At 63.9% G+C, this 56680-nt stretch carries 55 protein-coding genes and 1 pseudogene (2 of these 56 cut by a window edge); 44 read left to right on the top strand and 12 right to left on the bottom strand.

Annotation, left to right across the window (positions count from 1 at the left end; all coding sequences use genetic code 11):
• Both fliG and fliF read right to left on the bottom strand, forming a co-directional pair.
• Positions 1-85, bottom strand: the beginning of a protein-coding gene (gene fliG / locus PQV96_RS03105; protein WP_273624526.1) for a flagellar motor switch protein FliG. The gene continues 911 nt to the left of window position 1, outside the view; the window shows 85 of its 996 coding nt (coding positions 1-85); the start codon lies at positions 83-85; its stop codon lies off the left edge, out of view.
• Between the two features lie 29 nt (positions 86-114).
• Entirely contained in the window at positions 115-1800 is a 1686-nt protein-coding gene (gene fliF / locus PQV96_RS03100) for a flagellar basal-body MS-ring/collar protein FliF (protein WP_273624525.1), read from the bottom strand.
• Positions 1801-1974: 174 nt separating this feature from the next.
• Here fliF and fliE point away from each other — a divergent pair, with 174 nt between their 5' ends.
• Positions 1975-2286 carry a flagellar hook-basal body complex protein FliE gene (gene fliE, locus PQV96_RS03095; RefSeq protein ID WP_066692865.1) on the top strand — a complete coding sequence of 104 codons (312 nt, stop codon included), beginning with the start codon at positions 1975-1977 and terminating at the stop codon, positions 2284-2286.
• 105 nt (positions 2287-2391) lie between these two features.
• Here fliE and PQV96_RS03090 read toward each other — a convergent pair whose 3' ends face one another.
• Both PQV96_RS03090 and fliS read right to left on the bottom strand, forming a co-directional pair.
• Positions 2392-2715 (bottom strand): flagellar protein FliT, encoded by a 324-nt coding sequence (locus PQV96_RS03090; RefSeq protein ID WP_273624524.1) that lies wholly within the window; start codon positions 2713-2715, stop codon positions 2392-2394.
• 8 nt (positions 2716-2723) lie between these two features.
• On the bottom strand, positions 2724-3128 hold the full coding sequence (gene fliS / locus PQV96_RS03085; protein ID WP_198846539.1) for a flagellar export chaperone FliS: 405 nt from the start codon (positions 3126-3128) through the stop codon (positions 2724-2726).
• A gap of 472 nt (positions 3129-3600) precedes the next feature.
• Here fliS and PQV96_RS03080 point away from each other — a divergent pair, with 472 nt between their 5' ends.
• From PQV96_RS03080 to PQV96_RS03010, 15 genes are all read left to right on the top strand, one after another.
• On the top strand, positions 3601-4452 hold the full coding sequence (locus PQV96_RS03080; RefSeq protein WP_273624523.1) for a flagellin N-terminal helical domain-containing protein: 852 nt from the start codon (positions 3601-3603) through the stop codon (positions 4450-4452).
• Positions 4453-4597: 145 nt separating this feature from the next.
• A complete protein-coding gene (fliD, locus tag PQV96_RS03075; RefSeq protein ID WP_273624522.1) occupies positions 4598-6034 on the top strand; it encodes a flagellar filament capping protein FliD in 1437 nt (478 codons plus the stop codon).
• Positions 6035-6199: 165 nt separating this feature from the next.
• Positions 6200-7075 carry a flagellin N-terminal helical domain-containing protein gene (locus tag PQV96_RS03070; RefSeq protein WP_273624521.1) on the top strand — a complete coding sequence of 292 codons (876 nt, stop codon included), beginning with the start codon at positions 6200-6202 and terminating at the stop codon, positions 7073-7075.
• A 35-nt stretch (positions 7076-7110) separates the two neighbouring features.
• Positions 7111-10776 carry a glycosyltransferase gene (locus PQV96_RS03065; RefSeq protein WP_273624520.1) on the top strand — a complete coding sequence of 1222 codons (3666 nt, stop codon included), beginning with the start codon at positions 7111-7113 and terminating at the stop codon, positions 10774-10776.
• Between the two features lie 8 nt (positions 10777-10784).
• On the top strand, positions 10785-11390 hold the full coding sequence (locus PQV96_RS03060) for a class I SAM-dependent methyltransferase (RefSeq protein ID WP_273624519.1): 606 nt from the start codon (positions 10785-10787) through the stop codon (positions 11388-11390).
• A gap of 160 nt (positions 11391-11550) precedes the next feature.
• Positions 11551-12411 (top strand): flagellar motor stator protein MotA, encoded by an 861-nt coding sequence (gene motA, locus PQV96_RS03055; RefSeq protein ID WP_044396637.1) that lies wholly within the window; start codon positions 11551-11553, stop codon positions 12409-12411.
• 12 nt (positions 12412-12423) lie between these two features.
• The gene (gene motB / locus PQV96_RS03050) at positions 12424-13356 is read left to right on the top strand and encodes a flagellar motor protein MotB (protein WP_273624518.1); all 933 of its coding nucleotides are present in this window, start codon (positions 12424-12426) and stop codon (positions 13354-13356) included.
• Between the two features lie 68 nt (positions 13357-13424).
• Positions 13425-13811, top strand: coding sequence for a chemotaxis response regulator CheY (cheY, locus tag PQV96_RS03045; RefSeq protein ID WP_207373431.1), 387 nt, complete (start codon positions 13425-13427; stop codon positions 13809-13811).
• A 4-nt stretch (positions 13812-13815) separates the two neighbouring features.
• A complete protein-coding gene (locus PQV96_RS03040) occupies positions 13816-14439 on the top strand; it encodes a protein phosphatase CheZ (protein ID WP_207373430.1) in 624 nt (207 codons plus the stop codon).
• Between the two features lie 145 nt (positions 14440-14584).
• On the top strand, positions 14585-15916 hold the full coding sequence (locus tag PQV96_RS03035; RefSeq protein WP_125958944.1) for an IS4 family transposase: 1332 nt from the start codon (positions 14585-14587) through the stop codon (positions 15914-15916).
• An 84-nt stretch (positions 15917-16000) separates the two neighbouring features.
• On the top strand, positions 16001-17161 hold the full coding sequence (locus tag PQV96_RS03030) for an EscU/YscU/HrcU family type III secretion system export apparatus switch protein (protein WP_207373429.1): 1161 nt from the start codon (positions 16001-16003) through the stop codon (positions 17159-17161).
• Complete coding sequence (gene flhA, locus PQV96_RS03025; RefSeq protein WP_066692941.1) at positions 17158-19242, top strand: flagellar biosynthesis protein FlhA; 2085 nt, start codon at positions 17158-17160, stop codon at positions 19240-19242. The genes PQV96_RS03030 and flhA overlap by 4 nt, the downstream gene beginning before the upstream one ends.
• The gene (gene flhF, locus PQV96_RS03020) at positions 19239-20780 is read left to right on the top strand and encodes a flagellar biosynthesis GTPase FlhF (RefSeq protein WP_066692939.1); all 1542 of its coding nucleotides are present in this window, start codon (positions 19239-19241) and stop codon (positions 20778-20780) included. Before flhA ends, flhF begins: the two co-directional genes overlap by 4 nt.
• Positions 20773-21570, top strand: coding sequence for a hypothetical protein (locus tag PQV96_RS03015; protein ID WP_273624517.1), 798 nt, complete (start codon positions 20773-20775; stop codon positions 21568-21570). The genes flhF and PQV96_RS03015 overlap by 8 nt, the downstream gene beginning before the upstream one ends.
• Positions 21571-21576: 6 nt before the next feature.
• On the top strand, positions 21577-22293 hold the full coding sequence (locus tag PQV96_RS03010; protein ID WP_273625218.1) for an RNA polymerase sigma factor FliA: 717 nt from the start codon (positions 21577-21579) through the stop codon (positions 22291-22293).
• Between the two features lie 181 nt (positions 22294-22474).
• Here PQV96_RS03010 and PQV96_RS03005 read toward each other — a convergent pair whose 3' ends face one another.
• The 3 genes from PQV96_RS03005 to flgA form a co-directional block, all read right to left on the bottom strand.
• Positions 22475-22858, bottom strand: a complete 384-nt coding sequence (locus PQV96_RS03005) for a hypothetical protein (RefSeq protein ID WP_273624516.1) — start codon at positions 22856-22858, stop codon at positions 22475-22477.
• Positions 22859-22897: 39 nt separating this feature from the next.
• A complete protein-coding gene (gene flgM / locus PQV96_RS03000; protein WP_198846551.1) occupies positions 22898-23218 on the bottom strand; it encodes a flagellar biosynthesis anti-sigma factor FlgM in 321 nt (106 codons plus the stop codon).
• A 91-nt stretch (positions 23219-23309) separates the two neighbouring features.
• The gene (gene flgA / locus PQV96_RS02995) at positions 23310-24035 is read right to left on the bottom strand and encodes a flagellar basal body P-ring formation chaperone FlgA (RefSeq protein WP_198846552.1); all 726 of its coding nucleotides are present in this window, start codon (positions 24033-24035) and stop codon (positions 23310-23312) included.
• Positions 24036-24334: 299 nt separating this feature from the next.
• On the opposite strand from flgA, the gene flgB reads away from it, so the two are divergent.
• The 12 genes from flgB to PQV96_RS02935 all read left to right on the top strand — a co-directional run bounded on the left by flgB (position 24335) and on the right by PQV96_RS02935 (position 37238).
• The gene (gene flgB / locus PQV96_RS02990) at positions 24335-24799 is read left to right on the top strand and encodes a flagellar basal body rod protein FlgB (protein WP_066692927.1); all 465 of its coding nucleotides are present in this window, start codon (positions 24335-24337) and stop codon (positions 24797-24799) included.
• Between the two features lie 28 nt (positions 24800-24827).
• Positions 24828-25232: a flagellar basal body rod protein FlgC gene (gene flgC, locus PQV96_RS02985; RefSeq protein ID WP_273624515.1), complete on the top strand. Its 405-nt coding sequence runs from the start codon at positions 24828-24830 to the stop codon at positions 25230-25232.
• 27 nt (positions 25233-25259) lie between these two features.
• Positions 25260-25916, top strand: a complete 657-nt coding sequence (locus tag PQV96_RS02980) for a flagellar hook assembly protein FlgD (protein ID WP_273624514.1) — start codon at positions 25260-25262, stop codon at positions 25914-25916.
• Positions 25917-25970: 54 nt separating this feature from the next.
• The gene (locus tag PQV96_RS02975; protein ID WP_273624513.1) at positions 25971-27593 is read left to right on the top strand and encodes a flagellar hook protein FlgE; all 1623 of its coding nucleotides are present in this window, start codon (positions 25971-25973) and stop codon (positions 27591-27593) included.
• 194 nt (positions 27594-27787) lie between these two features.
• Complete coding sequence (locus PQV96_RS02970; RefSeq protein ID WP_273624512.1) at positions 27788-28528, top strand: flagellar basal body rod protein FlgF; 741 nt, start codon at positions 27788-27790, stop codon at positions 28526-28528.
• Positions 28529-28573: 45 nt separating this feature from the next.
• The gene (gene flgG / locus PQV96_RS02965) at positions 28574-29356 is read left to right on the top strand and encodes a flagellar basal-body rod protein FlgG (RefSeq protein ID WP_066692915.1); all 783 of its coding nucleotides are present in this window, start codon (positions 28574-28576) and stop codon (positions 29354-29356) included.
• A 51-nt stretch (positions 29357-29407) separates the two neighbouring features.
• On the top strand, positions 29408-30118 hold the full coding sequence (locus tag PQV96_RS02960; RefSeq protein ID WP_207373452.1) for a flagellar basal body L-ring protein FlgH: 711 nt from the start codon (positions 29408-29410) through the stop codon (positions 30116-30118).
• A gap of 288 nt (positions 30119-30406) precedes the next feature.
• On the top strand, positions 30407-31558 hold the full coding sequence (locus PQV96_RS02955) for a flagellar basal body P-ring protein FlgI (RefSeq protein ID WP_066692912.1): 1152 nt from the start codon (positions 30407-30409) through the stop codon (positions 31556-31558).
• Position 31559: 1 nt separating this feature from the next.
• Positions 31560-32480, top strand: coding sequence for a flagellar assembly peptidoglycan hydrolase FlgJ (gene flgJ / locus PQV96_RS02950; protein ID WP_273624511.1), 921 nt, complete (start codon positions 31560-31562; stop codon positions 32478-32480).
• A gap of 17 nt (positions 32481-32497) precedes the next feature.
• The gene (gene flgK / locus PQV96_RS02945) at positions 32498-34537 is read left to right on the top strand and encodes a flagellar hook-associated protein FlgK (RefSeq protein ID WP_273624510.1); all 2040 of its coding nucleotides are present in this window, start codon (positions 32498-32500) and stop codon (positions 34535-34537) included.
• Between the two features lie 33 nt (positions 34538-34570).
• Complete coding sequence (gene flgL / locus PQV96_RS02940) at positions 34571-35941, top strand: flagellar hook-associated protein FlgL (RefSeq protein WP_066695819.1); 1371 nt, start codon at positions 34571-34573, stop codon at positions 35939-35941.
• A gap of 58 nt (positions 35942-35999) precedes the next feature.
• Positions 36000-37238, top strand: a complete 1239-nt coding sequence (locus PQV96_RS02935; protein WP_273624509.1) for an HDOD domain-containing protein — start codon at positions 36000-36002, stop codon at positions 37236-37238.
• Positions 37239-37288: 50 nt separating this feature from the next.
• On the opposite strand, the gene PQV96_RS02930 is transcribed toward PQV96_RS02935, so the two are convergent.
• Positions 37289-38191, bottom strand: coding sequence for a LysR family transcriptional regulator (locus PQV96_RS02930; RefSeq protein ID WP_273624508.1), 903 nt, complete (start codon positions 38189-38191; stop codon positions 37289-37291).
• A 17-nt stretch (positions 38192-38208) separates the two neighbouring features.
• On the opposite strand from PQV96_RS02930, the gene PQV96_RS02925 reads away from it, so the two are divergent.
• Together PQV96_RS02925 and PQV96_RS02920 are read left to right on the top strand one after the other, a co-directional pair.
• Positions 38209-38388 (top strand): hypothetical protein, encoded by a 180-nt coding sequence (locus tag PQV96_RS02925; protein WP_273624507.1) that lies wholly within the window; start codon positions 38209-38211, stop codon positions 38386-38388.
• Positions 38333-38974, top strand: a complete 642-nt coding sequence (locus PQV96_RS02920) for an NAD(P)-dependent oxidoreductase (protein WP_273624506.1) — start codon at positions 38333-38335, stop codon at positions 38972-38974. Before PQV96_RS02925 ends, PQV96_RS02920 begins: the two co-directional genes overlap by 56 nt.
• A 169-nt stretch (positions 38975-39143) precedes the next feature.
• Here PQV96_RS02920 and PQV96_RS02915 read toward each other — a convergent pair whose 3' ends face one another.
• Positions 39144-40625: an aminotransferase-like domain-containing protein gene (locus PQV96_RS02915; protein ID WP_066693186.1), complete on the bottom strand. Its 1482-nt coding sequence runs from the start codon at positions 40623-40625 to the stop codon at positions 39144-39146.
• A gap of 156 nt (positions 40626-40781) precedes the next feature.
• Between PQV96_RS02915 and PQV96_RS02910 the strand changes: the two genes are divergently transcribed.
• The 8 genes from PQV96_RS02910 to PQV96_RS02875 all read left to right on the top strand — a co-directional run bounded on the left by PQV96_RS02910 (position 40782) and on the right by PQV96_RS02875 (position 47833).
• Positions 40782-41396 carry a LysE family translocator gene (locus tag PQV96_RS02910; protein WP_273624504.1) on the top strand — a complete coding sequence of 205 codons (615 nt, stop codon included), beginning with the start codon at positions 40782-40784 and terminating at the stop codon, positions 41394-41396.
• Entirely contained in the window at positions 41393-42298 is a 906-nt protein-coding gene (locus tag PQV96_RS02905) for a DMT family transporter (RefSeq protein ID WP_066693192.1), read from the top strand. The genes PQV96_RS02910 and PQV96_RS02905 overlap by 4 nt, the downstream gene beginning before the upstream one ends.
• Positions 42299-42346: 48 nt before the next feature.
• On the top strand, positions 42347-43528 hold the full coding sequence (locus tag PQV96_RS02900; protein WP_273624503.1) for an aminotransferase-like domain-containing protein: 1182 nt from the start codon (positions 42347-42349) through the stop codon (positions 43526-43528).
• 6 nt (positions 43529-43534) lie between these two features.
• A complete protein-coding gene (locus PQV96_RS02895; RefSeq protein WP_273624502.1) occupies positions 43535-44161 on the top strand; it encodes a glutathione S-transferase family protein in 627 nt (208 codons plus the stop codon).
• Between the two features lie 40 nt (positions 44162-44201).
• Complete coding sequence (locus tag PQV96_RS02890; protein WP_273624501.1) at positions 44202-45068, top strand: PhzF family phenazine biosynthesis protein; 867 nt, start codon at positions 44202-44204, stop codon at positions 45066-45068.
• Positions 45069-45219: 151 nt separating this feature from the next.
• Positions 45220-46122: a PhzF family phenazine biosynthesis protein gene (locus PQV96_RS02885; protein WP_273624500.1), complete on the top strand. Its 903-nt coding sequence runs from the start codon at positions 45220-45222 to the stop codon at positions 46120-46122.
• Positions 46119-46847, top strand: coding sequence for a VOC family protein (locus tag PQV96_RS02880; RefSeq protein ID WP_273624498.1), 729 nt, complete (start codon positions 46119-46121; stop codon positions 46845-46847). The genes PQV96_RS02885 and PQV96_RS02880 overlap by 4 nt, the downstream gene beginning before the upstream one ends.
• Positions 46844-47833 carry a threonine dehydratase gene (locus PQV96_RS02875; protein ID WP_273624497.1) on the top strand — a complete coding sequence of 330 codons (990 nt, stop codon included), beginning with the start codon at positions 46844-46846 and terminating at the stop codon, positions 47831-47833. Before PQV96_RS02880 ends, PQV96_RS02875 begins: the two co-directional genes overlap by 4 nt.
• Before the next feature lie 159 nt (positions 47834-47992).
• Here PQV96_RS02875 and PQV96_RS02870 read toward each other — a convergent pair.
• Positions 47993-48289: pseudogene (locus PQV96_RS02870) on the bottom strand (DUF2846 domain-containing protein); the annotation flags it as partial.
• An 84-nt stretch (positions 48290-48373) separates the two neighbouring features.
• On the opposite strand from PQV96_RS02870, the gene PQV96_RS02865 reads away from it, so the two are divergent.
• Positions 48374-49045 (top strand): histidine phosphatase family protein, encoded by a 672-nt coding sequence (locus PQV96_RS02865; RefSeq protein ID WP_142083314.1) that lies wholly within the window; start codon positions 48374-48376, stop codon positions 49043-49045.
• Here PQV96_RS02865 and PQV96_RS02860 read toward each other — a convergent pair whose 3' ends face one another.
• Positions 49046-49567, bottom strand: a complete 522-nt coding sequence (locus tag PQV96_RS02860) for a MarR family winged helix-turn-helix transcriptional regulator (protein WP_066789113.1) — start codon at positions 49565-49567, stop codon at positions 49046-49048.
• 112 nt (positions 49568-49679) lie between these two features.
• Here PQV96_RS02860 and PQV96_RS02855 point away from each other — a divergent pair, with 112 nt between their 5' ends.
• From PQV96_RS02855 to PQV96_RS02845, 3 genes are read left to right on the top strand one after another with little or no spacing between them, the layout of a single operon-like run.
• A complete protein-coding gene (locus PQV96_RS02855; protein ID WP_420482181.1) occupies positions 49680-50693 on the top strand; it encodes a Bug family tripartite tricarboxylate transporter substrate binding protein in 1014 nt (337 codons plus the stop codon).
• 13 nt (positions 50694-50706) lie between these two features.
• Positions 50707-52041: a sulfatase family protein gene (locus tag PQV96_RS02850; RefSeq protein WP_273624495.1), complete on the top strand. Its 1335-nt coding sequence runs from the start codon at positions 50707-50709 to the stop codon at positions 52039-52041.
• A gap of 52 nt (positions 52042-52093) precedes the next feature.
• A complete protein-coding gene (locus PQV96_RS02845; protein WP_207373411.1) occupies positions 52094-52606 on the top strand; it encodes a hypothetical protein in 513 nt (170 codons plus the stop codon).
• 97 nt (positions 52607-52703) lie between these two features.
• On the opposite strand, the gene PQV96_RS02840 is transcribed toward PQV96_RS02845, so the two are convergent.
• Positions 52704-53561, bottom strand: coding sequence for a creatininase family protein (locus PQV96_RS02840; RefSeq protein WP_420482201.1), 858 nt, complete (start codon positions 53559-53561; stop codon positions 52704-52706).
• A 34-nt stretch (positions 53562-53595) separates the two neighbouring features.
• On the opposite strand from PQV96_RS02840, the gene PQV96_RS02835 reads away from it, so the two are divergent.
• Positions 53596-54348 carry an alanyl-tRNA editing protein gene (locus tag PQV96_RS02835; protein WP_207373410.1) on the top strand — a complete coding sequence of 251 codons (753 nt, stop codon included), beginning with the start codon at positions 53596-53598 and terminating at the stop codon, positions 54346-54348.
• A 146-nt stretch (positions 54349-54494) separates the two neighbouring features.
• Positions 54495-56680, top strand: partial view of a DUF748 domain-containing protein gene (locus tag PQV96_RS02830; RefSeq protein ID WP_273624494.1) — the 5' portion only. The gene runs 1624 nt beyond the window's last position; 2186 of the gene's 3810 nt are visible here — the first part of the coding sequence; the start codon lies at positions 54495-54497; its stop codon lies beyond the right edge, outside the window.

The raw sequence follows: 56680 nt of genomic DNA, 5'->3' as shown, positions 1-56680 counted from the left end.
AAAGATGCTTGAATACTTCCGCCGCCTCCTCTTCGCCAAGAGACATCAGCAGAATCGCCGCGTCGTTCAGACCTTCTTCATCCATGAGACATCATCCATTCAGTCACAGGCGCCTCAAGCGGCATCGCCGTGCACCCAAGTTTTCAGGATATTAGCCACAGCCACTGGATTGGCCTTGGCCAATACCCGAGCCTCTTCCAGCCGGAGCTGCTCTGGCGTGACCTCCACAACCGCATCCTTCTTGGTGGGAGCAGGGAGTGCAGGCCGATCTGGCTCATCCGCTTCCAGCGCGCTGAGCTGACCACCCGCCACAGGAACTGCTGCAGCAGGTTTGGCAGTGCCCTTCAGTGCAGGCCTTACCAATCCCAGCAGAACCAAAGCGGCAAACAACACGGCACCCAAAGGCCAAGCAAAGGTTTTAGCCAACTCAATCGTCTCAGGCTGCCTCCACAGTGGTACAGCAGCTGCTGGAGCCTCAGAAGTCAAGAAAGGCGTGTTCATCAGATTCACGGAATCTCCACGCTCCTTGTTGAAGCCAATGGTTTCACGCACCAAACCGGTCATCTGTTCGATCTGCTCAGGGGTAAGCGGCTTGGGCGATGCACCACCCTTCTCCTCGGCCAGGGCTTGATAGTTGACAACCACAGCAGCACTCAGGCGCTTGATGGCCCAGTTATTACCACGGGTCACCTTCACCGTCTTGTCCACTTCGTAGTTGGTGGTGGACTCGCGCTTGCTGGTGCTTTCCCCGGCCCCCTGTTGCCCACCCGCTGTGGGCGCCGGATTGGCTCCATTGACAGGCGCAGCAGACGGAGCGGGCGGCTGATTGGCCACAGCGCCAGGCACACCCGTTGCTGTTTTATTAGCGGTACCACTGCTCTCAAGCACCTGCTGGCTACGAATGGCGCCAGAGTCTGGGGTCTGGTTGGGGCGGAATTGCTCTGAAGTCGATTCTGTCCGGCTGAAGTCCAACTCTGCGCTGACCTGGGCCTTGACATTGTTGCGCCCGACTACAGGCTCCAAAATCTCCATGATGCGGCGAGCGTACTGCTGCTCGATCTGCTGCACGTACAACAGCTGTTGAGCATTAATGCCTTCTTCCCCCGAAGCATCGGGAGACTGAGACAACAGCTTTCCTGTGTCGTCCAGCACACTGACCGCCGAAGGGGCAAGCTCTGGGACGCTGGAAGCAACCAGGTGAACAATGCCTGCCAACTGGGCTCGATCCAGTATGCGCCCCGGATGCAAACTCACCAAAACCGATGCCGATGGTTTTTGCTGCTCCCGGAAAAAACCGTTCTGATTGGGCAGCGCCAGATGCACCCGCGCCCCCTGTACTGATGACAGCGCCTGGATGGAGCGCGTCAACTCACCCTCAAGCCCACGTTGAAAGTTGAGCCGTTCCTGAAACTGCGTCATCCCAAACCGGTTGGTCTCCATCAACTCAAATCCGGTCACCGAACCACGCGGCAAACCCTGCGTAGCAAGCCGCAGTCGCACATCGTGCACCCTCTCGGCGGGGATGAGGATTGCCCCGCCCCCATCCGCGTGCTTGTAAGGCACGTTCATTTGCGACAACTGGGCAACGATGGCTCCACCATCCTTGTCGCTCAGGTTGGAGAACAGTACTTTGTAGTCAGGCTGACGGCCCATCACCATGGCTGCAACCGCAGCAACCACCAACAACGCGATGCCAGCACCCAGGCGCATGCGCTGACTACGGTCCAGCGCAGACAACCGCTGCAGCCAATTGGGGCTCGCAGAAGGAGGTGTAACAGGGACTTCAGCAACAGCAGACATCTTGCTTTCCAATGTGAGAGGCTCGGCAGAGACCTAGCGTTGGGCCGATTATTGGGGGGAGCACCACATCATGTTGACCAGATAAGCCGCGCATTTGTCCATCAATTTCACAGGATGGCTCGCTGCGCCCTCGATAGGATCACAGCGTACCTCAATCCCTTTACGGACACTGCCATGGACCTTCGCATCTCCAGTTCCACCGCCCCCCTGTCGGGCGCCGGCCTGGCGCGCCGCGCTGCCACACCGCAGGCAGAGGGTAATGAAGTCGGCTTCTCCAGCGCGCTGAAGGGAGCCCTACAGTCGGTAAGTGCAGCCCAGAATCACTCCTCAGCGCTTCAACGAGAAGTCCAGATGGAGAACCCCTCCGTGAGCCTGGAGGAAACCATGGTCGCGATTCAGAAAGCCCAAGTTGGCTTCCAAGCGACTCTGAATGTGCGCAACCGCATGGTGCAAGCCTATACAGACATCATGAACATGCAGGTCTGACAAGACAAGTTGCCGCCCTCTCGTCGCAGCACAAATAAAAAAGCGCTTGCAATGCAAGCGCTTTTTTATTTGGAGATCACATCCCCCCGCCACAGGGGGGATGCGTCAATGCATCATTTGAGGCTGCCCCTCAAACAAGTGCTCAAACTGGGCAAGCCAAGGCTCAGCGAGGCAACGAATCTGGGCATCGTTGCGCAAGATACGTTGCATGATGCGGGTTTTCTCACGGCGATGCTCAGGCAGCAACTCGTGCTCCTGCGACTTGAAACGCAGCTGCTCGATCAGCACGGCACAGGCGCCCTCATAGCGCACCACACCATCCCAGTCCTTCAGTTTCGCAGCTTCCAACATTTTTGCGCTGCTGTCTTCGATGGCTTTGTAGTAGTCAATCAGCATTTCAGGCCCATTTTTATCAATGATTGTTGGCATGTTCCGACTCATGTGTGCACCTGGTTTCCAATCTCGCTCCATCCGTCCATCACGGGCTGCAGCGCATTGAGCACTTCATCTATCGCGGTCGCATCATTCTGTGCGTTGGCCTGGGTTAGACGCACAAGGCAGTACGAATACAGTTTGTGCAAATTCTCTGCCAGCGCACCCCCGGCCTGCATATCCAAGCCGGAAATCAGGCCCTCGTCCAGCAAGCGAGCAGCCTTGCTGATAAAGCGCACCTTGGCAGTCACATCTTTACGCACGATGGCATCCTTCGCAACAAGGAGACAGGTTCGCAGTTCCGTGAACAGAAGCCCGATCAACTGGTGGGGCGAGGCGCTCATGACCTGGGAATTCAAGTCCACCTGCCGGTAAGCAGCAGATGCTCTGGCGCTGGGATGGGAGTACATGTGAAAACTTTCCATTTCTTGATGTGCTGACCCAGTTATCGGCAAGTACGCACCCAAATTAAGACTCCCATCGCAAATAAGCACTCTGACAGCAAAAAGGCCTTTGCACGACTCAACGCTCCGTGTGCATCTGTGGATTCAGGCGGTCGACGGCGCAAATATTCGCGATCGCGCAGCTGTTGCTGCTTTTTACGCCTTGCAGCCCGTCCTTATCCACAGCGCCCACGTCCGCTTGAATCGTACAAAACATGCCCAAACCGACCCGATTCTCCACGCTTGAGCGGCCATGCCATCTCACGAACAAGCAGCCAAAGCGCTGCCATGTCCGGCCTTTTTGATCTGATCACCCTAAAGTTTCCCGCCCAGCACCCGAAAACTCCATCAACGAGCATCGAGTGACTCGTTGCCAGATGCGCATAGGGCACAACTGGCACTGGATAAGAGCTAAACTTTCCTCCAAGGAGCTTTCCCCATGGCCATGACCATCAACACCAACGTTGCTTCTCTCAACGCCCAGCGCAACACCGCCACCAACAGCGCCAGCCTGAGCACCACCATGCAGCGCCTGTCATCGGGCCTGCGCATCAACAGCGCCAAGGACGACGCCGCCGGCCTGGCCATTGCCGACCGCATGAACACCCAGGTGCGCGGCATGAACGTGGCCGTGCGCAACGCCGGCGACGCCATCTCCATGGCGCAAGTGGCCGAGGGCGGCCTGTCGGGCATGAACGATATGCTGCAACGCATGCGCGAACTTGCAGTGCAGGCCTCCAATGCCACCAATGGCTCGGGCGATATTGCCAAGCTGAATAACGAATACACGCAACTGGGCGCCGAACTCAGCCGCATGCTCAGCGCCACACAGTTCAATGGCGATAGTGTTCTGAACAGCACCGCCAGCTATGTGTTCCAAGTGGGCGCCAACGACGGGGCGGAAAATCGAATCACAATCGCTTCATCCGACATCAGTCTGAATGCGACTACTGCGTTCACGAACGTTGCATCCGGTGGTAGCACTGCGTCGGCGCTGGCAACCGCCGCCTCCGGCAATACGGCGCAAATCGCCGCTTTGGATCTTGCGATTTCCACAGTGAATGACCGCCGCGCATCCTTGGGCGCACTGCAAAGCCGGTTTGAAAACACCATCAGCTACCTGCGCACGGCCAGCGAGAACCAGTCCGCCGCCCGTGGCCGCATCATGGACGCGGACTTCGCCGCAGAAACCGCCAACCTGAGCCGCACACAGGTCCTGCAGCAGGCCGGCACCGCGATGATTGCCCAGGCCAACCAAGCGCCACAGCAAGTGCTGGCCCTGCTGCGCTGATGGCAAGCCCTGCAAGGCAGGCCTGAGAACCAAGCCGGGGGCCCACAAGCACCCGGCTTTTTCACTTTTCAACGCAAATAGCGCGGCGTAAGATGGGCCCACAAAGCCCGTCGGCAAACCACTTCACCTGGCACAGGAGCGAAACATGGCCTCTATTTCATCTCCCGGCATCGGTAGCGGCCTGGATGTCAATACCATCGTCAGCCAGATGATGGCCGTGGAAAAGCGCCCGCTGCAGCTGCTGCAAACCAGTGCCAGCAGCCTCGATACCAAGATTTCCTCCTACGGCCAAGTCAAATCCGCCCTGTCGGCGCTGTACGACGCAGCCAACGGCCTGATGAGTTCGTCCGTTTGGCAGAGCAAGCAGTTCGCCACCACCGACAAGGATGCCGTCACCGGCTCGGTGTCCACGGCAGCCGTGGCTGGCAACTTTTCCCTTCAGGTCACGGCGCTGGCCAGCAGCCAGTCTTTGGCGTCTGGCAGCTTCGCAAGCGGCGCCGTGATGGGATCCGCAGGAACACTCAGCCTGCAAACAGGGCGTTGGGACGCAGTCGGCACCGGCTTCACGGCCGCAGGAGCAAAGGTGGATATCTCGATCGCAGCCACCGATACGCTGGCCGACGTTGCCGGCAAGATCAACGGTGCGAACGCCGGGGTTTCGGCCGTGGTGGTAAAAGGCACCAACGGCGACCAATTGCTGGTGCGCGGCACCAAAACGGGACAGGAAAACGGGTTTTCTATGTCCGTACTCGACGATGGCCTCCCCCCTGCGCCCCCCGCGCCGGGCAGCGCCCTGAACAAGCTGGTCTATGACCAGGCATCCGTTTCCGCAGCGCAGGCGGGAATCATGTCGCGCACGGTGACGGCCAGTGACGCCACCTTCACCATCAATGGCATTGAGGCCACATCAGCCACCAACACCGTGGCCGATGTGGTGCCAGGCGTCACGCTCAATCTACTCAAAACCACCACCACTCCGGTGGAAGTCACCGTCAGTGCCGACAAAAAGGCTGTGCGCGACAAAGTTGAGGCCTTTCAGCAGGCCTACAACAAAATCAACACCCTGCTCGCCGATCTGACACGCTACGACCAGAGCAGCAAGACAGCACAGCCCCTGCAAGGTGACAGCACGGCCACCGGGCTACAAAATGCATTGCGCGGCTTGCTTGGACGGCCCGACGCCACAGGCACCTACTTCACCAATGTGGGGCTGGAGTTGCAACGCGATGGTTCGCTGAGCATCAACGCAAACAAGCTGGATGCCGCACTGAACGATCTGCCAAAGCTGGAGCAGACCCTGACCGCCAGCACCGGCAATGCAGCCACTGACGGCCTTGTGACGCGCATGCGCGACTTCGTATTTGGCGCCAACGGTGTCGAAGGCAACATCACCGGCCGCAGCAAGGCCCTGGAAGCTGCCAAGAAACGCAACCAAAGTGAGCAAGAAACAATGAGCCTTCGCCTGGAGCAACGCCAGAAAAATATGCTCAAGCAATACCAGGCCCTGGACGCCAAGCAGGGCAGCATGAGTTCGCTCAACTCCTTCATGACCTCACAAATCAGCCAATGGAATAAAAGCTGACCACCCAAAAAAGCCAGGAAAAGCCCCGTTCATCGGGGCTTTTTTTTGCGGCGCGCCCACCAGAATTGCCCTTAACACCCGGCAAGTCATGAGGCACGGTCGCAGCCGACTAATCGCATGTATCCGAGTGGAAAGCTATTTCTTCGAAATTGAAGGAGCCCCTCCATGTCCATGACCATCAACACCAACGTTGCTTCTCTCAACGCCCAGCGCAACACCGCCACCAACAGCGCCAGCCTGAGCACCACCATGCAGCGCCTGTCATCGGGCCTGCGCATCAACAGCGCCAAGGACGACGCCGCCGGCCTGGCCATTGCCGACCGCATGAACACCCAGGTGCGCGGCATGAACGTGGCCGTGCGCAACGCCGGCGACGCCATCTCCATGGCGCAAGTGGCCGAGGGCGGCCTGTCGGGCATGAACGATCTGCTGCAGCGCATGCGCGAACTGGCGGTGCAGGCCTCCAACGCGCCCAACTCTGTGGGTTCCGCGGGCGATATCGCCAAGCTGAAGAACGAATATGACCAATTGGGCAAGGAACTCGGCCGCATGCTTGATGCCACCCAGTTCAACGGTGAGAAGATCCTGAACACGACTGCTAGTTATGTATTCCAGGTCGGGGCCAATGCTGGTGCAGAGAACCAGATCACCATTGCAAACGGCGATATCAGCTTGAACGGTAACACTGCTTTCACCCCCGTCATGGGCGCCGGCGGGACAGCAGCTCCAGCGTCTAGCCTGGAAACCTCAGCCGCAGCCGCCAACACCGCCATCATCGGCGCCCTGGACAATGCAATTTCCGCGGTGAATGACCGCCGTGCCTCCTTGGGCGCACTGCAAAGCCGGTTTGAAAACACCATCAGCTACCTGCGCACGGCCAGCGAGAACCAGTCCGCCGCCCGTGGCCGCATCATGGACGCGGACTTCGCCGCAGAAACCGCCAACCTGAGCCGCACACAGATCCTGCAGCAGGCCGGCACCGCGATGATTGCCCAGGCCAACCAGCTGCCCCAGAGTGTGCTTAAGCTGCTGCAGGGCTGATGCCCGGGCGGCCACAAACACTCCACAAACGCCACATGCCACAGTCTTCGTCCGCCCATCCCTCGCCTTATTACATCCACGCCCCACAGGGGCTGGATGAGGGCTCGACCTTCACGGCGCAGCTTCATATGCTGTGCCACCAGCTCAACCGGGCGGGCTACCCCGCTTACCTGGCTTCTGCTCCCACGGTGTACGGCATGTGGTGGACGCCCATCCTCACGCCCCAGACAATGGCTGCGCACCACATGGCGGGGCTGACGCCGATTTCCATCCAGCTGCAGGCAGGCGGCGACCCCATGCTGCCAGGCCTGCAAGTGCGCTTCGAACCCGCACTGCAAAACGACGGCTCTGCGGACGCGTGTGCGCGGCTGCACTTCAGCATGCCCGGGGCCCTTGCCACCACCACTGGGAGCCACACTCTCAAGGCCAGCCTGCCCTGGTTTGACACAGCGCTGCTTGATCGTGAGCCGGATACAGTGCAGCGCACAGGCTCACTGGTGTATTCGGGGCACCTGCCCGGCCCGCAATTCAAACTGCGGCCTGAACACGAGGCCCTGCCAGACGTGTCGCCCTTCGCCCAACAGCGGATGGGCGCTAAGGAGCGCTGGCGGTTGCTGGCCGAAGCAGAGGTGCTATTTGCCTATGCGGCGGGCAGCATAGTCACGGAGGCTCGCATCTTGGGATGCCAGGTGGTGTATGTCGCCAACGACCACCAACTCCAGAATCTGCCCCAGCACCCGCTGGAGACCTGGGGTACGAGCCTGAATACGCCGCAGACGCCCCTGGATTCGCGGGACTACAGCCCGCAGGCATTGCGGGAGACGCTGTGTGCACTCATGCAGGACGCGCCCACTTTGCTGCACCGCCTGATTGAAACCACGCAGGCGGCAGCCGCTGTACTGCCCCCGCAGCTGGTGTGGAGCGCGCACCAGCTACACAGGCTGGAAGATCTGCTGCCCTCGACGCCTGAGGGCCGCGCCGCCCGTGCTGATGCACAAGCCACTGACCAGCTCTGCAAGTCATATGAGGCTTGGAAAGTCAAGGCGGCTCCTACCGAAATTTACAGCGACATTTGCGCCGAACTCGTTAACTCCGGCAAAGTGCGGCCACCCACAGTGCACCTCTTCAGTCATGGCCGCGATCAGAGCACCTTGGCCGACACCATGGACGAACTGGGCAAGAGCTGGCTGCCCCCTCGACGTATCGTTATCCATGCCGATGTGGCAGCACCTTTTACTCCAGAGGAGTTAGGAAGTGACGTGCAGTGGATGGGGCCGGGCGAAGCCGGGCCTTCAACGATGCCGAACTACGATGGTGATGAATGGGTCATCCTGCTGGATGCCGGCACCCGGCTGGAGCCGTACACGCTGATAGAACTATTGGCCTGTGCCCACCACCATAACGGTGCTCGCATGGTTTACGCGGCGCACGACGTGGCCCTGTCAGCGGACAAGCACTTGCCGCACTTCACGGGCGGCACCAACCTAGAATGGCTGCGTGGAACCAACTACCTCGGCGGCGTCGTGGCGGTGCGCTGTGCTGACTGGATGAAGTTGCCAGATCCAGCCCGCTTCGCATCGGCCTACCGTCTAGCACTGCGCAGCAGTGCCATCAACGGAGCTGCTAGTCTGCATTACGTGGATCAGGTGCTGTCCCATTCCGCTCCCCAGCTGACAACCCAACAGGAGGCGCAGGAGTTCTGCGTCGCCCAGGAGGAGTTGCAACAGCTGTACCCCGGCACGGAGCTGATCGCCAGCAGCATGCTCGGATGCTGGACGGTTCAATATCCCGACCCTGGAACGGCGCTGTCGTTGATCATTCCGACAGGCAAGCAGCAGGGCTATCTGCGGGCACTGTTGCAGTCTTGTATCCGCTATTACCCGGCTGGCATTTTCGAAGAAGCGCTGCTGCTGGTGCAAGACGATGATCTGCCGTCGATGCAGCAATTCGTGCAGAGCTGGCCCCATGCCAACACGTTGCCTTTGCGCCTACTGCCTACAGGAGGCGGCGCATACAACCACGCCCGCAGCATCAACCTGGGGCTGCGCGCAGCCCACACCGAGCTGGTGGTTGTGTGCGACGACGACATCGAATGGCTGGACGCACAGGCTCTGCCTGCGCTGCGTCGGTTTTTCACGCAGGAGTCGGTGGCCCTCGCGGCCCCCCGGCTCGTACTGCAAAAGGATCGCTTCCCCCTGGTGATGGCTGGCCCGCATGTGGCAGGCGAGGGTGCACTGCTGCAAAACTACGTGGGGGAACGCCAGGGCCTGACGGAGCGCGGACTCCACAACCGACTGCAAATGGCACAGGACGTCGTCGGCGTGCACGCCTCGTGCTGGATGGCGCGCCGCAGTGCCGTGTTAGCGGCAGGTGCCCTGGACGAAGTTGGCACGCCGATCTTTCAGTCAGTTACCGACTTGGGCTACCGTCTGCAGCAGTCGGGGTGGCGGCTGGTCTGGGCGCCCCAGGCCAATGCTTTGCACGCTGGCGGCATGACTGTGAATGCAGTGCGCCGAGACCCCGCGCAGGCACTGGCTCTCTCGCAGGCAGCCATGGCAGAGGCGCGCCAACTACGTAATCGTTGGCTGCCCTTCGTAGGCCAGCATCCGATCTACAGCAAGCATCTTTCAGGTAGCAAACCTTATACCTTGGACAGGCACCTGGCGAACCGCTGGAGCCAGGACTACCGAACCAGGCCCAGGGTGCTGGCTCAGCCAATTTCCAGCGGGTCGGGGCAGTACCGCGTGATCGAACCGCTAGACGCACTGCAAATGCGCAGCATGGCCGAGACCTGCGTGGTGGCGCCCCCAAAGTCGGGAAAACCCGACCGCCGGGTCTTGACCCCTCTGGACGTAGCGCGGTTCAAACCAGACCGCATCCTGGTACAGCACTCCATTTCAGACCAGGACATTGCCAATCTGCGCGCCATCCGAGAAACGCACCCTCAAGCTTTCATCGTTCAACTGATGGACGATCTCACTTCGGATTTGCCCGCATCGCACCCCAACCATGTCTTCGGCCAGCGAGAGGGGCATACCCGCACATTGCAGGCGCTGGAGTTGAGCGACCGACTGATCGTTTCTACCCAGCCCTTGGCCGACTACTATGCCCCGTATTGCCGGGATATCCGTCTCGTGCCCAATGCGCTCGATCCGCAATACTGGGGCCACCTCCAGCGCACACCACAGCCCCGCGAACGGCTGCGCGTTGGGTGGGCTGGCGCCGCTCAGCACCTGGGCGATCTTCGTCTGGTGGAGCGCGTGGTGCAAACACTGGCGGATGAGGTGGACTGGGTTTTCATGGGCATGTGCCCAGACGAGCTACGCCCTTACATCAAAGAGTTTCACGGCTTCGTCTCTTACAAGGACTATCCAGCCAAACTGGCCAGCCTGGACCTCGACATCGCTATCGCGCCGCTAGAAAACAACCTGTTCAACGCGTGCAAAAGCAACCTTCGGTTGCTGGAGTACGGAGCAATGGGCTGGCCGGTGGTGTGCTCGGACGTATATCCCTATCAAACCATGGACCCACCCGTACTGCGGGTTCCTGACGACGAGGGCGCATGGCTCGCTGCCTTGCGCCGCCTGATTAAAGACCCTGGCTTTCGTCGCGCACAAGGCCAAGCGCTACATGATTGGCAGCAGCAACACTATCTTGTCGAGCACCATGTGGACGCGTGGTTTCACGCCATTTTTGACTGAGAAAATTCATGAAAACTTTTCTACATGTAGGCTGCGGCGCACAGCGAAAAAACAATACCACTCGTGGGTTCAATACGGATGAGTGGACTGAACTGCGTCTGGATATCGACGAAAGCGTGCAACCGGATATCGTGGGCACCATGACAGACATGTCCCGGGTTCCTGACTCATCCGTAGATGCGATTTTTTCCAGCCACAACATTGAGCATCTATATGCTCATGAGGTGCCGCTGGCATTGAGCGAATTTTTGCGTGTGTTGAAACCTGATGGTTTTGCTGTCATTACGTGCCCGGACCTGCAATCCGTTTGCAGCCTTGTGGCGCAGGGGAAGTTAGTGGAACCTGCTTACCACACGGGACAGGGCATTCCCATTTCGCCCATAGACATCTTGTATGGCTGGCGCCTGCCCATGGCCCAAGGCAACTTGTATATGGCACACCGCTGCGGATTTACCGAAGATGTTCTCCGTGGCACGTTGCTGAACTCCGGATTCGTCAGTGTCGGAACCTTGGGCCGCCCAGACCATTTTGATTTATGGGCCGTTGCCAGTAAAAGTACGCTTACCGAAGACGGCATCAAGCATCTGGGAGCGAAATATTTTTTCTCCCCATAGACCCATCCAAAATAGCGCCCTAAAAAATCTCACGGCAAATCCAAATGCTTGGAAAGCCACATCCATAGGAATTAAACGTTGACCCCCCCGCATCACGACTAAGCAGTTATTCATTAAGTTACATTCAGAGCGCCGCTTCACACTCTCGCACTTCCGTCCTATGTTCGTCATCATCGGCTACGTCGTCAGCATGGTCTGTATCTTCGGCGTGTACATCGTTCACGGCGGGAATATCCAGGTCATCCTGAAAGCCCTTCCCTTTGAGATGATCACCATCGGGGGCAGTGCCCTGGGCGCGTTTGTGGTCAACAACCAGCCCAAGGTGCTCAAGGCCACGCTCAAAGCGATTCCGCAGGCGCTCAAAGGCAGCAAGTACACCAAGGCACGCTACATGGAACTGCTGGCGATGTTGTACGAAATTCTTCAGAAAGCCCGCAAAGAAGGCCTGATGGCGATTGAAAAAGACGTGGAAGCGCCCCACGAATCCGAAATCTTCAAGAAATACCCCGTGGTGGGCAATGACCACCATGTGATCGAGTTCACCACCGACTACCTGCGCATGATGGTGTCTGGCAACCTGAACTCGCACGAGATCGAAGCGCTCATGGACGCCGAAATCGACACCCACCATGCAGAAGCCCATGCCCCGGTGGCGGCCATTGCCCGCCTGGCCGGCGCTCTGCCTGCGTTTGGTATCGTGGCTGCGGTGCTGGGGGTGGTGAACACCATGGGCTCGGTGGGGCAGCCCCCATCAGTGCTGGGCGGCATGATCGCCTCGGCGCTGGTGGGCACGTTTCTGGGGATCTTGCTGGCCTACGGTTTTGTTGAGCCGCTGGGCGGCCTGCTGGAGCAAAAGACCGAAGATGCCGCCAAGGAATTCCAGTGCATCAAATCCACGTTGCTTGCCAGCATGCAGGGCTACAACCCGGCCACAGCGATTGAGTTTGGCCGCAAGGTGCTGTTCTCGACAGACCGCCCCACGTTCTCAGAGCTGGAAGGCCACGTGAAGGGCAAGAAGTAACCGGATTGCGCTGTGGCAGAGAAGAAACTTCAACCCATCATCATCAAGCGCGTCAAGAAGGGCGGCCATGCCGCCCACGGCGGCGCGTGGAAGATCGCCTACGCCGACTTTGTGACGGCCATGATGGCCTTCTTTCTGCTGATGTGGCTGCTGGGCTCTACCGCCAAGGGTGAGCTGCAGGGCATTTCAGACTATTTCAGTTCTCCACTCAAAGTGGCCATGGCCGGTGGAGATGGTTCGGGCAACAGCTCCAGCGTCATCCCGGGTGGGGGCAACGACCTTTCGAAAGCGCACGGGCAGGTGCGGCGCTCTGATACAGATTCGGAAAAAGCGCGCCGCCAGAGCATTGACACCGCCAGAGCCGAGCGCGCCAAGCAAGATGCCCAGCGCATCAAGACACTACAAGCCAAAATCGACGCGCTGATCACGGAAAACCCGCGCCTGAACGAATACAAGTCGCAAATTCGCATCGATGTGACGCCGGATGGCCTGCAAATTCAGATCGTGGACGATCAAAACCGCCCGATGTTCGACAGCGGCAGCGCCATGGTCAAGCCTTACATGCGCGACATTCTTCGGGAAATTGGTGCGGCCCTCAACGGTGTGGAAAACCGCGTGAGCCTTGCCGGTCACACCGATGCCGTGCCCTACAGCAACAGCGACCGTGGCTACAGCAACTGGGAATTGTCTTCCGACCGGGCCAATGCCACCCGCCGGGAACTGGTGGCGGCCGGCATGCCAGATGCCAAACTGGGACGGGTCGTGGGGCTCGCAGCCAGCGATCCGCTAGAACCAGGCAACCCGCGGTCTGCCGCCAACCGCCGCATTACCATCACGGTATTAACCCGTGAAGCTGAAGAAAGACTCATGGGGAAAGGGACTCCCACCGTAACATCGACTGAACTGTCGATGGAAAAGCAGGAAAATCCCGAGGAGGGCAGGTAGACGTTACACCTTGTCACAAAACCTGCCGCACTTGACAATATCAGACATTTCGACCGAAAGGGTCCCACGTGACCACAGCCCTTCGCTTTCTTATCGTTGACGACTTCTCCACCATGCGCCGCATCGTTCGCAACCTGCTCAAGGAAAGCGGGTTCGCAGACGCTGATGAGGCAGAAGATGGCGTCGTTGCGCTCAACAAGCTGCGCAATGGCAAATTTGATTTTGTCGTCACCGACATCAACATGCCGAACATGAATGGCTTTCAGCTGCTATCTGAAATCAAAAAAGACGACAAGCTCAAGCACCTGCCGGTTCTCATGGTTACCGCCGAGGCGCGCAAGGAAGACATTGTTGCCGCCGCCCAAGGGGGCGCTGCGGGCTACATCGTCAAGCCGTTCACCAAAGCCACTCTGGAAGAAAAAGTTCTGCTGATCCTCAAGAAAATGGGACTGTGAAGCCATGGACACGCCAGAAATCACCCCACCGGAGCCGGCAACAGATATCCATCACAAGATCGGACAGCTGACCCGGCAGCTCCACGATGCGCTGAACGAACTGGGCTTTGCGGAAAAACTGCGGGGCTCGATGGGTGAGTTGCCCGATGCCCAGAGCCGCCTTTCCTACATTGCGCGGTTGACTGGCGAAGCCGCCGAAAAGGTGCTCAGCCGGGTGGAACTAGCCAAGGCCCAGCACGACTTCATCGCCTCGGAAACCCGGCGTGTGGTGGATTCATTGGTCAAAGACCCGGTCGCCGCGGTTGCCAAGGGTGAAATCTTCAACTTCCTGACCGACGTGGAACGCGTCACGAAAGAAGCCGACGTTCACCTGACCGAAATCATGATGGCGCAGGACTTCCATGACCTGACAGGCCAGGTGATTGCCAGGGTGGTGAATCTGGCGGCAACTATCGAAGATCAACTGGTACAGCTACTCATCCAGACGGCCCCAGCAAATGCCCAGGTCGCCGTACCCACGCCAGAGCCAGCCAAGCTGCAAGGCCCGGTGGTGGATCCCGAAAACACCCCGGACATCGTGACCGATCAATCCCAGGTGGACGATCTTCTCGCCAGTTTGGGATTCTGATCCTGGCAGCATTCTGCGATGCCTGAATAAGGGGCCCCAGCGGCCAATGCCAGTAAGTTAAGCAAAGGCCCTTCGGGGTCTTTGTTGTTTGTACAGTGCAGGCTTGATCAATTGAGCTTTGGCCATAGAGGTCAAGCGATAGCCAATGCTGCTGCAAGAGTACCTGAACGATACCCATGAGTTTGCGAGCCCCGAACAATGGGGTGTCGTTCAAAGCAACATACCCCAGCAGTGGATTGAACAGGCCTTGCAGATGACGGGTGTAGCCACGCTGCGCAAGCGGCGACTGCCCATGGAGCAGGCACTTTGGCTGGTATTGGGTGTGGCCTTGCTTAGAGACCGCTCCATCGTGAACGTGGCCGAGGTACTGGAGCTGGCACTGCCTGGGCAGCACAATGAACCCATCAGCTCCAGCGCGCTGAGCCAGGCGCGCCAACGGCTGGGCAGTGAGCCCCTGCAATGGCTGTTTCGCCACACTGCTGCCCATTGGGCGCACCAGCAGGCCGCTCGCCACCGCTGGCAAGGCTTGGCGCTGTACGCATTGGATGGCGTGGTCTGGCGTACCCCCGACACACAAGACAACCGCCAGCACTTTGGTTGCCAGCGCAACCACGCAGACCACCAAAGTCCCTTCCCCCTGGTGCGCATGGCCTGCTTGCTCGATGCCAGAGCTCGTTTATTGGTAGATGCCAGCCTGGATGCCTACGACACCAGTGAGTACGCATTGGCTGAACGCTTGTGGCCGAAGTTGCCGCCTGACTCGCTGGTGATTGTGGACAAAGGGTTTTACTCGGCAAGTCTGCTGTGGCCGCTGCAACACCGCCAGGGACGTCACTGGCTGATCCCTGCGCGTGCCGGACTCAGGGGCGAGGTGGTGCAAACGCATGGCCCTGGCGATGTGAGCTTGCGCATGAAGGTCTCGCCCCAAGCTCGCAAGAAAGACCCCGGCTTGCCGCTCACGTGGGAGGTGCGCGCCATCACCCGTGAACTCGATGGCAAACCCAGAACCTTGTTCACGTCCCTGATGGATCCGGCACGCTACAAGGCCGAGGAGGTGTTCGCGCTGTACCACGAACGCTGGGAGATTGAGCTGGCCTATGGAGAGATGAAGACGGACATGCTGGGCCAGGCGATGACGTTGCGCAGCCAGCAACCCGATGGGGTCAAGCAAGAGCTGTGGGCAACCTTGCTGATGTACAACCTGATCCGCTTGGAGATCACGCGCATCGCAGACGAGGCCAAAGTGCAGCCCTGTCGCATCAGCTTCATCACGGCGCTGCGCTACATCGTGGATGAGTGGCTGTGGAGTTCAGGATCACACACCCCTGGGGCCATCCCGGCCAAGCTTGCGGCCATGAGAAAGAACATCCGCCGCTTCGTGCTGCCGCCTCGCAGATCCCACAGGCGGTATCCGCGTGAGGTTCGTATGACCAAGACCCAGTATCCCGTCAAAAAAATGCCGCTCAGACTTAACTGAGCGGCATTGCCCCAGCGGCCCCTTTTCCGCCTTTAGATTTCCGAGCTGCTTACGACAATGGCATGACCCAGCCGTCATGCCATCATGGACTCCAGCCAAGACAAAGAATTACCCGCCACGGAGCGCAAGCTACAACAAGCGCGCGAAGATGGCCAAGGTGCGCGCTCGCGCGACTTGTCCCACCTGGCCATCCTGGGTGCGGGGGCTGCCAGCATTCTGGTCCTGGCCCCCACGCTCATGGATCACCTGCAGAAGGCCCTGAGCCAACAGCTCGTTTTCGACTCGCGTACGGTCATGACACCGGGCAGCATGCTCGAACGCATGCAAGCCGTGGTCATGGTGGGGCTGGTCGCCAGCGTGGTATTTGCCGTGCTGACCAGCATGGCAGCCGTCATCAGCGCCATCGGCGCGGGTGGCTGGATCTTCAGCACCAAGCCCATCACGCCGCAGTTCAACCGCCTGAACCCCATCACGGGCTTCACCAACCTGTTTGCGAAGCAGCAACTGGCCAACGTGGCCAAGATGGTGCTCATGACGTCCATCCTGGCTTTTGTGGCCTGGAAGTACATGGGCAACAGCATCGAGAGCATTGCGATGCTGGTATTGCAACCTTCCACCAGCGCCATTCGCGCCATGGCCGAATGGCTCACCACCGGGGTCAGCATGCTGCTGCTGGTGGTCTTTCTGGCCGCACTGATCGACATTCCGCTGCAGGCCTTCTTCTTCAAATCGGGCCTCAAGATGTCCCACGAAGAAGTCAAGAAAGAACACAAGGAAGCCGAAGGCGACCCCCACACCAAAGGCCGCATCCGCCAAAAGCAACGCGAGCTGGCCGACCGAGCCAGCGTGAGCGCTGTGCCCAAGGCTGATTTTGTGGTGATGAACCCTACCCACTATGCCGTGGCACTCAAGTACGACGAAGCCACCATGTCAGCCCCCCAGGTGATTTCGCGCGGCACCGACCTGGTGGCCATGCGCATTCGCGATTTGGCCAAGGGCCACGACATCCCGGTGCTGCAGTCGCCCATGCTGGCGCGCGCCTTGTATGCGCACGCCGAGCTGGACCAACCCATTCCGGCCACCCTGTACACCGCGGTAGCCCAGGTGCTGGCCTATGTTTACCGGCTCAAGGCAGCCATGCGCGGCCAGGGCCGCATGCCCGGCGAGCTGGTCGAACCGTACGTACCGCCAGAACTCGATCCACACAACAAGCTTTCGGCCCAGGCCAAAGGTGAATCTGCATGAACACCTCCGTCAACTACCTGAAATTGTGGGCGGGCAAGAACACCTCGGTTCTGCAAGGCATGTCTGCCCCCCTGCTGGTCGTGGCCATTCTGGCGTTGATGGTGCTGCCCATCCCCGCATGGCTGCTGGACACTTTCTTCACCCTCAACATCGCCGTTGCCCTGATGGTGATGATGGTCGCGGCCTACATGATCCGGCCGCTGGACTTCGCAGCCTTCCCATCGGTGCTGCTGCTGACCACGCTGATGCGCCTGTCGCTCAACGTGGCTTCCACCCGCGTGGTGCTGCTGGAAGGTCACACCGGCCCTGGCGCAGCAGGCGCAGTGATTGAGGCCTTTGGCCACTTTCTGATCGGTGGCAACTTTGCCGTGGGTCTGATCGTGTTTGCCATCCTGGTGGTCATCAACTTCATCGTGGTGACCAAGGGTGCCGAGCGTATTGCCGAAGTGTCAGCGCGCTTCACCCTGGATGCGATGCCAGGCAAACAGATGGCTGTGGACGCGGACTTGAATGCTGGCCTGATTGACGAGAAAGAAGCCAAACGCCGCCGTGCTGAGGTGGGAGAAGAAGCCAACTTCTTCGGCTCCATGGACGGTGCCTCGAAGTTCGTGCGCGGCGATGCCGTGGCCGGTATCCTGATTTTGCTGATCAACATCGTGGGCGGCTTCACCATTGGCGTGCTGCAACACGGCCTCACGGCCAAGGAAGCCGCCGACAGCTACATCCTGCTGGCCATCGGTGATGCGCTGGTTGCCCAGATTCCTGGCCTGCTGATTTCCGTAGCCGCCGCCATGGTGGTGTCGCGCGTCGGCAAAGAGCACGACATGGGCCGCCAGATCGTGCAGCAGCTCTTCATGTCGCCCCGCGTGCTGGGCGTGACGGCCGGCATTCTGATCATGCTGGGGCTGATTCCCGGCATGCCCCACATCGTGTTTCTGGTGATTGGCACCGCGTTTGGCTATGGCGCGTGGACGCTGTACCAGCGCCAGCAAGCCCCCGCCGAACCCGAGGCCCCACCCGCACCACCCACAACCGATGGCGAAGCCACCTGGGACGACCTGCAGCCCATCGACCTGCTGGGCCTGGAACTGGGCTACCGTTTGATCTCGCTGGTGGACAAGAACCGCCAGGGCGACCTGCTCACCCGCATCAAGGGCGTGCGCCGCAAGTTTGCGCAGGAAGTGGGTTTCCTGCCCCCTGCCGTGCATGTGCGCGACAACCTGGAACTCAAGCCCAGCGCCTACCGCATCACCCTGCGCGGCGTGGTGGTGGGCGAAGGCGAGGCCTTCCCCGGCATGTTCCTGGCCATCAACCCCGGCGGCATCACCACACCCCTGATCGGCACCCCCACCACCGACCCTGCATTCGGCCTGCCAGCACACTGGATTGACGATCGCCAAAAGGAAGCGGCACAAATGGCGGGTTTTACCGTCGTTGATTCAGAAACCGTGATGGCGACGCATTTGTCACACTTGATGCAAGTCCAGGCAGCCAAGCTCCTCAGTCGCACCGAAACCCAGCAACTGGTGGAACACGTAGGCAAGCTGGCCCCCAAGCTCATCGAAGAAGTGGTTCCGAAAATGGTGTCGATCGCAACGTTCCAGAAAGTTCTCCAGCTGCTGCTGGAAGAGTCTGTGCACATCCGCGACATCCGCACCATCATCGAAACCCTGGCCGAGCACGCTGGTACGGTGTCCGACCCTGTGGAGCTGGCACGGCGCGTGCGCATTGCACTGTCGCCCGCCATCGTCCAGCAGATCTACGGCCCCACCCGCGAACTCAACGTCATCGCCATCGAGCCTGGACTGGAACGCCTCTTGGTACAGGCCTTGGGCAATGCCGCTGGTCCCGCGCTGGACCCCGGTGTGGCCGACATCCTGACCCAGAAGGCCGCCGAAGTGGCCCTGAAGCAGGAAGAAATGGGTTTGCCCGCCTGCCTGCTGGTGCCAGACCAAATTCGCAATGCCATCTCCCGCCTGGTGCGCCGTGTCGCCCCCCGCCTGCAGGTGCTTGCGCACAGTGAAATTCCCGAGACCCACACCATCCGGATTGGGCCCATTCTCAGAGGTGCATCAGCATGAACATCAAACGCTTTACCGCCCCCACCTCGCGCGAGGCATTGGCCAAGGCGCGCATGGCCTTTGGCGAGGGCACCCTCATCCTGTCCAACCGGCCCACCGCCAACGGTGTGGAAGTGGTGGCAACCGCCGAAGACACCCTGTCTGCGCTGGACAGCGCGGCCCAAGGCTCGGGCAGCCCCACACCACAAGGTGGCCGCGATTTCCAGGATTCGCGCCCCCACGATGACGACCGGCTCGGCGGCAAGAACAACCACCGTGCAGCACCCCGCGCTACACAGATGGCGGCCCCCGCCAGCCGCCACAACCCGGTGGAAGAAGACACCGAACAGCTGGCAATGAGCACACTGTCGTTCCAGGACTACGTGCGCGAGCGCATGCTGCGCCGCCGCCATGAAGCCATGAACGGCCCCTCCACGCCGCCCACCTTTGCCGAGCGCAGCCGCGACCAGGACCGTGACTTCCCCCGCGAGCGCCCTGCTGCCCCTGCCGTGGTGCGCCACAACCCCCTGCGCTCCATCCCCATGGACCTGCCCGAGCCCGCGCCACGGCGCAAGGCCGAGCCCGCAGCGGCCGCCATCTCCATGGCCCAGCAGCAAAGCCTGATGAACGAGCTGCACGCCATGAAGGAGATGATTGAGGACCGCTTCAACACCATGGCATGGCTGGGGCAGGCCAAGCAAAACCCCATCCAGTCCAACCTGATGCTGAAGATGATTCGCGCAGGTTACTCGCCCGCCCTGGCGCGCGCCGTGCTGGAACGTCTGCCCGAAGACCTGTCCGCCGGTGACTCCGTGCGCTGGCTGATGGAAGTGCTGGAGCGCAACCTCAAGACTGACGAGCACGACGTACCGCTGTACGAGCAAGGCGGCATCTTTGCCCTGGTGGGCTCCACCGGTGTGGGCAAGACCACCACCACGGCCAAGCTGGCTGCACTGTGCGCCCGCGTGCACGGCCCTGGCAGCGTGGGCCTGATCACGCTGGACACCTACCGCGTGGGTGCCCATGAACAACTGCGCACCTATGGCCGCATGCTGGGCATCGTGGCCCACCTGGCCCATGACCGTGCCGCGCTGCAAGACCTGCTGGGTCTGCTCAGCGGCAAGAAGATGGTGTTGATCGACACCACCGGCGTGGCACCACGCGACCCCCGCAAGCGCAGCATGCTGGACGTGCTGGACTTGCCCCATGTGAACCGCCTGCTGGTGCTCAATGCAGGCTGCCACGGCGACACGCTGGACGATGTGCTGACCTCGTTCAAGACCGCGGGCTCGCAGCAGGCCATCCTGTCGAAGGTGGACGAAGCCGTGAAGCTCGGCCCCTCTATCGACGCCCTCATCCGCCACCAGATGGTGTTGCGCGGTGTGACCAACGGCCAGCGCGTACCCGAAGACTGGGAAGCCGCCGAGGCGCACAAGCTCATCAGCGCATCCATGCGTGCACCCGTCAAATCCGCTTTCGACCCCAAGTCGGTGGAGCTGAACTACTACTTCTCGAACGCGCCTGAGGCCCTGAGCGAGAAAGGACTGGTTGATGCTTGATACCGGTTTTCACCAAGCGGCGGGCCTGAACAGCTTCACACCCCAGGCGCAGTTGCGTGTGCTGGCGGTGGCCAGCCAGGAGCGTGCTTCCAGCGGCCTGGAAATGCTCTGGCAGATCTGCGCCAACCTGCAGCGCCTGGGATACCCGGTGGCGGTGCTGGACGGCACAGCGCTGGAAACCGATGAATCCCCCGGCCTCAGCCATCTGCTGCAAGCCCCCTGGAACGATGGGCTGAATGCCAGCGCATCGGTCACCTCGGTGGCGGTGCTGCCTGCAGCCCGGGGCATGCTCCAGCTGCAACGCCAGGCCTACAGCGAGGGCACACCGCCTTTGCAGAGCCTGCAGCCCTATTTCCGCGCCTACGGCATGCTGGTGCTGCACGCGCCTGCGGGCCTGCTGGCACCGTTGCTCACCCATACCAGCACCATTCCGCTGGCGGTGATGGAGGGTGGTTCGGCCGGGGTGCTCTCTTGCTACAAAAGCCTCAAGCACATCGCCACGCACACGGGGTTGCCCTGTACAGTGGCGTCTGTGCTGCAAACCGATACACCCGCCGAACGACGCAAAGTGCTGGGAGCCTTGCAAACGCTGCAGGACTGTGCCGAGCGTCATCTGGGCGGGCGCGTGCGCACCGCCACCGTGTCGGCCAATAACCCCCACGACGTTCAACGCTTGGCCTTGCAACTGCTGGAAAACGCGGGCACCATCCATGGGCCGCAGGGCACCTTGTCCTCGGGCAGTTTGAAGGGTTTTTCAGAAGTATCTGCACAACCCATCCGGAGACACTGATCTGTGATGTACACCGCCAAAGGCCAGCTCGATCGTGATGCGCTGATCCGCCAGCATGTTCCGCTGGTTCGACGGATTGCGCACCACATGATTGCGAAGCTGCCTCCCAATGTGGAGCTGGACGACCTGATCCAGGTGGGCATGATGGGCCTGGCGGAAGCCCTCTCGCGCTACGAAACCGCCCAGGGAGTGCAGTTCGAAACCTTCGCCAGCCAGCGCATCCGCGGGGCCATGCTCGACGAGTTGCGCGAGAGCGACTGGATGTCGCGCAGTTCGCGCAAAAGCCAGAAAGACATTGAGCACGCATTGCACCGTCTGGAGCAAAAGCTGGGGCGCAGCCCGCTCGAATCAGAAATCGCCGCCGAGATGGAACTGAGCCTGGCCGAGTACCAAAGCCTGCTGAGCAAAGTGCGCGGCACCCAACTGGTGTACCTGGAAGACATGACCCATGGCGGGGACGACGAAGACGGTTTACTGGACCGCCACGTTGCCGACGCCGGGGCGGACCCGGCAGAGCTGCTGCGCGACCAGCGCCTGCGGGCCTCACTCGTCAACGCCATCAAGAGCTTGCCCGAGCGGGAGCAATACATCATGGGCATGTACTACGAGCACGACATGAACCTCAAGGAAATTGCCGCCGTGCTCGGCGTGACCGAATCGCGCGTGTGCCAACTGCACAGCCAGTCCATCGCACGCCTGCGCGCCAAAATGCGCAGCCACTGACGCCACCCCGCAGGGTTTGCAATAAAAATAGCTTCTAGCGCTTGATAGGCAAGCGCTGGAAGCTATTGTTTTTATAGCAAACTATTCCAATTGAAATTGGCCCGCCGCGCGCCACAACTGCAGGTCGCCAGGGACGGGATACCCACGCCTGCGAAGTACAGGCAACGCACGTGCAAGAAACTCAGCCTGCCGAACGGTAGATTCGCGCCACCGCGCCCGCCTTGCTCGGGCCAGCTTGGGGGTTGCCGTAGGTGGCCGACTGGGCACTGCCCGCCTGGGGAACCACCACGGCGACTTGCCGGTCGGTGATCACGGATACACGGGCCAGGTTGTCACGTTGGACGGCCAGTTGCTGGCCAATGGCGGCCAGCCGTTTTTCAAACTGAGGGGGAAGTTGGGCGGCGGAAATGCCTTTGGATTGCTCCAGCACCCAGGTAAATCGAGCGGCTGCGTCGCGCAGCGCAGTGCTGGCGATCTCCAGCGCAGGGGCATCCAGGGACAGCAAGGCCCCTGAAACTTGTTCAATGTGTTGCTCTACAGCGGTGAGGGCTTCTTCTAACGACATGGTGGAGATGCGCTAGCCCAAGCCCGATGGATCTGGTGCTCAGCCGCGCGAACGGGAAAAGATTTCTTGGGCGCCGGACAGCATTTTGTCTGCAATCACCTCTGCGTTGACCTTGAACGTGCCATTGCCAATCGCTGCGCGCACTTCGCTGACCCGCTTGGCATCAAATTCACTGGACGTGCGGCCGGGCTGCTCCAGTGCCCGGGCCGAGCCAGACACGGTGACAGGCACACCGGCGGCCGACGCAGCTGCAGCGCCTTTCGCCACCCCTTCGGCTGCTGGGGCTGGACTTTTGGCTTGCTTGGCAAGCCCTGTCTGCGCCAATGCGCCCGGGAGTTCCGGTTTTTGACCTATCTTCATCGCTCTCTCCACCACCCCGGTGATGTGGGGCTCAGTAGCAATGTTTTCGACCCGTTTTCGCAGGACTTTAGGTGTTTATGCGGGCAAATCCTCAAAGAGTGATAGTCACCGTTCCATCTTCGGAAACAATGCCGCTCACTATCCGACCATTGTCCATTCGCACGCGCACAGTCTGCCCGACAGAGCCGGCAGACAGCGCTTGACCTGCAGAGGTCACAGCATAACCCGGGCCCTGGGCTGACACACGCACCTGGGCGCCGGCCTTGAACAGGCTGGGGGCTTTGACCATGGACTGGCGCAAGGCCTGCCCGGCCATCAATTGGCGCGTGGCCGTTTGGCCCAGCCACGCCTCTGGGTTTGCCAGCACCGGCGCAGCGTCTGCGGCCCAGTCGACTTCCGCCTGGGCTGCATCGTTGGCCGTCAGCACCGCGCCGGGGGCGACATTGCCCGTGAGCACCCAGGCCGGACCCCAGGCCTTGATGGTGACAGGCAGGAACACATTCCAGGCGGAACTGCCCTCCACGCAGCGCAAACCCAACCGGGTGCGCCCCCACAGGCGCGAGCCTGCAGGCAGATAGGGTTCCACACGACTGCAAGGGGCCAGGCGCAGGCGGCTGTCCAGGGTGCCCACGCTCACCTCCATGCGCAGCGTGGCGCCGGGGGCCTGGTTGCGGGTCAGGGCGTCGTCCAGCCAGCGCTGGGTGAGCGCGCCGAGCTCTGCGGCCGGATCGGCCACAGCTTGCGCCTGTGCGGCGCCCGCAAAGACAAAAGCCGACAGGGCCAGCCAAGCACAACGAAAAAATGAAAGGGACGGCATGGTGAGCACTCTCCAGTAATGGCGCCAACCCGCTGCGCCGCGGTGGAATGGTTTGATGACAGCAGCCAAGCCCGGGGCAATCACGCAGTCAAGATCGAGGGCGGCTTTGGCGGGCAAGGGGCCGCAGACCCATTCCAACGCCGTCACTATAGGACGGCATCGCAACCTGCAAAACCCGAAACTGCGCAGCCATTTCCGCGTTCTTCGGGCTTTAGAAAAAACCTGCCATTTCCATAATCGAACCACGCCAAAGCCCGCTCCGGGCCCAGGCGCCAAGCGATACAGGATGTGAGGCAACCATGCTTGACAAGATGACCAACCAGCTGGGTTTTCAGGGCAACGCGCTGATTTTGCGCGCCGAGCGCCAGCGCATCATTGCCAGCAACATTGCCAACGCAGACACCCCCGGCTACGTTGCGCGGGACTTTGACTTTGCCAGCACCTTGCGCGAAGCCACCAAAGCGCCTGCAGGCACGGATGTGAAGTCCGTTCTGAACGGAGACAAGGGGCCCGCAGTCAGCACCGCCACCTCGGACCCCCGGCATTTCCGCGCCACCACCACCGGCTCGGGCTCGGCTTCCACCCTGGGCGGCCCCGGCAAGCTCGGCTATGCCGTGCAGACCCAACCTGCGCTAGACAACAACTCGGTGGATCTGGACCGCGAGCGCGCGAACTTTGTGGACAACGCGGTGCGTTACGAAGCCACCCTGCGCTTCATCAACGGCAACGCCAAGACCATGCTCAGCGCCATCCAGGGCCAGTAAGCGCAAACACCACCCAACGAGGCACACCATGTCCATGTTCTCCATCTTCAATGTGTCTGGCAGCGCGATCAGCGCGCAGTCGCAGCGCCTGAATGTGGTGGCCAGCAATCTGGCCAACGTAGACGCCGTGGCAGGCCCGGACGGCAAGGCCTACAAGGCCCGGCAAGTGGTTTTCCAGACCACACCCATGGGTACCGACAGTGCCGCAGGCGTGCGTGTGTCGTCCATCAAGGAAAGCGATGCGCCCGGACGCAAGGTGCACGACCCCGCGCACCCCCTGGCCGACGAGCAGGGCTACGTGAACCACTCCAACGTGAACGCCGTGGAAGAAATGGTCAACATGATTTCTGCCTCGCGCTCGTACCAGAACAACGTCGAGGTCATGAACACAGCCAAGTCGCTGCTCCTCAAGACCCTGCAAATTGGCCAGTAACCGACCCGGCATCCAGGAGAGATCCGCATGATCATCAGCCCCACCCAAGCCACCGCTGGCACCACCACGGGCAGCACCAAGGCCTCTGACGCCAACACCGACCCCGCAGCCGCGCAGGACCGGTTTCTGAAACTGCTGGTGGCGCAGCTGAATAACCAGGACCCGATGAATCCTCTGGACAACGCCCAGATGACATCGCAAATGGCGCAGATCAACACGGTGACCGGCATCCAGCAGCTGAACCAGACCATGGCCAGCATGGCCGCGCAGTTCAATTCGCTGCAGGTCATGCAGGGCACCGCCCTGGTGGGGCGCAGTGTATTGACCGAAGGCTCTACCGTCACCATTGACGACAAGACGGGCAAGGGAGGCTTCGAGCTGGCCTCTGCCGCCACCAGTGTGAAGGTGGAGATCGTCAACGCCAACGGCCAGGTCGTAGACACCGTGGACATGGGCGGCCAGGGCGCGGGCCGGCGCCTGTTCAACTGGGACAGCAGCAAATACGCGGGCTCTACCGATGGGCTGCGCTTCCGGGTCACGGCACTCAACGGCAACACCCAGGTGGGAACCACCTCGCTGGCCCTGTCGAAGGTGGTCGCCGCAGGCGCCGAGGACGGCCAGCTGATGCTGAACCTCTCAAACGGCCAGGCCATCCGCTACACCGACATCAAGGCCATGGTCTGACGACCGGCATTTCCCACGACCGCATCGAACACACCGCCCTCCCAGGAGAACACCATGAGTTTTCAACAAGGCCTCTCCGGCCTGAACGCCGCCAGCAAGAATCTGGACGTGATCGGCAACAACATCGCCAACTCCAACACCGTGGGCTTCAAGGCCTCGCGCGCGGAGTTTGCGGAAATGGTGGCTTCTGCCATCGGCTCGGCCGGTGGCTCCAGCGCCGGTATCGGGGTGGAGACGGCCAACGTAGCCCAGCAGTTCACCCAGGGCAATCTGAACATCACGGGCAATAACCTGGACGTGGCCATCAACGGCAATGGCTTCTTTATGCTGAAGCTGCCGGACCAGACCCAGGCCTACACCCGCGCGGGCAATTTCAAGCTCGACAAGGTGGGCAACATGGTCACCAACGATGGCGCCCAAATCCTGGGCTACACCGTCAACCCCGTCACAGGCCAGCGCACCAGCACGGAACCCGTGCCCATGGTGTTCCCCACATCGCAGCCCATTCCCGCCAAGCAAACCGAAAAGATCAGCGCCGCATTCAACTTGGATGCGCGCGCCACCAATGCCGCTGGCGACCAGGCCGCCACACCACCCGTACCCGCCACGCCACGCACCACCTACGGCACATCGATCAATGTGTATGACAGCCAGGGTGTAGCGACGTCGCAGAACCTGTACTTCGAGAAAAGCGGTGCGAACACATGGGACATCTACACCCAGCTGGACGACCTTACCACCTCGCCAGCAACGGTTCCATCGATCGCGGGCCGCATGATTGCTGGCGAGAACGGAAATACCGTTGCCATGATCGAGCCGATCGCGAGTGCAACATCCATTCCCAACGCAGACAAGACAAAAACGCAGATAGACGATTTCCCTACAGAATTCACCTACAAGTACTACGGCGCCGACGACAAAGGCGTCTTTGCTATCCGCGAAACCAAGCTGACCTTTACAGACCCCAAGGCGGCTTGGGACTTCACCTACTCCGACAAGCCCGCTAACACGCTCGTCGCTTCGGCACGACTGAAAAGTAACTTGGTTGACTACGCGACCGGTGTTCCCGTTACCGGGGGAACCTTTACTCCACCCATCCCCAACCCACCGACGGCTGCCAATCCAGCTCCACCACCGGCTACCAACCAGTCCTACGAGCTAAGCCTGCTGGTGAACCCAAGCCCTAGCAACCCAAACAGCCCCAATGCAGCGGGCAGCAACCCGGCGCCGTCCGCCTTCCCAGTCACTTTGGACCTTAACAAGGTCACCCATTTCGGCACCAAGTTCGCCGTTTCAGACTTGACGCAGGACGGCTACACGTCTGGCCAGCTGACGGGCATCAACATCGAAAACAACGGCATGATCATGACGCGTTACTCCAACGGCGTCACCCGTGCCGAAGGGCAGCTGGCGCTGGCCAGTTTCCGCAACACCCAGGGGCTGGCCTCGATTGGCGGGAACAACTGGGTGGAAACTTTCGAGTCGGGCCAACCCGTCAAGGGCACCGCCACCGACGGCAACTTCGGCTCGCTGCGCTCGGGTGCGCTCGAAGAATCCAACGTGGACCTGACGGCAGAGCTGGTCAACATGATGACCGCCCAGCGCGCCTACCAAGCCAATGCACAGACCATCAAGACGCAAGACCAGGTGCTGTCCACCCTGGTGAACTTGAGATGAGACACCCCCTGAGTCGCTTCGCGCCTTCCCCCTCTCTCTACGCGCTGCGCGCTACGGGAGCGGGACGCACCCAGCGCGGCGGGGCGGTGCGGCCGGCTCAGGCCCTTGCGCGGCTGCGCTGGCTTGGGCTGCGCCAGCTGCATGCGCAGTGGAAGGCGTGCGGGATCGCAGGGAACTGAAAGGAACATCGCGTTATGGACCGCATCATCTACACCACCATGACAGGTGCCAACGCCGCTGCCCACCGGCAGTCGGTGCTGGTCAACAACCTGGCCAATGCGTCCACCAACGGCTTTCGGGCAGAGATGTCCACCTTCCGCTCGGTGCCGATGCAGGGCGACGGCTCCACCACCCGCGTGTTCGCGCTGGAAGCCACGTCGGGTTACCTCAACACCGCTGGCCCGGCCAAGACCAGCGGGCGCAGCCTGGACGCCATGGCCATGGGCAATGCCTGGTTTGCCGTGCAGGGGCTCGATGGCCTGGAGGCCTACACCCGTGCGGGCTCCTTCAACGTCTCGGCCGCCGGTCAGCTGGTCACGCCTTCGGGCCTGCCTGTGCTGTCTGACGGTGGCGCACCCATCGACATTCCCCAGGGCGCCGAAGTGACCCTGGGTGCCGATGGCACCATCACCGCCAAGGCCGCAGGCCAGCCGCCCGCTGCGGTGGGGCGGCTCAAGCTGGCTTCTCCCACGGCGGAAGACCCGCTCAAGCGCGGCGACGATGGGCTTTTTCGTACCGCATCGGGCGACCCCATGCCCAACGATGCAGCAGCCCGCATGCTCAGCGGCGCGCTGGAAGGCTCCAACGTGAACCCGGTGGAGAGCATGGTCGGCATGATCGCAGCCTCCCGCCAGTTCGAACAACAGATGCGGCTTCTGCAAACGGCCGAAACCAACGACAAATCAGCCGCCCAGCTGCTCAGCCTCAACGGCTGACCGCCGGCCCCACGCCCACGCTGAACCGCCTTCAAGGAAAACGCCATGTTCACCGCTCTCTACACCGCCAAGTCCGGCATGACCGTGCAGCAGACCAAAATCGATCTGCATTCGCACAACCTGTCCAACGTCTCCACCACCGGCTTCAAGCGCAACTTTGCCAACGTGGAAGACCTGGCCTACCAGAACTACCGCCAGGTGGGCGCTGCCGCCACCGAGCAAAACCAGCTGCCCACCGGGCTGCACATGGGCCTGGGCGCGCGCACGGTGTCGATTGGCCGCAACTTCGAGCAGGGCAGCCTGCAAGAGTCAAAGAACAGTCTGGACGTGGCCATCAACGGCAACGGCTTCTTTGAAGTGACCATGCCCGACGGCACCATCGGCTACACCCGCGATGGCTCCTTCAAGGTGGACGCCCAGGGCCGCCTGGTCACCTCGGGTGGCTTGCCCGTGGCCAACGGCATCACCATTCCGCCCAACGCCACCAACATCAGCATCAGCAACGACGGCGCGGTGAGCGCCACCGTGCCGGGCAACACCCAGCCCCAGCCTCTGGGCAACCTGGCCATGTCGGGCTTTGTGAATGCGGGCGGCCTGGAGCCCATCGGGCAGAACCTGTTCAAGGAATCTGCAGCCTCGGGCCAGCCCCAGCAGGGCACGCCTGGCACCAACGGGCTGGGCATCATCAAGCAAGGCTTTCTGGAGTCTTCCAACGTGAACGTGGTGGAAGAGCTGGTGAACATGATCCAGACGCAGCGCGCCTACGAGATGAATTCCAAGGCCATCTCCACCACCGACCAGATGCTGGCCAAGCTGAGCCAGCTCTGAGCCCGCGCCGCCTGAAGAAAGCCTGCCATGAACCGCACCGCATTCACCCTGATGGCCCTCAGCACCCAGGGCACCGCACGCAGAACGCTGGCCGTCAGCGCCAGCATCGCCCTGGTGGCCCTGACCACCGGCTGCGCCAGCATGTCGCCACCGCCCCCGGTGGATCTCTTGCCCACCGCCCCGCCGCAGCTCACCATCGCCCCCCGCGCTGCGCCTGCGCCCGCCACCGGCAGCCTGTACAGCGCAGCCAGCTACCGCCCTTCGTTCGAAGACCGGCGCGCGCGGCTGGTGGGTGATCTGGTGACCATCCAGATCGTGGAAACCGTGACCGCCAAGCAGGCTTCATCGTCCACAGTAGACCGCAACTCCGAAGTCAGCGGCGGTGTCAAGGCCTTGCCGTTCGCCAAGGCCACCCTCACCGACAAGCTCAGCCTGGGCGCCAGCTCGGGCAATACCTTCTCGGGCAAGGGCGGCACGGAAAGCGCCAACACCTTCCAGGGCTCCATCACCGCCACCGTGATCGACGTGCTGCCCAACGGGCACCTGGTGGTGGCGGGCGAAAAGCAGATTGGCGTAAACCAGAACGTGGACGTGCTGCGGTTCTCCGGCACCATCGACCCGCGCGCAATGCAGCCGGGCAGCGTCATCAATTCCACCCAGGTGGCCAATGTGCGCGTGGAATCGCGTGGCCGGGGCGCACAAAGCGAAGCCCAGGCCATGGGCTGGCTGGGCCGCTTCTTCAACAAGGTCACACCGTTCTGAACGGGGCCTGCTTCGGTCTCCTCGCGCGCTGACGTGGCCGGCATGAAGGCTCAGCGGCCGCGTGCGGCACACCATGGTGGTCGCGCGCCCCGCTGGCACCTGCCCCACCAATCACTCATATTTTGATAGCTGCCCGCGCTTGATACATAAGCGCCAGGTGGCATTTTTATTGAAATTCTCCGCGCAGGGCATGCGCTGGGCGCGTGCCAGCAGCGCAGCGCCATCCGAGGCAATAGACCGGTGAACCGGCTTCTTTTTGGGTTTTAGTTCTTGCCATGGCCGACCACAATGGAAGCCATGAAAGCCTCGTCTCACTCCGTTTGGTCGCGCAGCCTGCGCGCACTCTGGCTCTTGCTGGCCGCAGTGCTGGCGGCGGCATCACCTGCAGCGCACGCATTGCGCATCAAGGAAGTGGCGGCCGTGCAAGGCGTGCGCAGCAACCAGCTCACCGGCTATGGCCTGGTGGTGGGGCTGGACGGCACAGGCGACCAGACCACGCAGATGCCCTACACCACGCAGGCCATGTCCAACTACCTGCAGCAAATGGGCATCACCCTGCCGCCGGGCACGGCCTCGCAGTTGCAGCTCAAGAACGTTGCCGCAGTCATCGTCACCGCCCAACTGCCCGCGTTTGCGCAGCCGGGGCAGATGCTGGACGTGAACGTCTCTTCCATGGGCAACTCCAAGTCGCTCAAGGGCGGCACCCTCATCACCACGCCGCTGCGCGGTGCCGATGGCGAGGTCTACGCACTGGCCCAGGGCAACCTGGTGGTGGGTGGCGCCGGGGCGGCGGCGGGCGGCAGCAAGGTGCAGATCAACCACCTCGCGGCTGGCCGCATTCCGCAGGGCGCACAGGTGGAGCGCACCGTGCCCACGCCACTGCATGACAGCGACACCATCAACCTGGGCCTGAACGCGTCAGACTTCCAGACCGCCCGCAAGGTGGCCCAGGCCATCAACGCCAAGCTGGGCAACGGCCTGGCCACGGCCATTGACGGCCGCACCGTGCAGGTGCGCGCACCGCAGGACCCCGGCGCCCGCGTCGGCTTCATTGCCGACCTGGAAGAGCTGCCCCTGGAAAACAGCGTGCCCACGGCCAAGGTGGTCATCAACGCCCGCACCGGCTCCATCGTGCTCAACCAGGCCGTCACGCTGGGCTCGTGCGCCATTGCGCACGGCAACTTGTCCATCACCATCAGTTCCACCCCGGTCATCAGCCAGCCCAATCCGCTGTCGCAGGGGCAAACGGTGGTCACGCAAAAGAGCGACATCACCATCAACCAGGAGCCCGGCACCATCATCCAGATGCCGCCCTCGGCCCAACTGGCCGATGTGGTGCGTGCTCTGAACCAGCTGGGCGCCACGCCGCAGGACCTGCTGGCCATCTTGCAGGCCATCAAGGCCGCTGGCGCACTGAACGCGGAGCTGGAGGTGATCTGACATGGCCCTGACCCTGCCCTCGTCCGCCCCCAGCAGCGCCCGCCAGGCGCTGGCGGTGGACACGCGCTCGCTCAACAACCTCAAGCTGGAAGCGGGGCAAAACAGCCCCGATGCGGCCAAGGAAGCCGCAAAGCAGTTCGAGTCGCTGTTCATGCGCGAGCTGATCAAGAGCATGCGCGAAGCCACCATGAAGTCGGGCCTGCTCGACAGCGCCGGGGGTGACCTGGGCACCGACATGCTGGACCAGCAACTGTCGGTGCAGATGTCTGGGCAGCCTGGGGGCTTGTCGGAGGCGATTGCACGGCAACTCTCGCGCCAGATGGGTGTGGCAGAGCCCACCTTCTCGGTGCCTTCCACGCTGAGCCTGCCGCAAGTCACGGGCCGCGCTGGCGTGGCCACCAAGGGGGCAGTCAGCCCCATCAACACCACCACGCCCGCCCCCAAGGGGCGCGACGATTTTGTGCAGCACCTGAGCAGCACGGCCGAAGCCGTGGCCAAGGAAAGCGGCATTCCCGCCAGCTTCATGCTGGGCCAGGCGGGCCACGAAACCGGCTGGGGCCGCAGCGAAATCCGCAACAAGGACGGCTCCACCTCGTTCAACCTGTTCGGCATCAAGGCGGGCAAGGGCTGGACGGGCAAGGTGGCCGAGGTCACCACCACCGAATACATCAACGGCGTGCCCCGCAAGGTGGTGGCCAAGTTCCGCGCCTACGACTCTTACGAAGATTCGTTCCGCGACTACGCCCGGCTCATCACCGACAACCCCCGCTACGAAAAAGCCCAGGCCACGGCCCGCACTGGCTCTGCCGTGGCCTATGCCGCCGAACTGCAGAAGGCGGGCTACGCCACAGACCCCGAATACGCCAGAAAACTCAGCGGTGCCATCCAGAGCGCACTGCGGGCCCAGAAGGCGCAAGCATGATGGAAGCGGTGTAAATCATGGGACTGCTCAACGTCGGCGCTCGCGCCCTGATGGCCAACCAGGTGGCCTTGCAGACGGCAGGCAACAACATTGCCAACGTCAACACCCCCGGGTATTCGCGCCAGACCGTGGCACTGCAAACCGTGCAGGGGCAATTCTCGGGCGCGGGCTACATCGGGCAAGGGGTGGATGTGCGCACCATCTTGCGCAACCAGAGCGAATTGCTCACCCGCCAGGCCGCAGCGGCGGGATCAGTGAGCGCAGGTGATACGGTGCGCGCGCAGCGGCTGAGCCAGCTGCAGGAGATCTTCAGCGGCGGCCCCACGGGGTTGGGCGCCGCCATCAACGACATGATGAACGCGTTCTCGGACGTGGTGGCTGCCCCCACCGACCTGTCGGCGCGCACCCTGGTGCTCACCCGCATGGACGAAACCGCATCGCGCATGCGCACCTCGGCCGACCGCATCAACGAGATCCAGTACACGGTGACCGAGGAGCTGAAGAACAGCGCCAACACCGTCAACAGCCTGGCCAAGCAGATGGCCGCGATCAACGAGCAGATTGCACGCGCCACAGGCAACGGGCAAACCCCCAACGACCTGCTGGACCAGCGCGAGCAGGTCATCCGCGAAATCAACCAGTATGTGCAAACCACGCAGATACCGGCGGATGACGGAACCATTGGCCTGTTCGTCGGCGGAAGCCAGCCCCTGGTGCTGGGCACCACGGCCACCGAGGTGGCGGTGGGCGACTCGGGCACGTTCCCGTCCAGCGGGCAGGTCAAGCTGCTCTTCACCCGCCCAGGCTCTCCAAAGATTGAGCTGGACGAAAACATGCTCGGGGGCGGCAGCATCTCGGGCCTGCTCCGGTTCAACAACACCGATCTGGCCGAAGGGCGCAACCTGCTGGGCCGCATGGCGCTGGCCATCGGTACCACCCTGAACTACCAGCAGACGCTGGGGCTGACGCTGGACGGCGTGGCCGGCAAACCCCTGTTTGCCACCACCCCCAGCGTGCCGGGCCTGACACTGGGCACCGCCGTGGGCTCCATCAGCTTCACGAACTCCGCCAGTTTTTCGCCTACCGAGTTTGCAGCGTCGGACTACGAAGTGCGCTTTGATGCCACCGGCGTGGGCGGGCAGGTGGTGCGGCTTTCGGACGGCGAGACCACGCCGTTCACCAACATCGCCACACTGGCCACCACGCAGATCGACGGGCTGACTTTCAACTTCACCGCCACGGGCACTGCGAACGAGCGCGTGCTGTTCAAGCCCTTCGGTACGGCGGCCAGCGACATGAAGGCGCTGGTGTATTCGCCCCGCGATCTGGCGGTAGCCAATCCGATCAATGCCGCCATGGGCACGTCCAACAGCGGCACGCTGCAACTGGCCGGGCTGCAGGCCACGGGCATCACCTGGAATGGCGGTACGGGCCAGGCGGTCAACTCGGGCATCGGCGGTCTGTCGATGCCGCCCAGCCCGGTGCCCCCCGCTACCACCGGTGGTGGCGTGGTGCTCACCTTCAATGCCAGCGGGCAATTCACGCTCAGTGGCAACGCCAATCCGCCCATCGACATGGCGGCCAACCCGCCCCAGTTGCTGGCTGGGCCGCCGTACGCCTACACCTCGGGGCAATCCATCCACATCGATGGCTGGTCGATCAACCTCAAGGGCAGCCCCAAGGCGGGTGACACCGTCACCATCGGCAACGCAAAAGACGCCCAGTACGGCGACAACTACACCCGCAACGCCGGCAACGCCACAGCGCTGATGAACCTGCGCGATGTGAAGATGTTCGACGAATCTACCCTCAGTGACGGCTACGCCAGCGCCATGGCCCAGGTGGGCACGCGCACGCAGAGCGCGCTGTTTGCCTCCGATCTGTCAAAGTCGATTGCGGTGAACCTGGAAAACGATCGCACGGCGGTGTCGGGCGTGAACCTGGACGAAGAAGCCGCCAAGCTGCTGCAGTACCAGCAGGCCTACCAGGCATCGGCCAAGATGCTGCAAATTGCGCAGAGTGTCTTTGACACGCTGATCCAGAACCTGGGCCGATGAGGCCGCCTCTGATGCACTCCGAAGGAGTCTGACATGAGCAATACGATCTTCCGCGTTGGCACGGCCAACATGTATGACAACGCCATCCGCAACGTATCGGCGCGGCAGACCTCGCTCGTCAACCTGCAGGAGAACCTCACCTCGGGCAAGCGGGTAGTGCGTGCCAGCGACGACCCCGTGTCGGCCGCCCAGGCCGAACGCGCACTGACCCGCATCAGCCGCATCCAGACCGAGCAGCGCGCCCTGGAAAACCAGCGCAACGCGATTGCCCAGGCGGAATCCACCATGGGCGACGCCATCAGCCTGGTGCAGGAAGCCCGCCAGCTCATGGTGAATGCTGGCAACGGCGCGCTCAGCAGCAGCGAGCGCGCCACCATCGCCAACCAGTTGCAAAGCCTGCGCGACCAACTCACCGCCGTGGCCAACCGCACCGACACCAACGGCATCCCGCTGCTGGGGGCACTGGGCAGCGCGCAGTCGCCTTTTATGGGGCCGCTCAATGGCATACCGGACTATAAGTTTGCAGGACAGGCAGGCCAAACGGCCAGTGATGGCGTCACGCTGCCCAACACGCTGGACGGTGACTCTGCCTTCATGTTCGATGCCGAGCGCGACGGCAGCTTCCACGCCGAAATCACGCCGGGCCCCAGCACCGTCATCGTGCCTGGCCCCCCCCCATCCAGCGTGCCCGCCATGGGCCAGCCCAACCGTGCGTTGACCACATCGGCCATCACCGTGGCTGAAGGCACCAACTTCAACAAGAACCCCGTCACGGGGCTGGCCTACACCTACAGCGTAAGCTTTTCAACCGTCACGCTCGACCCCGCCACCAACACCCTGTCTGCCACCTACAACGTCACCAGCACCGACCCCGCCTTCGTGCCCCCGGCGCAACAAACGCTCACCCCGATCAAGATCGGCGAGAAAGGCGAATTCAACATCAACGGCCTGCCGCCAGGGATGTCGATGAAAGTCACGACGCTGCCCACCAAAGCGGTGGACGGCACCATCACGCCCTCGCCCGCCAACGGCGACACCATCAAAATTTCGCCCCAGGCCAGTGTGTTCAGCGTGATCGACAAAGCCATTGCCGAGATCAAGGCGGCCCCCAACTCCAACGTGGCGGCCCAGGCCATCAGTCAGGCGCTGGCAAATGTCGATATCGGGCTGGAGCGCATGAGCAACATCCGCAGCTACGCGGGCGAGCTGCTCAACCGCGCAGACCGTATCACCGGCGACCAGGAAAAGCGCTCCGTGCAGCTCGAATCCGACCGTTCGCGGGCCGAGGATCTGGATATGATCAAAGGCATTTCGGACTTCCAGAACCAGCAGACGGGCTACCAGGCCGCGCTGCAGGCCTATGCGTCGGTTCAGAAGCTTTCGCTGTTCAACTACATCGGCTAGCGTCCCGTCCCGCGCAGCGCGCTGGGCCCCAGGTGCCAGCCACACCGCCTGAGAGCACATGGTCCAATCCGTCCTAGGCAGTCTGATTCTCGGCTACCGCCCCTTGTGGAACCGCGCCCGCAAGCTGGCTGGCGTGCAGCTGTATGTGCACAACGAGTCCTCCCTGCTGGTAGACGCAGGCCACCTGCTGCGCACACTGGCAGAGTTGTGGTCGGCCAGTTCCCCGCCGCTGCTGATCTCGCCCCAAACGCACCAGCTGCTCTCCAGCCTGCTGGAAAGCGCGCCGCGCGGCAGCCCGTGGATTGAAGTGCGCGGCGACTGGCTGAACGATTCGACCATCTTCAATCAGGTGCGCGCAGCCCATCGGCGGGGGCTCAAGCTGGTGTGGCGTGGCGAGATTGCCAACCTGCCACCCGCCGAAGTGGCGCGCTGCTTTGACAACAGCCTGCTCACCCTGCGCGCCGAAGACGCGATTGCCGCTCTGCAGCGCGGACCACAACAGCCCGGCGCCCCCAAGCTACCACCACGCAACATCAGCCCCATCCTGGCAGGGCAGATGTACGAGAACGTGGCCAGCCGTGCCCTGATGGAGCACTGCCTGGACAACAACGCGCTGGCGCTGGCCGGCTGGCCCACGGAAGACGTGCTCTACAGCATGCGGCACACGCCGCAGCAGCCGTCACACGCGGTCATTCACCGGCTGATGAAGGCCATCGACAACGAGCAGTCGCTGGAGACGTTTGAAGACATCATGAGCGAGGACCCGATCCTGTCCTACCGCTTCATGATCTACACCAACTCGGCAGCCCTGGGCCTGCGCACCGGCATCGACTCTCTGCGCCGGGGCATGGTGATGATGGGGTACGAGTCCATCAAGCGCTGGCTGTCGGACCAGCTGCCCCACTCCAGCACCGAGCCCAACATGCAGCCCATCCGCGAGTCCATGGTGATGCGTGCGCGCCTGACCACACTGCTGCTCAACCCCGGCGTGGAAAACGAACTGCGGCGCGAAATTTACCTGTGCGCACTGCTGTCGCAAATGGATGAACTGCTGCGCGAGCCCCTGGGCACCATCCTGCGCCGCATCCCTCTGTCGGAACGCATTTACGACGCCACGGTGCTGCACACCGGCCCGTACGCACCCAGCCTGCAAATGGCCTGCGCGCTGGAAAACGACGATGCCAGCGTGATCCGCCGCCTGTGCGAAGAGCACGAGATGGACCTGGAGGAGGTCAACCGCGCACTGCTGCGGGTGCTGTCCGATCTGGAAGTGGAACGCCCGGCCCCTCCCCGTTGAGGGGTGTGCCCCAGGCTGATCTGCACCGATCTGCCCGCAGCCCGCACCCACTACTCCAGCACACCCGGCTGGGTGACGAGATAGCGCTGCAAGGCCGCAATGGCCTGCCGCACCTTGGCAGGCTGCGCATCCCGCTGGGGCGTCACAGCCCAGATATCCAGGGTGCCCATGGTCCACTGCGGCAACAGCCGCACCAGGCGGCCTGATGCCAGCGCGTCCTGCACATCCAGGCTGCCCATCAGCGCCACACCCAGGCCTGCCTCGCACATCTGCTGGATGGACAACTGGTTGTTGCTCACAATGCGCGGCTCCACCCGCAGGCTGCGGGCCGCGCCCTCGGGGCCCCTCAGGTCCAGCAGCAGGCCCGCCCCTTCGCGTGCAAAGCCCAGCCAGCCATGGGCCAGCAGGGCATCTGGCGTTTCGGGGTTGCCATGCCGGTCCAGATACCCGGGCGAGGCGCACAGCCACCATTCCAGCGCCCCCAGCCTGCGTGCCGCCCAGGTCGAATCGGCCAGGCGGCCAAAGCGCACCGCCAGGTCCACCCGGGCGTTGATGAGATCAATGGGAGCATCGTCCACCAGCAACCGCAGCCGCAACGAGGGGTATTGCGCCAGCATCGCGCCCAGAGCCGGGGAGACATGCCGCGCAAAGCCCACGGTGGCCGACATGCGCAGCTCGCCACTGGGCGCATCGCGCGCGGCCGCCAGCTCGGCCCGCGCCTGCTCGGCTGCCGCGCACATGGCTGCGCACTGGGCGTGATAACGCTGGCCTGCTTCGGTCAAAGCCAGTTTGCGGGTGGAGCGGTGCAGCAGCGTCACGCCCCCTTCCCGCTCCAGTTGCCGCACCTGCTGGCTGACCGCTGACGGGCTCATGCCCAGCACCCGGCCCGCGCCCGTCATCGAACCATGCTGCACCACGCTGGCAAACACCGCCATCCGCTTGAGATCGTCCAACACATCCTCCTGCCGCAGTGAGCCTGTTCAAAGGCTTGATTTTGAAGCAGCGCTTCAAAGACAAAGCATTTTTAACCCTCTACCGCAAGCGCAGCATCAAAAATAAGCTTGCAGCATCTTCATTGTTTGCAGGAACACGCCATGCACATCGCACTGATTGGCGCCACCGGCTTTGTAGGCACCGCATTGTTGAATGAACTGCTGCAACGCGGCCACCGCGTGACGGCCCTGGCCCGCGACCCGGCCAAGCTTCCTTTGCGCGAGGGCCTGACCGTGGTGCAGGCAAACGCAACAGACGCCGCGCAGGTGGCCCAGGCCGTCCGGGGGGTGGACGCGGTGGCCAGCGCCTACAACCCAGGCTGGACGCATCCCGACCTGCACGACGAATTTCTGCGGGGCAGCCGCGCCATCACGGCGGGCGTCAAGGCCGCTGGCGTTCAGCGCCTGCTGGTGGTGGGCGGCGCAGGCAGCCTGTATGTGGCGCCAGGCGTGCAGCTGGTGGACACCCCCCAGTTCCCGGCCGAATGGAAAAACGGCGCACTGGCCGCCCGCGAACCGCTGAACCTGCTGCGCCAGGAATCCACCCTGCAATGGACCTTCCTCTCACCCGCCATCCTGCTGGAGCCCGGCGAGCGCACGGGCCACTACCGCCTGGGCACGGAATCCCCCCTGATGAACGGCGACCAGCCCGGCAAGATCAGCGTGGCTGATCTGGCAGTGGCCATCGTGGACGAGCTGGAGGCTCCACGCCACCTGCAGCAGCGCTTCACCGTGGCGTATTGATGCTTGAATTGCTACGCTATTGATAGCTGCTTGCGCTTATAAATAAAGCGCTGCAAGGGTGTTTTGTTCAAAAAAACCGCACCTGGGTGGCGAGAAAGCCTACAAAAGGCACCGAGGCGACGGCCATCCGCGCGCCAAGCGCCTGTTTCGCGGCTCTGCGCTCAGCCGCTCACTTCATCGCTGCCACCACCTGCTGGAAGATTTGCCAGAAGGCCGCTTCCTGCGTGGTGGCAAAGTTGATGCGCATAAGCGTGCTGGGTTTGCGCTCGGCATGGAACAGCGCGCCGGGGGCCAGCAAGTAGCCCTCGTCCAGCATGCGCTGGGCCAGGGCATCAGTGTCCACGCCCGTATCGACCCAGCCGAACAGGCCCACCGGCTCTGCCGCAAAAGTGCAGCCGGCTTGCAGCGCCAGCTTGACGCTGCGTGACCGGGCGGCATCCAGCCGGGTACGGATGCGCTCGGCATGGCGGCGCAGCTGCCCTTGCTCAATGCACAGGGCCAAGGCTTTTTCCAGCAAGGCAGGGGTGGTGAGAGTGGCCAGCAGCTTGGTGTCGAGCAGGGGCTCCACCAGATTCGGCGGGGCCGCCAGGTAACCAATGCGCCAGTTGGGGGCAAGAATCTTCGCGAACCCGCTCACATAGATGGTGCGCTGCAGACCATCGAGCGCCGTGAGGCGCGTGGCGTGCTCTGGCGCGATGTGGCTGTAGGTGTCGTCCTCCACCACGTGGAAGTTGTGCTGGTTGGCCAACTGCAGCACGCGGTGGGCGCTGCCCGGGCTGAGGCAGTAGCCCGTGGGGTTGTGGAACACGCTCACGCTCACGTACAGCTTGGGCTGGTGCACTTCGCAGTAGCGTGCCATCACCTCCAGGTCTGGCCCGTCAGCGCGACGCGGCACGGGCAGGATGCGCATACCGAGGGCCGCCAGCCGCGCAAACTCCACCGCCCAGCCAGGCTCCTCCACCATCACCGGGTCACCAGGGCGCAGCAGGGTGCGGCTCACGATGTCGAGCGCGTGGGTGGCCCCCACGGTGGTGATGATGTGCTCGGGCACCGTGTGCACATTGAGGGTGGAGAGTTTTTTGGCCAGCAGGCGGCGCAGGTGCGCATCGCCCAGCGGCTCGCCGTACTGCAGCGAAAAATCTTGCAGGCTGCGCGAGTTGGTGACCTTGCGCACCGCAGCAGGCATGAAGGTGGACTCCAGCCACTCGGACGGAAACACGCCCATGCCGGGCTGCGGCTTGTCGCTGATCTTGTGGAACATGCCGCGGATGAGCGCCGTGGCGTTGACGGGCGACACGCCCCGCCCCGCGCGCCCGGCGGCGCGCGCCGCAAACCAGTGGGCGGTGCTCCAGTTGGGGGCTGCGTTTTCCAGGGTCGGGTCCGCGGTGCGGGCATCGGCCCCGGCGGCGGTGTCCGCGCCGCCGCTGTCGCGCACGAAGAAGCCCCGGTTCTTGCGGGCCTCCACCAGCCCCAGCGCCAGCAGCTGGTCATAGGCCGCCACCACGGTGGACGGGCTCACGCCGTTTTGCTGAGCGCACTGGCGCACCGACGGCAGGCGTGCGCCCGGGGCCAGCAGCCGATTGCGGATGCGCTCGGCAAAGCGCTCCGACAACTGCTCGGTCAGCGACTGGGTGGACGACTTCATCAACATGGCGGGTCTCCGGGCAAGGCGCTGTGCCGTGTACTGGCACAGCCAACAATACAGTTTGCATACTGCGCTGCTGAACTGTATGGGTAGTGTATCGGTACATCCGATTACATTGGACAGCCATACTCCCGCGCAACACCCGCCCGCACCGCCTATTGCATGAGCACCGCCGAACTCACCGCCCTTTTGCTGTTTTGCACCGCCATGAGCTTTTCGCCGGGGCCCAACACCACCTTGTCCACCGCGCTGGCCGCCAACCTGGGCCTGAAGCGCGCCCTGCGCTTTTGCCTGGCCGTGCCCACGGGCTGGACGCTGCTGATGCTGGGCAGCGGCCTGGGCCTGGGGGCCCTCATCACCGGCGTTCCCGCGCTGCGCTGGACGGTCACGCTGATGGGCGTGGCCTACATGCTGTGGCTGGCCTGGAAGCTCAGCCGCGCCGGGCAGCTTGCCGAGGTGGACGGCAGCCGCCTGCAGGTGACCTTCTGGCAAGGCGTGGGCCTGCAGTTCGTGAACATCAAGGCCTGGATGCTGGCCCTCACGCTCAGCGCGGGCTGGGTGGTCAACGCAGCCGGGCAGCCGGCCACCAACCCGGGTGAGCGCCTGGCCATCATCTGCTGCGTGATGGTGGCGTTTGCCTTCAGCAGCAACTTTGTCTATGCGCTGCTGGGCTCCCTGCTGCGCCAGTGGCTGTCGCAGGGTGCTCGCCTGCTGTGGTTCAACCGCACCCTGGCGCTGGTGCTGGTGGCCACCGCTGTCTGGATGCTGACTCTATGAACACGCCCTCCTCGCACCGCGACCGCACCCTGGGCCTGTGGCTCGGCGTGCTGGGCGTGGCGATCTTCGCCGTCACCCTGCCCGCCACGCGCCTGGCCACCGGCACGTCAGAGCAACCCCAGCTCTCGCCCTGGTTCGTCACCGTGGGCCGCGCCGCGCTGGCGGGGCTGCTGTCGGCGGTGTTTCTGCTGGCCACGCGCTCGCCGCGCCCTCAGCCGCAGCAGTGGCGGCACCTGGGCTGGGCCGTGCTGGGCAATGCGCTGGGCTACCCGCTGCTACTGGCGTTTGCGCTGCGCAGCGTCACGGCCAGCCACGCGGCCGTGGTAACGGCGCTGCTGCCGCTGGTGACGGCGGCCGTGGCCGCGTTGGTGCTGCACCAGCGTGCGCGCCTGGGGTTCTGGCTCTTCGCGGTGCTGGGCAGCCTGCTGGTGGTGGCGTTCTCGCTGCTGCGCGGCTGGCAGCAGGGCCACGGCCTGTTCAGCCTGGAGGCGGCGGATGCGCTGCTGGTCGGCGCAGTGGTGGCGGCGTCCGTGGGCTACATCCACGGCGCACGCATCACACCCGCGCTGGGGGCCGAGCGCGTGATCTGCTGGGTGTGCCTGATGGCGCTGCCCGTCTCCCTGCCCGCCACGCTGTGGCTGTGGCCCAGCCATCCCGTGGCGCCCTCGGCCTGGGGTGGCTTTCTGTATGTGGGCGTGTTCTCGATGTGGGCCGGCTTCTTCGCCTGGTACCGGGGGCTGGCCCTGGGCGGCGCCCTGCGCGTGAGCCAGACGCAGCTGCTGCAGCCCTTTCTTTCCATCCTGGCCGCCGCCGTGCTGCTGGGCGAGTCGCTCGACCTGGTCACCCTGGGCTTTGCCGTCGCCGTTGTCGCCACCGTGGTGGCGGGCAAGCGGTTCTCCTGACATGGCCCCGATACCATTGCATACAACACCTACCTGGAGATCAATGACATGACGAACTGGACCCTGGCCCGCCGCGCCGAGAAGATGAACCCCTCGGTGATTCGCGAGATCCTCAAGGTCACCGAGAAACCCGGCATCATCAGTCTGGCGGGCGGCCTGCCCTCGCCCAAGACCTTCCCCGTATCGGCGTTTGCCGAAGCCTCGGCCGCCGTGCTGGCCAACGATGGCCCCGCCGCCCTGCAGTACGCCGCCAGCGAAGGCTTTGCGCCCCTGCGCCAGGCGATTGCCGACTTCCTGCCCTGGAACGTAGACCCCGAACAGATCCTGATCACCACCGGCTCACAGCAGGCGCTGGACCTGATCGCCAAGGTGCTGATCGACGAAAGCAGCCGCGTGCTGGTTGAAACGCCCACCTACCTAGGCGCCCTGCAGGCGTTCACGCCCATGGAGCCCACCGTGGTGGCGGTGGCCAGCGATGATGAAGGCGTGCTGATCGACGACCTGAAGGCCAAGGTGGGCACCGGCGCCGACAAGGCACGCTTCCTGTACGTGCTGCCCAACTTTCAGAACCCCACCGGCCGCACCATGAGCGACGCACGCCGCGCCGAGCTGGTGAAAGCCGCTGCCGAGCTGAACCTGCCGCTGGTGGAAGACAACCCCTACGGCGACCTGTGGTTTGACAACCCGCCGCCCGCGCCGCTCACGGCCCGCAACCCCGAGGGCTGCATCTACATGGGCTCGTTCTCCAAGGTGCTGGCCCCTGGCCTGCGCCTGGGCTACATCGTGGCACCCAAGGCCGTGTACCCCAAGCTGCTGCAAGCCAAGCAGGCAGCCGACCTGCACACCCCCGGCTACAACCAGCGCCTGGTGGCCGAGGTGATGAAGGGCAACTTCCTGGACCGCCATGTGCCCACCATCCGCGCGCTGTACAAGTCGCAATGCGAAGCCATGCTGGCCGCGCTCGACAAGGAAATGCACGGCCTGGGCGTGCACTGGAACCGCCCCGATGGCGGCATGTTCCTGTGGGTGCGCCTGCCGGAAGGCATGAGCGCCATCGAGCTGCTGCCCAAGGCGGTGGAGCGCAACGTGGCCTTTGTGCCCGGCGCCGCGTTCTATGCCGACAACGCCGACCAGCGCACGCTGCGCCTGTCGTTCGTGACTTCGACGGTCGAGCAGATCGCCACCGGCATCGCCGCGCTGGCTGCTGCGATCCGTGAGCACAAGGGCTGATCGAGCATGCTGAGGCTTTGGGGTCGCCTGTCGTCCATCAATGTGCGCAAGGTGGTGTGGGCCGCGCAAGAGCTGGGGCTGCCCCTGCAGCGCACCGATGCAGGCGGCCAGTTCGGCCTGGTGCGCGAAGCGGCCTACCTGCAGCGCAACCCCAACGGACTGGTGCCACTGATGGAAGACGACGACACCGGCCTGGTGCTGTGGGAATCCAACGCCATCGTGCGCTACCTGTGCGCAAGGCATTCGGCAGGCAAGCTCTACCCTGAGGAACTGCCGGCCCGCTTTGTGGCCGAGCAGTGGATGGACTGGCAGCAGACCACGCTGAACCCCACAGGGCGCGATGCCTTCATCCAGTGGATACGCACACCGGCCGCGCAGCGTAACAGCGCGCTGATTGCGGCGTCGGTGGCCGCCACCGAGCCCCTGCTGGACCTGCTGGAGCAGCACCTGGCCCGCTCGCCCTTCATGGCGGGTGAGCACTTCACCATGGCAGACATTCCCATCGGCTGCGAAATGCACCGCTGGTGGGGGCTGCCGCAGGAACGCCCCGCGCGCCCGGCGCTGGAGCGCTGGTACCGCACCGTCAGCACCCGCCCCGGTGCCAGAGGGGTGCTGGACCAGCCTCTGGCGTAAGCTGTCGTAGCCACCACGCCCACGGTGAACGGAGCCTCTCATGCAGCAACGTCCTTTTCGCCAGATCGACGTCTTCAGCCACCACCCCGGCTTCGGCAACCCGGTGGCCGTGGTGCTGGACGCGCAGGGCCTGAGCGACGCCGACATGCGCCGCTTTGCCGCCTGGACCAACTTGTCGGAAACCACCTTTCTGATGCCGCCCACGGCAGCGGGCCATGCGGCCGGGGCCGACTACCGGCTGCGCATCTTTTCGCCCAGGGGCGAGTTGCCCTTTGCCGGCCACCCCACGCTGGGCACCTGCCGCGCCTGGCTGCAGCAAGGCCACACACCGCGTGTGCCCGGCCTGGTGGTGCAAGAGTCTGCACAGGGCCTGGTGCAAATTGAACACCAGGGCGGCAGTCTGGCCTTTGCCGCACCGCCATTGCAATGCAGCAAGCCCAGCCCGGCACTGGTGCCGCTGGTGGCCAGCGCGCTGGGGTTGCGGCCCCACCAGATCCGGGCCACCCAGTTGCTGGACAACGGCCCCGTGTGGCTGGGCCTGCTGCTGGACAGCGCTGACACCGTGCTCGGCCTCACGCCCGACCATGCCCGCCTCAAAGACCTGGGTCAGGACGTGGGCGTGATCCACATCGCCCCCGACGCAGGTGCCAACCCCGAACGCCCCGGCGCTGTGGTGCGCGCCTTCGCCGCCCCCATGGGCAACCCGGAAGACCCGGTGACTGGCAGCCTCAACGCCAGCCTGGCGCAGTGGCTGATTGCCGAAGACCTGGCCCCCACCCGCTACCTGGTGGCGCAAGGCGAATGCCTGGGCCGGGCTGGCCGGGTGTACATCCGCCAGGATGCCCAGGGGCAGGTCTGGGTGGGCGGCCACACCGTGACCTGCATCGAAGGGACTGCGCTGCTGTGACGTCTGTCCCAATCAACACACTGAACGCTCCCCCCAGCGGGTGAGACCCACGGGGCCTTGGCCCCGCCCACAACCCTTGGCATGGCCCCCGCTCAACAGCAGGCCAGCCCCTGGCGTGCGCCGCTTTCCGTTTTTTCCAGGAGTTTTCCCCATGCACCACCGCCCCTTCCAGCAAGTTGATGTGTTCACTGCCACCGCCTACCGTGGCAACCCCCTGGCCGTGGTGCTGGACGGCACCGGTCTCTCCACCGAAGAGATGCAGCAGTTCACCCGCTGGACCAACCTGTCTGAGGCCACCTTTGTGCTGCCCCCCACGCCCGAGGGCCGCGCCGCTGGCGCCGACTACCGCGTGCGCATCTTCTACCCCGCTGGCGAACTGCCCTTTGCCGGACACCCCACGCTGGGCACCTGCCACGCCTGGCTGGAGGCGGGCGGCCAGCCGCAAGTGGCGGGCCGCATCGTGCAGGAATGCGGCGTGGGCCTGGTCAACATCCGCCAGCAGGGCGATCTGCTGGCATTTGCCGCGCCACCGCTGCGCCGCAGCGGCCCGCTGGACGAGGCCGACGTGGCCCTGATTGCACGCGGCCTGGGCGTGGCGCGGGAAGACATCGTGCAGCACGCCTGGTGCGACAACGGCCCCGGCTGGCGCGCCGTTCTGCTGGCAAGCAGCTCGCAGGTGCTGGCGCTCAAGCCAGACGCTGCCATCCTCGCCGGGCTGGACGTGGGCGTGGTGGGGCCTGCAGCAGGAAGCGGAGCCTCCGCACCGCGTGGCAAGGTGGGCGTGGTGGGCCGCAGCGATGCGGACGGCATCGCGTTTGAAGTGCGCGCCTTCTTCCCTGGCAACAACGGTCTGGCCGAAGACCCCGTGACCGGCAGCCTGAACGCCGCACTGGCCCAGTGGCTCATCGGCGCGGGCCTGGCCCCCGCGCAGTACGTGGCCAGCCAGGGCACCTGCCTGGGCCGCGCGGGGCGTGTGCATGTGCAGCAAGAGGGCGACACCATCTGGGTGGGCGGCCACAGCGTGACCTGCATGGCGGGCGAGGTGCTGCTGTGAAAGAGACCACCACCGCACAAGGCCCCTGCGTGGACCACCTCGTGGTGTTTGCGGCTGACCTGGCGGGCGGCGTGGACTGGTGCCAGCGCACGCTGGGCATCACCCCCACGGCAGGTGGCGAGCACCCGCTGATGGGCACGCACAACCGCATTTTCAACATCAGCAGCCCTGGCCACCCCCGCGCCTACCTTGAAATTATTGCTATTAATTCAGTAGCTGCCAGTGCTTTACCAGCGGGCGCTAGACGCTGGTTTGATATGGATGATGCAACGCTGCAGCAACAGGTGGCGCAGCACGGTCCGCAGCTCATCCACTGGGTGGCCAGCGTGCCTGATGTGGCCGCCAGCCATGCCGCGCTGACAGCACTGAGCATTGAGCGTGGCACCATCATCACCGCCAGCCGCCCCACGCCGAATGGCCTGCTGCAGTGGCAGATCACCGTGCGCGAAGACGGCCTGCGCCTGCTGGACGGCTGCCTGCCCACGCTCATCCAGTGGGGCGCCACACACCCCTGCGATAGCCTGCCTGCGAGCGGTGTGCAACTGCAGCAGCTCACGCTGCAGCACCCGCAGGCGGCCACCCTGAGCGCGGCGTGTGAGGCCATCGGGGTGGCACACCATGTCGCCGTTACCGCAGGCGATGTGCCCCAGCTCAGCGCACAACTCACCACACCGCAGGGTCCCGTCACCCTGTCGTCATCCATTCCCCAGAAAGCTGCCGCATGAACGCCCGCATCGACCCATCCCCCTTGCTGCCCACCCTGGCCGACATCGAAGCCGCTGCCCAGGTGGTGTACCGCGACTTTGCCGCCACGCCCCAGTACCGCTGGGGCCTACTCAGCCAGCGCCTGGGTACTGACTGCTGGCTCAAGCACGAGAACCACACGCCCGTGGGCGCCTTCAAGATCCGCGGCGGCCTGACCTACTTTGACCAGCTCGCGCAGCGTGGTCGCTTGCCCCAGGAAGTGATCAGCGCCACACGCGGCAACCACGGCCAGAGCATGGGCTGGGCGGCGCGCCGCCACGGCGTGGCATGCACCATCGTCGTGCCGCGTGGCAACTCCATTGAGAAGAACGCCGCCATGCGCGCGCTGGGCGTCACGCTCATCGAGCACGGCGACGATTTTCAGGAAGCGCGCGAGCACGCCATGCACTTGGCACAGCAGCGTGGCGCCCACATGGTGCCCAGCTTTCACCCTGACCTGCTGCGCGGCGTGAGCACCTACTGGTGGGAATTTTTGCGCGCCGTGCCGCAGCTCGACGTGGTGTACGTGCCCATCGGCCAGGGCTCGGGCGCATGCTCGGCCATAGCGGCCAAGCTGGCGCTCAAGCACCCCGTGCGCGTGGTCGGCGTGGTCAGCAGCCACGCCACCACCTATGCCGATTCGCTGGCCGCAGGCCGCGTGGTCGAGGCACCCGTCACCACCCAGCTTGCCGACGGCATGGCCTGCCGCGTGGCAGACCCCGAAGCCCTGGCCGTGCTGGCCCCGCACATCGACCACATCGTGCAGGTAAGCGACGCCGAAGTGGCCGCCGCCATGCAGGCACTGTTCACCGACACCCACAACGTGGCCGAAGGGGCGGGCGCTGCAGCGCTGGCTGCGGCACTGCAAGAGCGAGAGTTGCTCCACGGCAAAACCGTGGGCCTGGCGTTGACGGGGGGCAACGTGGATGCGTCGGTTTTCGCGCAAACCCTGCGAACGGGCCATTGAGCAAGTCACGAAGAGCTGGCAACAAAAAAACGACGCATAGCCCCCTTTTGATTTGGCTTGCGCCGTCATCGCAGCAGCATGGCAGTCACTTGACTGGCGGGCGGCATTGTCCGCCTTGCCTTGCGCTTCAGTCACCTGCTCCAGGTCGGCGCCACCCACCATCAAACCTACTTTGATGAACCGGCGAATGAGGTAATTTTTGCCTGACTCAAAAAAGAGTTCGAGCTTGTTGGGAGAGAACTCGGATTCGGTCTCCACGGGGCGCGTCTTGCCGCCGTCGACCTGCGTGTAGAAAAACACATCGGGTGCGCTGACGCTCACGCAATTGCCGTCAATCCGCAAATCCTTGCTCAGAGCCTTACCGAGCACGCTGTTGCGATACAGGTAAGCGCCAGTTTGGCCTTCGGGAGGCAGTTGGAATTCTTTGGCCTTGGCCGACTGCTCTTTGGAAGCCATATTGACCGAAGCGCAGCCAGGCATCCGTGTTTTCAGTCGCTCCAGTGACAAGCAGTGGAAGGGTTTGTTTTCAAAATCCCCCCCATGGGAACCCTCTACCTCGTGCGCCACGGCCAGGCCTCGTTTGGCGCTGATGATTACGACGTGCTCAGCCCTCGCGGACATGAGCAGGCGGTGCGCCTGGGCGAGTACTGGCGCGGGCGGGGCATGGCGTTTGACGCGGTGATGACCGGCACCCTGCGCCGCCACACCGAAACCCTGCAGGGCATTGCCCAAGGCCTGCAGACGATGCCCGAAGTGACCCGCTGGCCCGGCCTGAATGAATACGACAGCCACGCGCTGATCTCGGCCATCCACCCCCAGCCCCTGGGCCCTGCCGACACGCCCGAGCGCTACCGAGCTCACTTCCGCATCCTGTGCGATGCGCTCGCGCAGTGGATGGCGGGCGTCATCAGCCCCCAGGGCATGCCCAGCTGGGAAGAGTTTTCAGGCGGTGTGCGCGCCGTGCTGGACCATGTGCGCCACCACCACGCTGGTCAGAACGTGCTGCTGGTGAGCAGTGGCGGCCCCATCTCGACGGCCGTGGGCGAGGTGCTGGGCACGGCGCCGGAGGTGACGATTGCGCTGAACATGCGCATCCGCAACAGCGCGGTGACAGAGTTCTCCATCTCGCCCAAGCGGTTGATGCTGCAAACCTTCAACACCCTGCCCCACCTGAACGAGGTGGAGCACGCGCCCCTCATCACCCACGCCTGATCACCCGCCCCTGCGCCGCCCACCCCGCATGCGGTAGGTGCGCGGCAGATGGGCGTTCTCTGCCTGCAGGGCATCGGCATTGGCTTGCAGCAGGGTCAGGGCTTGGTCCAGCACTTCCACCGCTTCGGTGGGCAACCCCCGCAGCAACGCCTGGTTGAGCTGTTTGACCTGGGGGAACACTGCCTCGTACACCGCCAACCCCTCAGGGGTGAGCCGCAGGCGCGCCTGGCGTTTATCGCCGGGCAGGGGTTCGCGGGTAATGAGCCTTTTGTCCTGCAAGGACGTAATGGCGCGCGAGGTGCGGGCCCGGTCCAGCCCCAGCAAGCGGGCCAGCTCAGCGGGCGGCAGGTCTGGGTGGCGCGCCAGCCACATCAGCAGCCCCCACTCGCGGCGGGTGATGCCGTAACCGCCCTCGCACAGGCGGATAACCAGGCTGCCGGACACCGCCATCAGCTTGTTCAGCCGGTACATCAGCAGGTCACTGGCAGCCTGCGGATCGCGCAGACGGGAGGCATCGGTCATCAGTGCAAACCCGGAAAGTTGTTGATTTGAACAATCGATTGTCAGGCCCCTAGAGTGCCACGATGCACGCTTGACTTCCATCATTACCGGCCACGCCACCCAGGAGCCCACCATGTCCCACCCCATCCCCCGCACACGTCACCTTGCCAGGCGCCCCCTGCTGGCCACGGCGCTCGGCCTGGCCGCCACATTGATGCTAGTCACGCCCGGCGCCCATGCCCAATCCGCCAGCGCTGCGGCCGATGCGACCCTGCGCCTGGTGGTGGGCTACCCGCCCGGTGGCTCCAGCGACCGCGTCGCGCGCATCGTGGCCGACAAGCTGCAGGCCAAGCTGGGCAGCCCGGTCATCGTCGAGAACAAGGCGGGGGCGGGTGGTCGCCTCTCTGCCCAGTATGTGAAGGCCGCGCCCGCCAACCAACCCGCGCTGCTGCTGGCCAACCCTGCCGTGATGGTGGTGGCACCGCTGGTGTTCCCCGACGCGGGCTACGACGCCGAGCGCGACTTCCGCGCCGTGAGCCATGTGAACAGCTACGAGTTTGGCGTGGCCGTGGGCAGCGCCGTGCCGGTGAAGGAGCTGCCCCACCTGCTCGCCTGGTTGCGCGCCAACCCGGAAAAAGCCAACTTCGGCGTGCCAGCCACCGGCAGCCTTCCGCACTTCTTTGGCCTGATGGTGGGCGATGCCGCCCAGGTGCGCGCTGAAATCGTGGGCTACCGCGGCTCTGCCCCGCTGACCACGGATTTGGTCGGCGGCCAGGTGCCAGTGGCTTTCGACACCCTGGACAGCCTGCTGCCCCAGCACGACGCGGGCAAGGTGCGCATCCTGGCTGTCTCCAGCGCCAAGCGCAGCCCGCTGGCGCCGAACGTGCCCACCTTCAAGGAGGCCGGTCTGGACCTGGTGGCCACCGGCTGGAACACTTTCTTTGCCCCGGCCAGCATGCCTGCCGCGCAGGTGGAGCGCCTGTCGCAGCTCATCCATGAAGTGATGAAGGACCCAGACACGCGCCGCAAGTTTGAAGCCACCAAGCTGGAGCCCGTGGCCGCCAGCCGCGCGCAGACTGAAGCGACACTGAAGGCCTACAAGGCACAGTGGGCGCCGGTGGTGCAGCGCTCCGGCTTCAAGCCTTGAGGACGCGGACGGTATGACCCACCCCACACGCCCCAACATCGTCTTCATCGTGGCCGATGACCTGGGCTATGCCGACCTGGGCTGCTACGGCGGCCGGGACGCGAGCTTTGGCCCTGTCTCGCCCGTGCTCGATGGCCTTGCCGCCCAGGGCCTCAAGCTCACCCAGGGCTATTCCAACTCGCCCGTGTGCTCACCCACCCGATTTGCGCTGATGACCGGCCGCTACCAGTACCGCCTGCGCGGCGCAGCCGAAGAACCCATCAACAGCAAGAGCCGGGGCAGCACCACGCTAGGCTTGCCGCCCGAGCACCCCACCCTGCCCTCGCTGCTGCGCGATGCAGGTTACCGCACGGCGCTGATGGGCAAGTGGCACCTGGGCTATCCGCCCGCGTTCAGCCCGCTGCGTTCGGGCTATGACGAGTTCTTTGGCCCCATGTCGGGCGGGGTGGACTACTTCACCCACTGCAGCTCCACCGGCCAGCACGACCTGTACCTGAACGACGCCGAGCAGCAGGAAGACGGGTACCTCACCGACCTGATCACCGACCACGGGCTGGACTTTGTGCGCCGCATGGCGGGGGGTGCACGCAGCGGCACGCCATTCTTCTTGAGCTTGCACTACACCGCGCCCCACTGGCCATGGGAAACCCGCGACGACGAAGCTCTGGCGCAGGAGGTGAAGGGCAACCTGTTCCACCTGCACGGCGGCAACATCGACACCTATCGCCGCATGATCCACCACATGGACGAAGGCATTGGCCGCCTGATGGACCTGCTGCGCGCCGAGGGGCTGGAGCGCGACACGCTGGTCGTGTTCACCAGCGACAACGGCGGCGAACGCTTCTCGGACAACTGGCCCCTGGTGGGCGGCAAGATGGACCTGACCGAAGGCGGCATCCGCGTGCCCTGGATCGCCCACTGGCCCGCCGTGATCGCGCCCGGCGGCATCAGCACGCAAACCTGCATGACCATGGACTGGAGCGCCACGATGCTCGACGCCGCAGGCGCGCCCGCCGCCGCCAGCCACCCGCTGGATGGCCGCTCCCTCATGCCTCTGCTGCGCGACGCCACCTGGCACGACGAGCAGCCCCTGTTCTGGCGCATGAACCACCGGGGCCAGCGCGCCCTGCGCCACGGCCCCTGGAAGTACCTGCGCGTGGACGGGCACGACTACCTCTTTCACCTGGAAGGCGACGAACGCGAGCGCGCCAACCTGGCCCCCATTGCCCCCGAGCGCCTGGCGGCCATGGTGCAGGCGTGGGAGGCGTGGGAAGCCACCATGCCGCCCATCCCTGCCGATGCCACGGTGAGCCTGGGTTATGGGGTCAAAGACATGCCGCAGCGCTGAGCCGCTGACGGGGCCACCATGCGAATGGCCCCGCACGGTGTACAACCGGGGCATGCACAACGACCCGCCCCCGCCTTCCATCGAACTTCGCCTGGAGCCTGACCAGCTGGCGCTTTACTGGATGCCAACGGCAGCCCCTGCGTCCGGCAACACCGCGCCATACAGCGTGGCCCTGGGTTGGCAGACCGTGGCCCAGGCGTTTGGCCTGCGCATGCCCACGCCGCTGTCGCTGGAAAACGCCATCGCCACGGTAGAAGACGCCGTCATGCCAGCCGGCCGCTGGCTGGCAAAGCCCCCTGCAGGCATAGTCCCGCCGTTCACCCTGCACACGCGCAGCCCATTGCTGCGCGAGATTGCAGAGGCTGCAGGCGTGACGCTGCACACACCACCCGCCCGACTGTCACGGCAGGCCGTGGAGAACCTGTTCAATCGCCTGTCCGACCAGATTCACCGCCCTGGCGTCCCTGATACCGCCCTGCCCCAGCGCGCGGAATGGGCGGCCGCGCTGTTGATCCTCCGGGAAGGGCTGCACCACTGGGGCGTGGAATGGGTGGAGCTGGGCTGAATCAGAGTGCTTTGACTCGCAGCGACCGCCACAACCACTTGCTATCAAATAAATAGCTGCTAGCGCTTTACAGCAAAGCGCTAGCAGCCTATTTGATTCATACCCCAGCGACTCGCACCGTCTCCAGCGGCAACGCCGCCACCTCGGCCAGCAGCGCCGCCAGGGCCGCGCCCGCCGCCTGCACCACGGCCCGGCCTTTGTCTGCCGTAGCCGCATCGGCCTGGCCCACAGCGCCGCTTGGGTGATAGTCCTCGATGGCCCAACCCATCTTGGCGCTTTTGCCGTTGCCCAGGATGGCAAAGCGCTCGGACCGGTCTTGTGAGGTGGAGCGGAAGTTCTGTGCGTGCTCCATGTGCACGGTGCCGGGCGCCAGGTGCAGCATCATCGACGTTTCAATGTCGCCCGCGTGGATGCCAAAGCGGTGCTCTTGCGCGCTGAACAGGCCCTGCACCTCGGGCGGCTGGGGCAGGCTGAACCAGCTGGCGCTGTACACCAGCAGGCCGTGGCGCTGGCGCAGCTCGCGGGCCACGATGTCCATCACCGCTACATTGCCACCGTGGCTGTTGAAGATCAGCAGCTTCTTCACCCCCGCCCGCGCCACGCAGGCGCCCAGCTCGGTCCACAGGGCGATCACCGTGGCGGGAGAGAGGGTGAGCGTGCCGGGGAAGTTTGCATGCTCGGTGCTCAGGCCAATGTTTTGCGGCGGCAAGAACAGCGCAGGCACATCGGCCCCCAGGTGCGGCAGGGCCGCATCGATCACACCTTGCAGCAACGTGGCGTCCACCGACAGCGGCAGGTGCGGGCCGTGCTGCTCCACCGCCGCCACGGGCAGCACCGCCACCACCTGCGCGGCCTGGCCGGTGCATTGCAGCGCAGCAAAGTCGCGGGTGGAAAGATCGGCCCAGAAGCGGGACGGCAGCGGCGGCAGGGGTGCGGCAGAAGTCATGCCCGCCATGGTAGCGGGGCGGCGGCCAGCTACCATGGCGGGCATGACCGACGACCTCTTCCGCCAAGACGCCTACCTGCGCGAATGCAGCGCCCACATCACCGCCGTGACCGATGCCGGCATCGTGCTGGACCGCACGGTGTTCTACCCGCTGGGCGGTGGCCAGGCGGGCGACAGTGGCGTACTGGTGCTGGCTGACGGCACGCAGATCACCATTGCCGACACCCGCAAACGCAAGGACGCCGAGGGCAATGCCACCAGCGACATCGTGCATGTGCCTGCGCCTGGCCAGGAAGCCCTGCTGGCCACGCTGACACCCGGCACCGCCGCCTCCGCCCGCATCGACTGGGAGCGCCGCCACCGCATAATGCGGCTGCACACCACCAGCCACCTGCTGTGCCATGTGGTGCCGCAGCTGGTCAATGGCTGCTCCATCACGCCGGACTACGCGCGGCTGGACTTTGCGATGACCGACCCGCTGGACAAGGAGCAACTCACCGCCGCTATTGCCACGCTGGTGGCAGCGGCCCATCCGCTCACGGTGGCGTCGATCAGCGATGAGGAGCTGGATGCCAACCCCAACCTGGTCAAGAGCATGAGCGTGCAGCCGCCCCGGGGCACGGGGCGCATCCGCACCATTCGGATCGGCGGCGAAGGCGACGCGCCATTGATCGACCTGCAGCCCTGCGGCGGCACGCATGTGGCCAACACAGCGGAGATCGGCGCGGTGGTGGTGACCAAGATTGAGAAGAAAAGCGCAACCACCCGCAGGGTGGTTCTGGGCTTTGCCCGCTGAGCACGATCAACATCTGGATACCTTGAAAGCCGAAGGCCGGGCCTGCCCCTGTTACCTTTGAGTACCCTGCCGCGTTGAACCCTGCAACGGGCCGGCACCCACGGTGGTGTGCCGCGCCCCAGCCCACTTTTTTGTTCTGACCTGCCATGCCAGCCCCCCTGCGCGCCCTGCTCGCCGACCCCCAACTCACCCGCCTGCGGCAAAGCCGTTGGTTCAAGCCCGCTACACGCGCGCTGGCCGCATTGCTGGGGGTATGGGCCCTGTCGTGGCTTTCCGTGCCCGCCCTGGTCAAGGGGCCGCTGGAGCGCATGGCCAGCGAGCAACTGGGCCGCACCGTCACCGTGGGCTCGCTCGATTTCAAACCCTGGTCGCTGGAGCTCACCCTGCGCGACTTGGCTGTGGCGGGCGCCAACGGAGCGCCTGCGCAGCTGACCATCGGGCGCGTGTATGTGGACGCCGAACTGCAGTCGCTGCTGCGCCTGGCGCCGGTGGTGGACGCCTTCACGGTGGAATCGCCCGTGCTGCGCATCACCCACCTGGGCCAGGGCCGTTACGACGTGGACGACGTGATTGCCAAGCTGGCGGCCCCCAAGGACGCACCAGAAACACCCCCATCGACCGAGCCCGCACGGCTGGCGCTGTACAACCTGCTGCTGCAGGGCGGGCGCGTGGACTTCACCGACAACGCTGTGGGCAAGACGCATTCGGTACAAGACGTGCTGCTCTCGGTGCCCTTCATCAGCACGCTGGCCGGCAAGAAAGAAGTGCGCGTGGAGCCCCGGCTGGCCTTCACGCTGGAAGGCAGCCGTTTTGACTCGTCGGCCCAAAGTACGCCCTTTGCGCAAACCCGGCATGCCGACGCCCACATCCGCTGGGACGACCTGGACCTGACGCCCTACCTGGGCTACCTGCCCGCCAGCCTGCCCATTCAGCTCAAGGCCGCCACGCTGGACGTGGACGTGAAGCTGGCTTTTGAGCAGACACCGCGTTTGGCTGTGAAGCTCTCGGGCCAAGTGCAGACCCGCGATGTGAAGATGACCGACCGCGAAGGCCAGGACCTGCTGGCCTTTGAGCGCCTGACGGTGGACATGGCCGATGTGCGCCCGCTGGAGCAGGTGGTGGACCTGACCCAGGTAGAACTGCTCAAGCCCGTGCTGCACGCCCAGCGCGACGCCGCAGGGCGGCTGAACCTGGCACAACTGGCCGGTGGCCCAGCGCCCGCGTCGCCCCCGAAGGAAGTCGCCTCGCAACCCGCCAAGCCATCCACCAACGCCGCCGCGCCGTGGGCGGTGAGCGTGGCGCGCGCCAGCGTGCGCGATGGCACGGTGCACTGGGCTGACCAGACCACCCAGCCCGCGGCAGCCTTGCAGGCACGCAGCCTGGGCCTGGAACTCACCAACCTGGCCTTGCCGCTGCAAAAGCCCGTTGCCTTCAAGGGCGCCCTGGTGTTGCCCGATGCCAATGCAACCAATGCCGCCGTGCCCCCCACCCGGCAGACAGGCAAAGCCAAGGCGGGTGCAGCCAAAGTGGTGGCCGCGAAGGCAGACACACCTGCGGCTCCTGAAGGCAAGCTGGCGTTTGAAGGCGAAGCCACCACCCAAAAGGCGCAGGTGCAAATCACCACCGAAGCGCTGGCGCTGCAACTGGCGGCACCGTATGTGGCGCAGTACCTGGAGCCCGCGGTGGCCGGCCAGCTCACCGGCACCCTGGGCGTGCAGTGGCAAGCCCCACCCGCAGACAAAAACGCCACGGGCCTGACAGTGACCGCCGGCCCGCTGTCGCTGGACCAACTGGCCCTGCGCCAGGGCAACACCCCCCTGGCAAGCCTGAGCAAGCTGGAAGTCAAGGGCCTGCAGGTGCCGCTGGACAAGCGCACCGTCACGCTGGAATCGCTGAGCCTGAACACCCCCAAACTGGCCGTGGAGCGCGGCAGTGACGGGCGCTGGATGTTTGAGCGCTGGACCAAAACCCCGTCCACACCGAGCGAGACAACGGCAACGAGTCAGACCGCCGCCCCCTGGGTGGTGCGCGTGGGTGAGTTGGCCCTGCAAGGCGGCGCTGTGGCCTTTGCCGACAACGCCCAGCCCCGCCCTGTGGCACTAGAGGTATCGGCCCTGGACGTGAGCGCCAAGAATCTGGCCACCGACAGTGGCAAGCCCGGCGCGTTCACACTGAGCGCCCGCGCGGCGGCAGGCAAGGGCAACGCCAAGAGTGTGGCCGGCAAGATCGACTACCAGGGCACGCTGGCCCTGCAGCCGCTGGCCACCCAGGGCAAGCTGGACGCTACCCGCCTGCCCGTGCATGGGCTGGACGGCTATCTGGCCCAGCAGCT

Origin of the sequence: Acidovorax temperans, from assembly GCF_028596105.1 — a bacterium.
In the GTDB taxonomy this organism is placed as follows: domain Bacteria; phylum Pseudomonadota; class Gammaproteobacteria; order Burkholderiales; family Burkholderiaceae_C; genus Acidovorax; species Acidovorax temperans.
The sequence above is the reverse complement of the archived record's forward strand: the minus strand, read 5'-3'. Positions and strand labels throughout refer to the sequence as shown.

Coding starts and splice junctions, on each gene's coding strand:
- PQV96_RS03065 (WP_273624520.1), top strand. CDS start 7,111: ATGCCACAGTCTTCGTCCGCCCATCCCTCGCCTTATTACATCCACGCC.
- PQV96_RS02980 (WP_273624514.1), top strand. CDS start 25,260: ATGATCATCAGCCCCACCCAAGCCACCGCTGGCACCACCACGGGCAGC.
- fliE (WP_066692865.1), top strand. CDS start 1,975: ATGGACCTTCGCATCTCCAGTTCCACCGCCCCCCTGTCGGGCGCCGGC.
- PQV96_RS02905 (WP_066693192.1), top strand. CDS start 41,393: ATGAACACGCCCTCCTCGCACCGCGACCGCACCCTGGGCCTGTGGCTC.
- PQV96_RS02975 (WP_273624513.1), top strand. CDS start 25,971: ATGAGTTTTCAACAAGGCCTCTCCGGCCTGAACGCCGCCAGCAAGAAT.
- flgA (WP_198846552.1), bottom strand. CDS start 24,035: ATGCCGTCCCTTTCATTTTTTCGTTGTGCTTGGCTGGCCCTGTCGGCT.
- flgJ (WP_273624511.1), top strand. CDS start 31,560: ATGGCCCTGACCCTGCCCTCGTCCGCCCCCAGCAGCGCCCGCCAGGCG.
- PQV96_RS02890 (WP_273624501.1), top strand. CDS start 44,202: ATGCAGCAACGTCCTTTTCGCCAGATCGACGTCTTCAGCCACCACCCC.
- flgG (WP_066692915.1), top strand. CDS start 28,574: ATGTTCACCGCTCTCTACACCGCCAAGTCCGGCATGACCGTGCAGCAG.
- flhF (WP_066692939.1), top strand. CDS start 19,239: ATGAACATCAAACGCTTTACCGCCCCCACCTCGCGCGAGGCATTGGCC.
- PQV96_RS02900 (WP_273624503.1), top strand. CDS start 42,347: ATGACGAACTGGACCCTGGCCCGCCGCGCCGAGAAGATGAACCCCTCG.
- PQV96_RS02935 (WP_273624509.1), top strand. CDS start 36,000: ATGGTCCAATCCGTCCTAGGCAGTCTGATTCTCGGCTACCGCCCCTTG.
- PQV96_RS02885 (WP_273624500.1), top strand. CDS start 45,220: ATGCACCACCGCCCCTTCCAGCAAGTTGATGTGTTCACTGCCACCGCC.
- PQV96_RS02960 (WP_207373452.1), top strand. CDS start 29,408: ATGGCCCTCAGCACCCAGGGCACCGCACGCAGAACGCTGGCCGTCAGC.
- PQV96_RS02910 (WP_273624504.1), top strand. CDS start 40,782: ATGAGCACCGCCGAACTCACCGCCCTTTTGCTGTTTTGCACCGCCATG.
- fliF (WP_273624525.1), bottom strand. CDS start 1,800: ATGTCTGCTGTTGCTGAAGTCCCTGTTACACCTCCTTCTGCGAGCCCC.
- PQV96_RS02875 (WP_273624497.1), top strand. CDS start 46,844: ATGAACGCCCGCATCGACCCATCCCCCTTGCTGCCCACCCTGGCCGAC.
- PQV96_RS02860 (WP_066789113.1), bottom strand. CDS start 49,567: ATGACCGATGCCTCCCGTCTGCGCGATCCGCAGGCTGCCAGTGACCTG.
- flgM (WP_198846551.1), bottom strand. CDS start 23,218: ATGAAGATAGGTCAAAAACCGGAACTCCCGGGCGCATTGGCGCAGACA.
- PQV96_RS03080 (WP_273624523.1), top strand. CDS start 3,601: ATGGCCATGACCATCAACACCAACGTTGCTTCTCTCAACGCCCAGCGC.
- PQV96_RS02855 (WP_420482181.1), top strand. CDS start 49,680: ATGTCCCACCCCATCCCCCGCACACGTCACCTTGCCAGGCGCCCCCTG.
- flgC (WP_273624515.1), top strand. CDS start 24,828: ATGTCCATGTTCTCCATCTTCAATGTGTCTGGCAGCGCGATCAGCGCG.
- PQV96_RS03035 (WP_125958944.1), top strand. CDS start 14,585: ATGCTGCTGCAAGAGTACCTGAACGATACCCATGAGTTTGCGAGCCCC.
- PQV96_RS03060 (WP_273624519.1), top strand. CDS start 10,785: ATGAAAACTTTTCTACATGTAGGCTGCGGCGCACAGCGAAAAAACAAT.
- PQV96_RS03090 (WP_273624524.1), bottom strand. CDS start 2,715: ATGCCAACAATCATTGATAAAAATGGGCCTGAAATGCTGATTGACTAC.
- PQV96_RS02840 (WP_420482201.1), bottom strand. CDS start 53,561: ATGGCGGGCATGACTTCTGCCGCACCCCTGCCGCCGCTGCCGTCCCGC.
- PQV96_RS03070 (WP_273624521.1), top strand. CDS start 6,200: ATGTCCATGACCATCAACACCAACGTTGCTTCTCTCAACGCCCAGCGC.
- PQV96_RS03005 (WP_273624516.1), bottom strand. CDS start 22,858: ATGTCGTTAGAAGAAGCCCTCACCGCTGTAGAGCAACACATTGAACAA.
- PQV96_RS02865 (WP_142083314.1), top strand. CDS start 48,374: ATGGGAACCCTCTACCTCGTGCGCCACGGCCAGGCCTCGTTTGGCGCT.
- PQV96_RS03040 (WP_207373430.1), top strand. CDS start 13,816: ATGGACACGCCAGAAATCACCCCACCGGAGCCGGCAACAGATATCCAT.
- motA (WP_044396637.1), top strand. CDS start 11,551: ATGTTCGTCATCATCGGCTACGTCGTCAGCATGGTCTGTATCTTCGGC.
- flgL (WP_066695819.1), top strand. CDS start 34,571: ATGAGCAATACGATCTTCCGCGTTGGCACGGCCAACATGTATGACAAC.
- PQV96_RS02920 (WP_273624506.1), top strand. CDS start 38,333: ATGCACATCGCACTGATTGGCGCCACCGGCTTTGTAGGCACCGCATTG.
- fliD (WP_273624522.1), top strand. CDS start 4,598: ATGGCCTCTATTTCATCTCCCGGCATCGGTAGCGGCCTGGATGTCAAT.
- flhA (WP_066692941.1), top strand. CDS start 17,158: ATGAACACCTCCGTCAACTACCTGAAATTGTGGGCGGGCAAGAACACC.
- PQV96_RS02895 (WP_273624502.1), top strand. CDS start 43,535: ATGCTGAGGCTTTGGGGTCGCCTGTCGTCCATCAATGTGCGCAAGGTG.
- PQV96_RS02850 (WP_273624495.1), top strand. CDS start 50,707: ATGACCCACCCCACACGCCCCAACATCGTCTTCATCGTGGCCGATGAC.
- PQV96_RS03010 (WP_273625218.1), top strand. CDS start 21,577: ATGTACACCGCCAAAGGCCAGCTCGATCGTGATGCGCTGATCCGCCAG.
- flgK (WP_273624510.1), top strand. CDS start 32,498: ATGGGACTGCTCAACGTCGGCGCTCGCGCCCTGATGGCCAACCAGGTG.
- PQV96_RS03030 (WP_207373429.1), top strand. CDS start 16,001: ATGGACTCCAGCCAAGACAAAGAATTACCCGCCACGGAGCGCAAGCTA.
- PQV96_RS03015 (WP_273624517.1), top strand. CDS start 20,773: ATGCTTGATACCGGTTTTCACCAAGCGGCGGGCCTGAACAGCTTCACA.
- PQV96_RS02955 (WP_066692912.1), top strand. CDS start 30,407: ATGGAAGCCATGAAAGCCTCGTCTCACTCCGTTTGGTCGCGCAGCCTG.
- PQV96_RS02845 (WP_207373411.1), top strand. CDS start 52,094: ATGCACAACGACCCGCCCCCGCCTTCCATCGAACTTCGCCTGGAGCCT.
- PQV96_RS02835 (WP_207373410.1), top strand. CDS start 53,596: ATGACCGACGACCTCTTCCGCCAAGACGCCTACCTGCGCGAATGCAGC.
- fliS (WP_198846539.1), bottom strand. CDS start 3,128: ATGTACTCCCATCCCAGCGCCAGAGCATCTGCTGCTTACCGGCAGGTG.
- PQV96_RS02970 (WP_273624512.1), top strand. CDS start 27,788: ATGGACCGCATCATCTACACCACCATGACAGGTGCCAACGCCGCTGCC.
- PQV96_RS02915 (WP_066693186.1), bottom strand. CDS start 40,625: ATGTTGATGAAGTCGTCCACCCAGTCGCTGACCGAGCAGTTGTCGGAG.
- flgB (WP_066692927.1), top strand. CDS start 24,335: ATGCTTGACAAGATGACCAACCAGCTGGGTTTTCAGGGCAACGCGCTG.